The sequence below is a fragment of the Duganella sp. Root336D2 genome, from assembly GCF_001425005.1.
In the GTDB taxonomy this organism is placed as follows: Bacteria; Pseudomonadota; Gammaproteobacteria; order Burkholderiales; family Burkholderiaceae_D; genus Rugamonas.
The window spans coordinates 111119-167835 of record NZ_LMDB01000012.1 but is presented as its reverse complement, the minus strand read 5'-3'; the positions used below and the strand labels follow the sequence as shown (position 1 = coordinate 167835).

Sequence of the window (56717 nt, the reverse complement as noted above, 5' to 3'; positions counted from 1 at the left end):
TATATTCACGCTTGAATTCGAACAGCTCATCGGAATGGTAGGCGGTCGTCACACCGACATGCTTCTCCAGATCCAGCGCCGCAACCACGGCCGGGTTCAAGACGACCGCGCGGCATTTGAGTTTTTCCGCCATCCAGGTGGCATAGTAGCCGCCCAAGGACGATCCGATGATGGTGAGCCCGGACGGCGGGACGTGCGCCACCAGTCCCATTGCCAGTTCCATCGCCAGCTTTGGGCTGGCCGGCAGCTGGGGGCAAATGAACTCCGCACTGCGGCCAAGCTGCGCCATCCGCTGCCCGGTCAGCCGCGCCTTCATCGACAGCGGTGAAGAGCGGAAGCCATGCAAGTACAAAATCATTACTTCAGCGCCTCCAGCAATTTCTGGTGCACGCCGCCGAAGCCGCCGTTGCTCATCACAATAATATGGTCGCCCGGCTTGGCCTGCGCCACGATGGCCTTCACCATCAGGTCGAGGTCTTCGTAGGCCGCAGCGATCTGGCCCATCGGCGACAACGCCTCGGCGAGCTTCCAGCCCAGGGCCTTTTCACTGCCGAAGCCGAATATCAGGTCGGCGTCTTTCAAACTGCCGGGCAGTGCGTCTTTCATGGTGCCCAGCTTCATGGTGTTGGAGCGCGGCTCCAGCACGGCCAGGATGCGTCCCGCCTTGGCGCCCGATTCATTATTGAGTTTCTGGCGCAGGCCGCCGACGGTGGTCTCGATGGCGGTCGGGTGGTGGGCGAAATCGTCGTACACGGTGACGCCGCCGACAGTGCCGCGCACTTCCATGCGGCGCTTGACGCTCTGGAAGTCTGCCAGCGCCTGGGCGGCGATCTCGATCGGCACGCCCACGTGGCGCGCGGCCGCAATCGCGGCCAGCGCGTTGGAACGGTTATGTTTACCGGTCAGCTGCCAGGTCACGGTGGCGGCCCTGGCGCCTTTGAAGATGACGTCGAAGCTGCCGTCGGCATGCTCGGCCATGGCCCAGTCGGCGCCTTGCGCAGCGCCGAAAGTTTCCTTCTCACTCCAGCAGCCGCGTTTCAGCACGCGCTGCAGGCTGCCTTCATCGGCATTGGCGATCACGCGGCCGATGCCGGGGACGGTGCGCACCAGGTGGTGGAACTGGGTTTCAATGGCGCCGATGTCCGGGAAGATGTCGGCGTGGTCGTATTCCAGGTTGTTCAGGATGGCCGTCTTCGAGTGGTAGTGCACGAACTTGCTGCGCTTGTCGAAGAAGGCGGTGTCGTATTCGTCCGCTTCAATGACGAAGAATTCGGAGTTGGCGCCGGGGCCGGTGAGGCGCGCCGAGATGCCGAAATTCTGCGGGATGCCGCCGATCAGGAAGCCGGGCGCGTAACCGGCGTGCTCCAGGATCCAGACCACCATGGCCGAGGTGGTGGTCTTGCCGTGCGTGCCGGCAACCGACAGCACCCATTTGTCTTTCAGGATGTGCTCGCCGATCCATTGCGGGCCGGAGATCATTGGCAGGTTGCGGTTCATGATCTCTTCCACCAGCGCATTGCCGCGCGAAACCACGTTGCCGATCACATAAAGGTCGGGATGCAATTCCACCTGCTCGGGGCCGAAGCCCTGGATCAGTTCAATACCCTGGGCTTCCAGCTGCGTGCTCATCGGGGGGTAGACATTGGCGTCGCAACCCGTTACACGGTGGCCGGCTTCCTTTGCCAGAACGGCAAGGCCGCCCATGAAAGTGCCGCAGATGCCTAGGATGTGGATGTGCATGGTGGTGATGGAAAAGAATCAAGAGCCGGATTTTACCTGATTAAAACCGGTAAACCGGGGTCCGGCCCGCGGGGTTGGTTCGCATAACCCAAACCGCAGACCGCGAGACCGTACAGGGTCTGACCCTATGGGTCAGACCCTGGTTTACCGGTTTTAGGTATGATGCATCCATGAACCCCGAGATCAAAACCGAAATCGCCGCCGCCGCCGCCCGCATGATTGCGCAGGATGGCGCCGACTACGGCAGCGCCAAACGCAAAGCCGCGCGCCAGATATTAGGCGACGCCCAGGCGCGCGACCTGCCCGACGCCCTCCCCGACAACGAACAGATCGAGGAAGAAGTCCGCCTATACCACGCTTTATATAATGCGGACACCCACCCGGCGCATTTATTCAGATTGCGCGGCCTGGCTTTGCAGGTCATGGAAATGCTGGAACAATACCAACCCTTCCTGACCGGCTCCGTCCTGCACGGCACGGCCGGAATGCACGACGACATCCACCTGCAAGTCTTCGTGGACAGCGCCAAGGAAGTGGAGATTTATCTATTGAACAAGAACCTGCAAATCGAAATTTCTGAATCGCCCCACTTCCGCGGCCCCCGTTTCGAAGACGCGGAAACGGCCAGCTTCATGTGGAAAAATACCGGCGTGCACGTCGAAATCTATGAACAGGACGACCTGCGCGGCGCAAAAAAGAAAAGCGGCGACAAGCTGCTGCGCGCCGATATCGCGGAAGTACGCACCATCCTCACCAATAGCTCGCACCCAGCCCAATAATGAAAAAAATTGCAATTTACGCCGTTGTCGCGGTCCTTTTCCTGGGCGCCGGCGCCTGGTACGGCATCCACACCAAACAAACCCCGGACCCGCTCACCACCACTGCCCCGGCCGGCGTGACCAGCCCCGTAGCCGCCCTGATGGCAGAAACCTTGCCAAATGATAAAGGCTCCAGGGAAGCGCTGGCGCAATGGAAAGGCAAGAACCTGCTGGTGAATTTCTGGGCGCCGTGGTGCGCGCCGTGCGTGGAAGAGATGCCGGAATTGTCGGAACTGCAAAATTCCGAGCTTGGAAAGAAGGTCCAGGTGCTCGGCATCGGCATCGATTCGCCATCCAATATTGCAGAATTCACACAGAAGGTGAAGGTCGCCTACCCCGTTTATGTGGCCGGCATGAGCGGCACAGAACTGTCGCGCCAGTTCGGCAATACGCAAGGCGGCCTGCCCTTCACGGTCCTGATTGGCGCTGACGGCACGGTCAAAAAGACTTACCTGGCACGCCTGAAATTCGACGACCTGAAGGCCGACCTGGCGGCCTTAAACTAGTGGAAGCCGGTCGCCGAACGACCGTTCTATTAACTTCCGCCAAGTTATTTTCTCTTGCCAATGCTCGTAGATGGCGGCAAAATGCGGAACTTTCGCGGAAAATGGTCAGGGAATCATGGCATCGAAGCTGTTGCTACTTAATGGCCCCAACCTGAATTTGTTGGGGACGCGCGAGCCTGAAACTTACGGCGCCAGCACCTTGGCAGACGTTGAACAGGCTGCGCAGGCACAGGCCAGGACCGCCGGGGCCCAGCTCGCCTGTTTCCAGAGCAACCACGAAGGAGCGTTGATTGACCGCATCCACGCAGCCCGAACCGAGGGCGTGGATTTCATCGTCATCAACCCGGGAGGCTATACCCACACCAGCGTCGCACTGCGCGATGCATTGACAGGCGTAGCGATTCCTTTTATTGAAGTACACATTTCGAATATTTATCGGCGGGAGGAGTTCCGCCACCATTCCTATCTCAGCGCAATCGCACAGGGGACGATCTGCGGGCTTGGTATCGAGGGATATCGTCTCGCCATCGACTTTGCCTTAAAAAGCAAGTAATCTACCGCGATCTGCGCACATCTAACGCGATGCCGCCCATAAGGCGGCATCAAAGTAACCGTCAACATAATAGATAGAACAAGGGAGCCAACAACATGGATCTACGCAAGCTGAAGACGCTGATCGACCTGGTAGCAGAGTCGGACATCGCTGAACTGGAAGTGACCGAAGGCGAAAGCAAGGTTCGCATCGTCAAGTCCGGCGGTCTGGCCCAAAACCAGGTAATGATGATGCCGTCGCAAGCGCCAACCCATTACGCACCTGCCGGCGCTCCCGTCGCCGCACCGGTTGCCGCGCCTGCCGCCGCTCCAGCTGCCGCCGAGCCAACCGGCCACGTTGTCAAGTCCCCGATGGTGGGTACCTTCTACCGCGCTTCCGCACCTGGCAACCCAGCCTTCGTTGAAGTGGGCGCCACCGTGAAAGAGGGCGACACCCTGTGCATCATCGAAGCGATGAAGCTGCTGAACGAGATCGATGCCGACAAGTCCGGCACCATCACCCAGATCCTGGTCGAGAACGGCCAACCGGTCGAATTCGGCCAGCCATTGTTTGTGATCGGCTAAAGCCGGGCCATGGCTGCAATGGATACCCAGGCAGCCAACACAACCTCCCCTTTCCACACAAACATAGAAGCTGCCATGTTTGAAAAAATCCTTATTGCCAATCGCGGTGAAATCGCCCTGCGCATCCAGCGCGCGTGTCGCGAACTGGGCATCAAGACTGTGGTCGTGCACTCCGAGGCCGACCGTGACGCCAAGTATGTGAAGCTGGCCGACGAATCCGTCTGCATCGGCCCTGCTCCTTCGGCCCAGTCCTACCTGAATATGCCGGCCATTATTTCCGCGGCCGAAGTGACCGACGCGGAAGCGATCCACCCAGGCTACGGCTTCCTGTCCGAGAACGCGGACTTTGCCGAGCGCGTGGAAAAATCCGGTTTCGTCTTTATCGGCCCGCGCGCCGAATCGATCCGCATGATGGGCGACAAAGTGTCGGCCAAGCACGCCATGATCAAAGCCGGCGTGCCTTGCGTGCCAGGTTCCGAAGGCGCCCTGCCGGATGATCCGAAAGTCATCGTGCAGATCGCCCGCAAAGTCGGCTATCCGGTCATCATCAAGGCCGCAGGCGGCGGCGGTGGCCGCGGCATGCGCGTGGTGCATACCGAAGCTGCCCTGCTGAACGCGGTCACCATGACCAAATCGGAAGCCGGCGCCGCCTTCGGCAATCCGGAAGTCTATATGGAGAAGTACCTGGAGAATCCGCGCCACGTGGAAATCCAGATCCTGGCCGACGAACATAAGAACGCAGTCTGGCTGGGCGAACGCGACTGCTCGATGCAGCGCCGCCACCAGAAGGTGATCGAAGAAGCACCGGCCCCCGGCATCCCACGCAAGGTGATCGAGAAGATCGGCGACCGCTGCGCCGAAGCTTGCCGCAAGATCGGCTACCGTGGCGCCGGCACCTTCGAATTCCTGTATGAAAACGGCGAGTTCTATTTCATCGAAATGAACACCCGCGTCCAGGTTGAGCACCCGGTCACCGAAATGATCACCGGTATCGACATCGTGCAGGAACAGATCCGCATTGCCGCGGGCGAGAAGCTGCGCTTCCGCCAGCGCGACGTGCTGCTGTCCGGCCACGCCATCGAATGCCGTATCAATGCCGAGGATCCGTTCAAGTTCACCCCGTCGCCAGGCCGCATCACTGCATGGCATACTCCGGGTGGCCCAGGCGTGCGTGTTGACTCGCACTCCTATGCGGGTTACTTTGTACCACCGAACTACGATTCGATGATCGGCAAGGTCATTACTTACGGCGCAACCCGCGAGCAGGCTATCCGCCGCATGCAGATCGCTCTGTCGGAAATGGTGGTCGAAGGCATTTCGACCAACATCCCGCTGCACCGCGAGCTGATGGTCGATGCGCGCTTCATCGAAGGCGGCACCAACATCCACTATCTTGAACAACGACTGGCAGAAATGCCAAAAGCAGGTAAATAAGGCAGGTAGTAATAATATGAGCTGGACTGAAATCGTCATCGAAGTAGCCCGTGAACACGCTGAGGCCCTGTCCGAAGCGTTGATGGATGCGGGCGCGCTGTCGGTGTCGGTGGAGGATGCCGATGAAGGCACCGACGCCGAAAAACCCCTGTTCGGCGAGCCGGGCATGGAGCCGACCGAAGCGGCATGGGATCATAGCCGCGTGGTCGCGCTGACCGATGACGAGGAAGACCAGGCCCTGATCGTGGCGGCTGCCGCCGGCGCGATCGGGCTGGCTCACCTGCCCAAGTTCACCACCCGCAAGGTGGAGGACGCTGACTGGGTGCGTTTGACCCAGTCGCAATTTGAGCCGATCCATATCGGCAAGAACATCTGGGTCGTGCCGAGCTGGCATGCAGCGCCGGATCCGTCCGCGCTGATCCTGGAACTGGACCCGGGCCTGGCCTTCGGTACCGGTTCGCACCCGACCACCAAGCTGTGCATGGAATGGCTGGAGGCCCATCCGGCGCCAGGCAAATCGGTGCTGGACTACGGTTGCGGTTCCGGCATCCTGGCCATGGTGGCGCGCAAGCTGGGCGCTACCACCGTTGCCGGCGTGGATATCGATCCACAGGCTGTGGTGTCTGCCAACGACAATGCGGTACGCAACCGCGTGGAAGATATCCAGTACTTCGTGCCGGATGATTTCGCGGAGTCGGCGTTTGCTGCGCAGCGTTTCGATATCGTGGTGGCCAACATCCTGTCCTCGCCGCTGAAGCTGATGGCACCGATGCTGTCCGGCCGCGTGGCGCCGGGTGGTTCGCTGGTGCTGTCCGGCGTGCTGGCGCGCCAGGCGGAAGAAGTCGCGGCGGCTTACGCGCCGTTCATCAAACTGAGCGTCTGGGCTGAGCACGAAGGCTGGGTGTGCCTGTCCGGCACGCTGGCATAAGGTTTTTCCCTGACTGATGGCGCTCGCCACTAAATGCCCCCATTGCAGTACGATCTTCAGGGTCGCGGCTGACCAACTGAAACTACGCGGGGGCATTGTCCGTTGCGGCTCCTGCGCGCTGGTTTTCGATGGCAATGCTGCCCTGGTTGAACCGGCGGCCAAGCCGACTCCTGTCATTCCCGATGTAGTTGCCGATGCGCCGCCTGCGAAGCCGGCGATTTCCGACTATGTGCATGGTTCGCCGGTCGATTTCGAGATCGATTTCGCCGAAACGCCTGTCGCTGCGCCTCTGGCCGGCGAGCCGCCCAAGGAAGCCCCGCGCGCTGCCGTGCCGGCTGCCGAAGCTGCGTCGCCTGCCGTCTGGCGCTCCGCTACCGCACCCGCGAGCGGCGCGACGTCAAGCGTGGCCGGCTCCTTGCCTGTCGCCGAGCCGGCACCCGCTGCAGCCCAACCGCCAGCCAAAGCGCCTTCGCCTGACGACATCGCCATAGCCGCCGTGACCCGCGCCTTCGCGGCTGCGACCACGCATGCTGCGCCGCAATCGCAGCAGGCCGCACCGTTGCGCGCGGCTGAGGCACCAAGGGCACCCGCTTCGGTGCCGGCTGCGTTGCCGCCGGCAACTCGAACGCCGTCATCGCCAGCTTCGCGCTCGCTGATCGATGTCGTGTCGCCCGACGCCACGTTCACTGCCGCGGCCGAACCATCGCCTCCGCTGGTACCCGATACCGCCGCCGTGTCGCTTCCGTCACGGGCCCGGTCGCCTGCCGGCCTGTCGTCGCTGGCCGACTTGGTGGCGCCAGACGATATCTTCTCGGCAACGGCAGAAGCGTCGACACCATTGGCACCTCCGCCGCCGGATAGAGCCCCGTCCCCGGCTGCCCCGGCCTGGCATCCGGACGTACTGTCGCCGGATATCACCTTCTCGGCCACTACAAAAACGACACCGGCTGCCGCGGCACCGGCCGCACCCACAGCGCGCCCGGTATTCGCGCCTGCGCCGCCACCGCTACCAGTTGCAGCCTCCATCGAGGAGGCGGTATCTCCAGTCGTTCCTGTCCCGCCGGCCGTTACAGGCACACCGGCAGCCGCTCCCCTGTCCGATTCCGTCGGGCACGCGCCGCAGGCAGTCAATGAAGCTGCCGTGGCAACGCCGGCCGCCCTGGCAGATTCGCCGGTCGTGGAAGCGCAGCCCCATCGCGACGAAACACTCGCCGAATCGTTGCCGGCTGCCGAAGAAAACACGCTTCCGTCGGAACCGGCCCTCGCAATCGCAGCGACGTCGCCTGTCGACCATGCGGATTTGCCGGCCGAAGCTGAAGCGCCTTCGTATCGCGACGAAACACCCGTCGAGTCCTTGTTGCCGGAAGACCATGTGGAGTCGCCAGCCGACGCCGACGCGTCTCCGCTGGAAGAAGAAATCCCCCTCGAGCCAGTGTACGTTGCCGAAGAGGCCCAGCCCACGGCGGAAGGTGCACTTGCTTTTGAAGCGCCATCGCCGCCCGATCACGCGGATTCACCTGCCGCAGTCGATGCACAGCTGCCAGGCGAAGCATTCCTCGCCGAGCCGGCGCAAACCGCCGGCGAGACCGCGCTCCCTGCGGATGCAGCACTCGCATTCGAAACGCCATCACACGTTGAGCATCAAGACGAAACTCCCGCCGAGCCGGGGCATGCGGCAGAAGAGAACTTGGCCCCGTTGGATGATGCGCTTGCATTGGAAACCACAGCGTCCGCCGAGCCAGAGCAGGCAATCGACAACATCGCGGTTGGGGAAACGGGCGAGCGCACCGGCACCTCCCTTCTGGATGCTATCGACCAATGGTCAGCCGACAATACGCACCCTGACGGCCGCGTCGGGCCCGCGCTCCACACGCCCCAGGAACACCTGGTCATCGCCGCCCTCGACGACGCGCACCATTTTGAAGACCTGCCGTCCGACGAAAGGTCCGCGCCCGACGCGCCAGCCGCAGCGGCCGAGGCAGATAGCCTGGACGGGCCGCCGCTTGACGCCGAACCATGGGCCGCGGCCGACGCAGCAGCGGCCGACGCAGCAGCGGCTGGCGAGCCGTGGAGCCTGGCCGAGCCCGACGAAACCGCCCTGCACGCCGTAGCAGCCGTCAACACGGACGCCCCGGATGACGGTGCGTCCGTCACCGACGACGAAGTGCTCGAACCGGTCGAACCGCCGGCCAAGTCGCGCCGCGAACGCGCCCTGAAACGCGCCAAATCGCGCCGCGACGCCAGCCCCCCGGGCGCAGAACATGACGTCTTCGCCATCGAAGAAAACGGCCCGGAAGCTGAAGCGAGCGCCGAAGAAATCGCCGCCCGCATGCGCGCCATCGCCGGCGTTGACGAAGCTGAAGCCAAAGCCGACGCCAACGCCGGGGACCTAGACCACTCCGACCTAAATTTCGTGAAGCGCGTCGACCGCAGCCAGAAATATGGCAAGGCCGTCACGATCACGATGGCGCTCGGCGTCCCGATACTGCTGGCCGGGCTGGTGCTGCAAGCCGCGACCACCTTCCGCGACACGCTGGCCGCCAACTACCCGCAACTGAAGCCGGCATTGGCCGCAGTGTGCCAGCCGCTGGGCTGCAAGATCGCCCTGCCAACCCAGCTCGACGCACTTAGCGTCGAACCGGGCGAACTGGCCAGCATGACTGAAAACACTTTCAGCTTCAGCACCGTCCTGCGCAACCAGTCCAAGACCCCGCAAGCCTGGCCGCATGTCGAGCTGACCCTGAACGACAACGCCGACAAGCCGGTGCTGCGCCGCGTCTTCGCTCCGGGCGAATACCTGCCGTCGCCTGCCGACGCCGAAAAAGGCTTCGGCCCGCGCAGCGAGCAAAGCATTAAACTGTACTTCGAACTAAAAGAGCTCAAAGCTTCCGGCTATCACATCGCCATTTTCTACCCTTAAGAATACTATGACTAAAACCGCGCTTGTCTGTGGCTCCCTGGCCATCGACATCATCATGCAATATGAAGGCCGTTTCGGCGACACGCTGCTGGCCGACCAGCTGCACAAGGTCAATGTATCCTTCCTGGTGCCGACCATGCGCACCGAGTTTGGCGGCTGCTCCGGCAATATTGCCTACTCGCTCAAGATGCTGGGCGGCGACCCGCGCATTGTCGGCGTGCTGGGCCAGGATTGCGCGGCCTACCTGGAACGCTTCCAGAAGCTCGGCATCTCGACCGACAATATCCTGATCAAGAAGGATGCCTACAACGCGCAGTGCTTCGTCACCGCCGATGCAGACCACAACCAGATCAACGCCTTCCACCCTGGCGCCATGTCTTTCGCACACGAGAACCCGATCGAGAAAGCCGGCCCGGCCCGCATCGCGATCATTTCGCCGGATGGCCACCTGGGCATGCTGAAGCACGCAGAAGACCTGGCACGCCTGGGTGTCCCGTTCATCTTCGATCCGGGCCAGCAGATGCCGATGTTCACGCCTGAACAGCTGATCGGCTTCATCGAGCAGGCCACTTATGTAACCTGCAATGACTATGAGATCGAGCTGCTGATGTCGCGTACCGGCCTGACGATTCCGGATATCGCGGCGAAGCTGGAGGCGCTGATCGTGACCCGTGGCGAGAAGGGTTCGGAGATTTATACCCAGGGCAAGCGGATTGATATTCCTGCCGTACTGGTGGATTCGTCGCTCGACCTGGACCCGACCGGCTGCGGCGATGCTTATCGCGCTGGCTTGCTGTTTGGTCTGGTCAACGACCTGGGATGGGAATCGACTGGCCGGCTTGCCAGCTTGCTGGGCGCGATCAAGATCGTCACCAAAGGGGCGCAGAACCACGTGTTCACCCCTGCGGAGATTGCCGACAAATTTGAGGCGGCGTTCGGGTACCGTTTCTAAACCCGGCAATTCCGGGGAGTGTCTGACCCTTGGGTCAGACACTGGTTTACCGGTTTAAAAGCCGGCCAACATCCTCCAGCGTCACCCCAGTCACCTCAAGTAGTTTCTTCTTATTGGTCTGCCCATGCGTCAGCGTCACCGCGCTGCGCGACACCCCCAGGGCCCCGGCCAGCCATTTCACCAGCGCCTCATTCGCCTTCCCCTCGATGGGTGGCGCGGCCAGTTTGATCTTCAGCACATCTTCCAGCACCCCGACCACTTCGGTCTTTTTCGCATTCGGCTGGATCTGCACCGCCAGGCGCACGCCGCCCGGCAGCGGGGAGTACCACGAACGGCTCATCGGCCGAACAGCATGCCAAGCAGGATCTGGCAGATTTGCAGCAGGATCAGGGCCACCAGCAGCGACAGGTCAAGGTTGCCAACCAGCGGCACCACTTTGCGGATAGGCCTGAGCAGGGGGTCGTTCAACGCGCGCACGAACGGCGCCAGCGGGGCATGCGGATTGACCCAGCTGAAAATCGCTTCGACGATCAGCAGCGCCATAAAGCCGAACAGTATCCATTCCAGGAAGCGCTGCAAGGCTGCCAGCAGTACAACCTCCGGTGTGGCGCCGACCAGGAACAGCACCGAAGTCGCCAGGATCACAATCAGGAAAGCGCCAATCAGGCTGGCCCAGTCATACCCCCCCATCCCGGGGACGATGCGGCGCAGCGGGCGCACCAGCCAGTCCGATAATTGAAAAGTAAACTGTGCCACCGACGAAGGCGGGCGGACGCGAATAGCCTGCATCCAGAATCGCAGCAAGAGCACACCGCCAAGCAGGCCGGCGGCGACATCGACGATCAGCTTAAGAATACTAAACACGAGTTCACTCCAAATAAAAAAACCGCTGTGCGATTGTCTCACACAGCGGTGTCTTCGCCATTCGGCACTAAGCGTTTAAGGGCTTAGGCAGGACGGGTGCTGGTCGGGAACGGCCAGGCGGCTGCCGGGGCGATCACGGTTTTTGCTGCCGGAGCGGCGGCTGGAGCTGGAGCTGCAGCAGCAGGTGCTGGTGCGGCAGCTGGCTTCACAGCTTCCTTCTTAGGAGCAGCAGGTTTCTTGGCAGCGGCCTTTTTAGGGGCAGCTGGTTTTGCAGCAGGAGCTGCAGCCGGTGCTACGGCTACTGGCGCAACAGCTGGCTTAGCTGCTGGCTTAGCCGAGGCTTTTTTTGGGGCGGCCTTTTTAGCTGCAGGCTTGGCAGCTGGTTTTGCGGCGGCTTTAGGAGCGGCTTTTTTAGCAGCTGGCTTGGCAGCGGCTTTCTTGGCAGCTGGCTTGGCAGCAGCTTTCTTAGCGGCTGGCTTGGCAGCAGCTTTAGGAGCAGCCTTCTTGGCAGCTGGCTTGGCAGCGGCTTTCTTGGCAGCTGGCTTGGCAGCAGCTTTCTTGGCAGCTGGTTTGGCAGCAGCTTTCTTGGCTGCTGGCTTGGCAGCGGCTTTCTTGGCGGCTGGCTTGGCAGCAGCTTTAGCTACGGTCTTTTTAGCTGCTGGTTTGGCGGCGGCTTTCTTGGCTGCTGGCTTAGCTGCAGCTTTCTTCGCTACTGGCTTAGCTGCTGCTTTTTTAGCGACGGCTTTTTTAGCTGCTGGTTTAGCGGCTGCTTTTTTAGCTGCTGGCTTAGCTGCTGCCTTGGCGACGGTTTTCTTCGCTGCTGGTTTAGCTGCTGCTTTCTTGGCTGCTGGTTTTGCTGCTGGCTTAGCAGCGGCTTTCTTCACAGCTGGTTTAGCGGCGGCTTTCTTAGCTGCTGGTTTTGCTGCTGGCTTAGCGGCAGCTTTCTTAGCGGCTGGTTTAGCGGCTGGCTTGGCAGCGGCTTTCTTAGCGGCTGGTTTAGCAGCCGGTTTAGCTGCGGCTTTAGCGGCCGGCTTAGCGGCAGCTTTCTTTGCTGGAGCAGCTGCTTTAGCGGCTGCTGGTTTCTTCTTAGCGGCGGTTGCCATTTTTAGTTCTCCTTCATCTGGGATGGGAAAGATCCACGCATAAATTTAAAACCCGTCCGGCCCTGCGCTGGACCAGGCGAATTATTCATCGGCACAAACAGGGTTGCGGTTTGCGCTAATGAATTCTGCACCCAGCTGAACTGCTGCACCTCCTCACAAGTGCAGCGCTTCAGCCATCGATTCCTGCGCCGGTGCTTGGCAGCGCAGGACTCAAATTCTTTGTCGCGACGATTGCGCGGGTGGGGCGTGAATTCAGCTCCTCGACCCCTCGTCGGGCCACGTGATACGACCAGCGTTCAAAGAAAAAACCGCCCGGCCTGATCGGGGGGATCAGGTGAGCGGCTTCGCTGTCGTCGTGTGGTCTTTCAGCATATGTATGCGTTTTTGGTTCCCATTATTTTTCGATTTTTGCGGTAACAACACACTCAAAAAACTGTGCTTGCAAATTCACGCGATTTCAAGTTCGCAAAGTACACGAAAGCTTGTCGATGCGCAACCAGCACGAATGATTTTCTTCTTCTTTTTTTGCGTCGATCTGCGAGTTCACGCACATTGAATCGCGCTTCGCGAGCACCTCGCGCGCTGCGATCGACCATCGCGCTGCCGGCCACCTTCGCATAACGCCTTTAGATAAAGGCTGTATAAAAACTGAAGCGCCCCGGTCCGCGCTTGGGCGCGAGAACGGGGCGACTGAATGATGCGTTTGAAAATTTTTTTTCGTCGCGATTACGCGACATGCAAAATTCGCTTCATCACGCGTTCCAGATCGAGCAAACAGGTGCTGTGCGTGCTTCCATCTGCTTGCGGCAGCTCCACCACCTCGTTCGATTCGGCCGACAAGCCTTGTGCAATCGCCGAGGTCTTCATCAGCGAGGGCGCGGCGAAGCGCTTGCCGTCATCGACCGTGACGATGTCGGCCACCGCGTCGACCAGCAGGCCGTATCGCCCTTCTTCCCGCTCGATGACCAGCACCTTGCCTGCGCCTTCGCCCGCTGCCATGCCATACAGGCGGCGCAAGTCGACCAGGCTGATGAGCTGCTGGCGCAGGTTCAGCACGCCGCACAGGTAGTCGGGCATGCCTGGCGGATGGCTGATGTCGCCGGCATGGTCGATGATCTCGCGTACCTGCTTCAATTCCAGTGCGAACAGCTCGCCGACCCGGAAGCTCAGGTAGACCTTGCGCCCGGCACGCTGGCCCGCTGCCGCCGGCCTGGCTTGCGCTGGGTAAAGCTGGCGATGGCCCAGGTCCATCTCGCCGATCTCGCTGCGCGAGAAGATGCCATCGTGGTCCAGCAGGATCACATCCTCCTCGCCGGCGCGCGCCACGCAACCGGCAAACATGGCGCTGCGCTCTTTGCTCAGCAAAGGAATGGCAAGCACTTCATCGCTGCTGAAATGCAGGATGCTTTCCACCTCGTCGACCAGGAATCCGAGCGTTGCCTCGCCGATGTGGGCCACCAGGATGCGCTGCCCGGCATCGGCCAGCGCCGGCTGGCCGCCGGCCAGTGCGGCAAAATCCACCACCGGCACCTGCATGCCACGGAACTGCATGCGGCCGCGGCACAGGGTGCTGGCCAGGATCGATTCGGACAGTTCCGGCACGCGCACGATCTCCTGGATCGCCTTCATCTCCATCGCAAAGCGGGCGCCGGCAGCGCGGAAGCTGATCGCATGGCGGCGCTCGCCGACCACCCGCAACTGGCGCCGCGTTTCCGCACCGCTGGCGCGCATCGATTGCACCTGCGGCACGTTCTCGATCCGCACCAGGCGCTCGATGTCGAGCACCTGGACCAGGCGCCTGCCCTCCTCCAGCAAAATGGTGCCGGCTACTACCCCTTGTGCCGAACCCTCCGCATAACGCAACCGGCTGCGTTGTTCGGGCCGCACGCGCAGGATTTCACCGGTTGCGTGAACCAGCAAACCGACCTGCGCATCCTGGTAGTCGATGATGGCGATCTTGTTCAACGCTTCGGCCGCCGGCGCCGCCGGATCGAACAAGCGCCCCAGGTTCACCACCGGGATCACGCTGCCGCGCAAGGTGAACATGCCTTCCAGGTAAGGCGGGGCAAGCGGCAGGCTGGTCATGCGCTCGGGGAAATTAACCACTTCCCGGATGCACAGTGCGGGCAGCGCGAACTCGTCCCCGCCCAGCAGGAAGGAGCCGAAAAGTTCGATCGCTGCCCCGGCGTCCGCCTGCGGCGGCGCCGATACCACACGCAAGGCTTCCATGGCTTACACCACGAAACCGGCGACCAGCTTGTTCAATTCCCCGGCGCGCGAATTCAGGCTGGAAGTGGACGAAGCAATGCTGTCGCAGCTGCCGGCCGATTGCTCGGCCGCTTCGGCGATATGGTTGATGGCGACGCTCACCTCGCGCGCCGACAGTAATTGCTCCCTGGCTTCATGCGAGATCTCGGCAATCGCTTCGCTGGTCTTGCCGACGCCCTTCACGATGCGGTCGAAGGCTTCGCTGGCCTGGTGCGAGATGGCGGTGCCGGTGTTGACCCGCTTCACCGACTCGCTGATCAGCTTGGAAATCTCCTTGGTCGCCTGCGAAGAGCGTTCAGCCAGCTTGCGCACCTCGTCTGCCACCACCGAGAAGCCCAGCCCATGTTCGCCTGCGCGCGCCGCTTCGATGGCCGCATTGAAGGCCAGCATATTGGTCTGATTGGCAATATCGCTGATCACTTTCACGATCTCGCCGATGTCTTCCGACGAGCGGTTGATCAGGTCCATCGCCTCGATCGAACGCGCCACTGCCTTGGCGCCCGCCTCGGCCTCGTCCTGGGTGGACTTGGCCAGCTCATTGGCATGGCCGGTACTGGTGGCAATCGCATCGATGGAACGGGTCAGGCCGTCCACCGTGGCATTCATTTCCTCCACCGTCGCGCCCAGCTCCTGCGAGCCGCCCGCCACCACGCCGGCGCGGTTGGCGATCTCCTCGGCGTCGTCGGCGAAGGCGGTGGCCGACATCACCACCTGCCCGATCACGCCGCACAAGTCGCCCATCATCTTGCCGATGCCGGCGCCCAGCTGGTCGAGCGGCTCATCGCCGGCCAGCGGCACTTCGGCCGTCAGGTCGCCTTTTGCCGCGCGCGCCACCGCATCGAGCAAGCGTTCAATCTTGGCCGCATCGCTGGCTGCCTTGTCCTTGATGCCCTGCTCCATCATCACCTGCTCGGTAATGTCGCTGGCGAACTTGACGATTTTGAAAGGCGTGCCGTTCATGTCGAGGATCGGGTTGTAGGTGGCCTGGATCCAGATCGCCTTGCCGCCATTGCCGACGCGCTTGTAGCGGCCGCCGTCGAATTCGCCGCGGTTCAGTTTTTGCCAGAAGCGTTTGTAATCGACGCTGGACGCGTATTCGGTCTCGCAGAACATGCGGTGGTGCTCGCCCTTGATGTCGTCCAGCGAGTAGCCCATCGCATCGAGGAAGTTGCTGTTCGCGGTCAGCACGTGGCCACCCATGTCGAACTCGATCACCGCCTGCGCCTTGTCCATCGCGCTGACCTTGCCCTCGTATTCCGCGTTGCGCAGCTTGCTGGCCGTGATGTCGGTGGCGAACTTGATTACTTTATAAGGCTTGCCATCGGCATCGAACACCGGGTTATAGGATGCATTGATCCAGATCTCGCGCCCGCCTTTGCCGACACGCTTGTACTCGCCTTGTTCGTAATGGCCGCCGCGCAGGCGTTGCCAGAACTGTTTATAGGGTTCGCTGGCGGCAAAGGCACTGTCGCAGAACATCGAATGGTGGCGGCCTTGCACCTCATCCAGCGTATAGCCGACCGCACTCAGGAAGTTGTCGTTGGCGTGCAGGATGGTGCCATCGAGCTGGAATTCGATGACGGCCTGGACGCGATTGAGCGCGGCGTTGATGGCCTGCAGTTCGACTTCTTGCAGCTGGCTTTGCTGGAGGGCTGGGCTGTTCATTTTGGGTGAGCTCCTGAAGGGAAGGTGTTGCCACTGAGAATCTTCAGTATAGACAGCACCCTCGCCAGGAATCTCACCCTTTGTCACCCACCCCTGCCTGCGCTTTAAGCAGTTGAATAAAGGCCGCTGCTGCGTTGTCGGGCCACAACGAAACAACGCCCGGCGAACCGGGCGTTGTTATCTTTCTCTCACTCTTCGTGGAAAGCTTCTTCCCGCTTCTTGCGCAAGGCGGGCGACAGCACCACCGCCAGCGCCAGGCCTGCCAGCGCCAGCAGGGTGGCGCTGATAGGCCGGTTGAGGAACACCATCGGATCGCCGTGCGACAGCGTCATGGCGCGCCGCAGGTACTCCTCCAGCATCGGACCGATGATGAAGCCGAGCAGCATCGGCGCCGGCTCGGCATCGAGCTTGGCGCAGATATAGCCGAACACCCCGAACAGCGCCATCAGCCAGACATCGAACTGGGAGTTATTCAGGCTGAACACGCCGATCGCGCAGAACAGCAGGATGGCCGGGAACAGGCGATGGTAAGGCACCGTGATCATCTTCACCCACAGGCCGATCATCGGCAGGTTCAGCACCACCAGGAACAGGTTGCCGAACCACATCGACACGATCAGGCCCCAGAACAGCTCCGGTTTCTCGGTCATCACCGCCGGCCCCGGCGTAATGCCCTGGATGATCATGGCGCCGATCATCAGGGCCATCACCGGATTGGACGGGATGCCCAGCGTCAGCATCGGGATGAAGGAAGTCTGGGCGCCGGCGTTGTTGGCCGATTCCGGCGCCGCCACCCCTTCGATGGCGCCCTTGCCGAACTCCTTGGCATTGGGCGACACCTTCTTCTCGATCGAGTAGGAGGCGAAGGACGCCAGCATGGCGCCGCCGCCCGGCAGGATGCCGAGCGCCGAGCCGAGCAAGGTGCCGCGCAAGACCGGCGCCAGGATGCGCTTGAAGTCTTCCTTTGTCAGCATCAAGCCCGACACTTTCTTCATCAGGATATGGCGGTCCTCATCATGCTCGAGGTTGCGCACGATCTCGCCGATGCCGAACATGCCCATGGCCACGATCACGAAGGAAATGCCTTCCGCCAGTTCCGGCACATCGTAGGTATAGCGCTGCTGGCCCGAATTGACGTCGGTGCCGATCATGCCCAGCAGCAGGCCCAGGATCACCATGCCGATCGCGTTCAGCAGCGAACCGCTGGCCAGCACCACCGCCGCCACCAGGCCCAGCACCATCAGCGAGAAGTAGTCGGCCGGGCCGAACTTCAGCGCCAGGTCGGCCAATGGCGGTGCGAAACATGCCACCACCACGGTGGCCACCGTACCGGCAAAGAAGGAGCCCAAAGCCGCCGTCGCCAGCGCCTTGCCGGCATGCCCATTGCGCGCCATCTGGTAGCCGTCGATGGCTGTCACCACCGAGGATGATTCGCCCGGCAGGTTGACCAGGATGGCGGTGGTGGAGCCGCCATACTGGGCGCCGTAATAAATGCCGGCCAACATGATCAGCGCCGCCACCGGCGGCAGGCCGAAGGTCGCCGGCAGCAGCATGGCGATGGTGGCGATCGGGCCCAGGCCCGGCAGCACACCGACCGCAGTGCCGATGAAGACGCCCATCAGGCAGTACAGCAGGTTGGTCAGGGTGAAGGCTGTTTCAAAACCCAGACCCAGGTTGCTTAAAATTTCCATGCCTGCTCCCTAGAAACCGAGCCAGGGGCCGAGCGCAGGTATCGGCAATCCCAACAATTTAATGAACAGCACATAGGCGAAGCCGGCCAGGCCGATGGCCAGCAGTGCCACTTCTTTCCAGCGGAACTTCGGGCTGGCATACGCGCTGACCAGCACCAGCACGGCGGCGGCCGGCACCAGGCCGGCGCCGCGCATCAGGATGCCGAACAGCACCACGGCCACGCTGACCAGGGCCAGCGGCTTGAGGTGCAGCTTCTCCATCGGCTCACCGTGGCGGAAGAAGGAGCGCAGCACGCCTGCTGCGCCGATCACGGCCAGCAGGATGCCCAGCACGACCGGAAAGAACGCCGGTCCCATGCGGACGGAGGTGCCCATGGCCAGGTCGCCGCGCGTGAACACGGCGCCCAGCCCGATGGCGATAAAGATCACCCCGATCCAGAAATCCTTCGGGTGGCGGATTGCGGAAGACATCAGATTCTCCTTGCTCGGCGCTTAATCAGCGTAAACACCGGCTTTGCTGATGATCGGGCCCCAACGGTCGATATCGGCCTTCAGGTGCGCCCGCAGGGCTTCCGGCGTGGCGCGCTTGGTGTCGACCGGCTCGGTACCCAGGTCGGCGAAGCGCTGCTTGACCGCCGGGTCTTTCAGCGCCACCTGCAGCGCGCCGACCAGGGAATCGATCACTGGCTTCGGCGTGCCTTTCGGTGCATACATGCCATGCCACACCGCCACTTCAAAGCCTGGCAGGCCGGCTTCATTCAGGGTCGGCACGTCCGGCATCGACGGCACGCGGGTCTTGGTGGTGACGCCGTAGACCTTGATCTTGCCGCCCTTGATCTGGCTGGTGGTGTTGGTGGTCTGGTCGCACATGAAGTCCACCTGGCCGCCCAGCAGGTCGTTCATGGCCGGGCCGGTGCCTTTATATGGCACGGTGGTCAGGTCGGTCTGGATGGCGGACATGAACAGCATGCCGCACAGGTGGGATGCCGAACCCAGGCCGGCATTGGCGTAAGTGACCTTGGCCTTGTTGGTTTTCACGTAGGCCAGGAACTCCTTGAAGTCCTTGGCCGGGAAGTCCTTGCGCGCCACCACGGTCATCGGCACGTCGGTCACCAGGCCGATCGGCTCGAAGCTGTCGATGGCGTTGTAGCTCAGCTTGCGGTACAGCGACGGCGCGGTGGAATGGCCGATGTGGTGCAGGAAGATGGTGTAGCCGTCCGGCGCCGACTTGGCGGCGCGCGCAGCGCCGATCGTGCCGCCGGCGCCGCCGACGTTTTCCACGATGATCTGCTGTTTCAGCTTGGTGCCCATGGATTGCGCCAGCAGGCGCGCCACGGTGTCGGTCGGCCCGCCAGCGGCAAACGGCACGATCATGGTGATCGGCTTGGTCGGGTAGCTTTGTGCCTGCGCGAGGCCGGCGCCGAACAGGGGCAGGCATGCCAGTGCGGTGATGAGGGCGCGTCGTTTCATGTGGTTCTCCAGTTGCTGATTAATTGTTGGATTTGCGCTACTAGTAATGTTGTACCAGCAATTATTCGAGGACACAAGTAAGGCCCTTTACTTTGATTGACTTCACCCGCCAAGGCGCACATGATTGGCTGACTATGACTCCCAAGCTGCACCTTGCCGCAACAGTCCTGGCGCTCCCCCTGGCAGCGCCAGCGGCCTCGCTCCAGCTGTTTACCGAGTACACGCCGCCCGACATCATGCGCGAAGGTGAAAGGATTGTCGGCATCTCGCCCGACAAGGTGAAAGAAATCATGGCGCGCGCCGGCATCGGCTACACCATCGAGATCATGGCCTGGCGCCGCGCCTACGAACTGGCGCTGCGCACGCCCGATTCCTGTGTGTTTTCCACCTCCCGTACGCCGGAGCGGGAAACCTTGTTCAAATGGGTCGGTCCGCTGCGCGAGGTGGACTGGACGCTGTACGGCCTGGCCAAGCCGCCGTTCCAGCTGGCCACGCTGGATGACGCGAGGCACCTGCGCATCGGCGGCTACAACGGCGACGTGCGTGCCCAGTACCTGGTGGCGCGCGGCTTCACGGTGGATACGGCGCCGGATAATTTCTCCAACCCGCGCAAGCTGCTCGGGGGGCGCATCGACCTGTGGGTGACCAGCCACCAGCTGGCGAACGGCGTGTTGGCACAGGAAGGGCTGCTTGGCAAAATCGTGCCCCTGCTCACCTTCCACACCTCGCGCGCTTACCTGGCCTGCAACAAGGCGGTGCCGGACGCGCAGATCGCCGCGATGTCGGCGGCTATGGCGGAGATTGTGAAAGACGGTACCTCGACCGCGATTGACCGCAAGTATGCGAACTGGCGGCCATCCCAATCAACTGGTCGCTGACCAGGGCAGCGTTGGGCAAGGATTTTCAAGGCTTTGGGACACGCGGAGATGGAAACGCCTCTCGAAATTCAATGCCTTTGATGAAGGCCTTGACGGCTTCCGTGGCATCGCGCCTTGCCTTGCGTTTCAATTTTGGCGTCATGGTGGAGCCACAAAAATAGTTTTCCATGCCGATGAAGCAAAAACCGAGCGACCGCATCCCTTCTTCGGGCGTGCCTCGATAGCCATCCGCCAGCAACATATTGACGTTGGAATCACCAACGCGAACCGACTCCTCCCAAGCTTCTGGAGGCGGCCTTTCGATTCCGGTTAGCGAACCTGGGGGGTAAGCAAGACAAATGAATATCCAGAATTGCCCCCTTCGGCAGCGACAGTTTGCACATGTTTTCCGTGCATTGATCGAGGGCCGCTGGAAGCTTGACGATACATGGAGGGCTTTGGTCGACCAGGTTGGGTAAGGTCACCATTGCCCCCGTAAAGGCAAAAGCCCAGATCTCTCAGGCGTTCTTCCGGTTCGCCTTCGGTGTCATCGACCAGCGACAGAAGTCCCACGGAATTGCGCGCACGAAGTGATTGCACCTTGACGTACTCTGGCGGATTATCAAATCCGGTCGGAGACCGCTTGGGAAAACAGTCAAAATTCAGTTCAATCGAATGAAGACTGCTACCTTCCGCAGCGGGCATAGAACAGCTCATCGTCAAAGTGGTTTGGAACCGTGACTACCTGCATGACCGGAGGTACTAAAGGCGCCGCCACAGTGCAACCGCACAGCAAAAACGATAACCAAAAAGACAATCCTTTCAATCTTCAGGTCCTCTTATAGTCATAATTTTCAGGGAAGGATAACGACTGATTTCCGCCGCTGTTGGGGAATCGCATTTCCGACAGTACGGCAAGTGCGCAGGCATAGGCCACACAGCGCGCATCAAATCCGTTAAGCGCCATCGCATATAGATCATTCACGCAAGACCGCAAGTTAACCTCGGCCGATGCGCGCCAGAAACTTGGGCTTCCGCTGACCTGGGCTACGCCTCCGCGCCCGTCATGCTTGCGACAGTGCATCAACGTCACAGTTAATGCATTGGAGAGCGCAGCGTTAGCCTGGAAACGTCACAATGTCCCATCCCGCAACTCGATGCTTTCGATGAACGCCTTGATATCGGCAGTTGCGTCTGCCTTCTCGCCGTCGATCAAACGCAACACATTCGCACCGCCGCAAAAATTGGCTTCTTTCCCGTAAAGGCAAAAGTCCAGTTGTCGCATTCGTTCTTCCGGTTCGCCTTCAATATCGTCAATTAGTGACATGTCCCCATAGGCGTTGCGCGCGCGCAGGGGCACCAACTTGGCATAATCCGCGGCATTGTCAAATCCGGTCGGCGAAAGTTTTGGCACACAGGTGAAAGTCAATTCGAGCGATTTCAGTGTGCTGCCCTTTGTCAGTGGCATGGAACAGCCTTTAACGGAACAAACAGCCTTCGTCCGAGGCAGCTTAACGACGCATGCCGGTTCCTTACGAAAACGGTTTGGCACCGACACTTCTTGAATAGCAGATGATTCCAAGCTCGGCTCTGCACTAGCGCATCCACACAGCAATAACATTAACAATACATACACGCTGTTCATTCTTTAAGCCCTCCTGAATTCATAGCCTTCTGGGAAGGCGAAACTTCCCCCGCCTGCACCGTTTGGGAACTTCATTTCCGACAATACGGCAAGGGAGCAAGCGTAGGCAACGCAGCGCGCATCGAAGCCGTTCAAACTGGACGCATACAGATCGTCGATGCGCCTCGGTAGGTTGACTGCTGCCGAAGCCTTCCAGAAGCTGGGGCTACGATAATAGACCCTGGTCGCTCCTCCAGCGATAATTACCCTTCTCTCCAGCTCGTGGTCAACATCTGCGTACATGGCCATTTGCAGCTTCGCCCAGTAAAAGCCAGCAGTATCCGATGGCGCGTAGGCCGAATCCGTCGACCCGGCCATTGAAACTCCGCGCACTTCCTCACGCCAGCCAGGAATTTGCGAGGTCAACTGCGGGAAATTTGCGTCGGCTAGAGTCACATTGCTTCGCAGTGCTACCTGAAGATCCGCCTGGACTTTTAGCGCAGCCCTCAGTGCCACGTCCAACGCCGCCGGCACGCGCCTGCCGCGGAAGCTCCAATAATCGAGGTAGTTACTTGAGTGGGTCAACTGCAAAAAGCCGCGCCCATACCAAGGGGCATACCAATACTCTGAACCACCACCCTCTGACAATCGGCTCAACCATTGGCTTTCCTGGATCACATTACCGTAGAACGATGCCAGTCGCATTGGAGAATTGATGCCATATTTGCGTGCCGTCCGGTTCAATCCTACGCGCTGGGTAACGGCAATCGAAGTGGCGCCAGTCAGGTTAGGCTGCACCTGCTCCCACAACATCGAGCTTGGACCAACTCGCCGCATTGCGTGGCAGGGCACCATCTGTTTGAACTCGCGTGCACTAAGCCATTGGCATTTACGGAAATGAAAGATGAATTGTTGTGGGTGAAAATGCCAGTGCGCCGCAACCAGTGGTCCTGGCAATTCGGCGACAGGCACCGTCAGGGCAGAAATATGGCTGCGCAGGTTGTTCCAGGATTCGTCATCCAGACCGTATTCGGGGTCCGACTGTAGCCAGCCCCAACGAGCATCAATGCTATCTCGATTCCATTCACTGGGAAACTTGCACACACATTTGGCCAGAGCGTCGCGCACTACCTGGATATTCATGCGTGCGATAAGCTCTTCTCGCGTCAACTGGCCATCAGCGCTGCTGGCGTCTTCAATGAGCGACCGGAGCAAGGCAGATTCAGCACGGCTATCATCGTCGGTGTCGTCATCAATCAGACGCCATCCCTTCCAGTCAGGGAAGTCTGCGTCGCTGAATTTTCTAATTCCTGCTGCAGCAAGATTAATCCAGCCCGCTTGCTGAATACCCTGTACCCGGCGCCAATGCGGGCAATTCGAAGGCGCCAGGGTTTCAGGGGAACCATTCAACAAACGTCCGAAACGGAAAATTTCATAAACGGCACTTGGTGCAGGGCGCACAGTCTCATGCGCCTTCGCATACACTTCGTTGACGGCAAGCGCGCGATCATACAAATCATAATCAGCGTTACGGTCCAGCATCGGAACGCCCACGATAGTTCCATCGGGTTGATATGTAGTCAGCCAAGCACTGCCGCGCTGGTCGGCTGCGCCATCGCCACTGGCATAGCGGATGCCAATGATCAGATCCGTCGCCGTCGTTTCGATTGCGGCCGTTGCCGGAGCAATGATATTGCTTTCAGGCTCCTCACCACCGTATAGGGCCGCGCCGGCCGGAACATGGAAATATACCTCGCCATACACGGCATCCCCGCGCCCATCGGCAGTCAGCGGCAGCGTGCCGGTTCGGCGTCCGACCAGTTTATTGAGATTGGCGTCATCGCAAACGATCTCCATATGAATATGGTCTGCGGCGTTATAGATGCGCCCTGCCAGACCGATTTCATCCTTGCGGAAAATGCGTCGCTGCGCGGTAGTGGCGCCACCGCCAGCAACCGTAAGTGCGTTGCCGCGCAATTCGGACAGGTGAGCAAACACGGAATAGAACTCGATATCCTCGGCATTCGCGCCGGCACCGATCTCGGTGCGGTGGCGCACGATCAGCATGCCGTCATCGGTCCATGACGGTGTATCGCCATAGGGGTTGTAATTCAACGCGTGGGTCGGCTCGGCAACCGGCCTGGTCGGGCGGCGGGCATAAACAATCTCACCATCGGCAATGGCGCACACCGGCAAGGCGGCACTCGCCTGGGCTGGCGCGTGCAGGTGCACCCCGCCGTGCCAGCCCAGGTTCAGGCTGACCGGGAAGCTACCTTCTGGAACACTACTGGCAGGGCAGTTGACTGTCGCCGGTGGCATCGCGGCAGCCACGTAACTGGCATCATCGGCATTGTCGGGGCGCGTCGGCAAAAACGGGGGACTAATAATCACTTGAACTAAACAATTTAAGACGAGAAAGCGTACTTTTTCTTGATCTTCATTTCCGAGCGCGGCAAGGAGGCCATCGGGTAATTGCTGCGGGCGGGCCCGATAAAGGATTTTTTCCCGGCGTTGACCGTGATCTTGCCGGGACACTGGATGGTGATGTTGCCGCCGTCAATGGTGATATTCGCGCCGCCCACAGTGGACAGGCTGATTTTCTTGGCCGAGGCAAAGTCGATGTGGGCGTTGGAACTCTTCACGTCGACCATGCCGAGTGCCTGCACAGCCAAGGCGCCGGCCTGGGCCTGGACGTCGACCGGATCGCGGGCGGCAATAAGCTGCACGCCGATATCCTGCTCGCCAGGGCCGACCACGCCGCCCAGCACGCCGAGCGCCTGCACAGTGTGCACGCGCAGCTGGCCGCCGGTGGCGAACTGGCTATCCTGGCCGCTGGCGACAACCACCACCTCGCCTGCCGCGATTTGCAAGTCCCTGGCCGCCGTCATCGCCAGGCCGTCCTTGGCCGAAATCGCGACCAGCGGATCACTGACATGCGGCAACTGGCCGGCGCCCGGCGCTGTCTTGCGCTTGCCGGCGTCGTTGTGCGCGGCATCGAGATGGCGCTCGCCGACCATGCCGGAAACGGACGTCAGCAGCGCCTGCAACGGCGCCTCCTTCGCATCCAGCGCGCTGGCTTTGGCCTTGCGGGCGCCCAGGTGGGCGGCCATGCCGACCGTCTGGTGCTTGACGGCCGCATCGCTGAAGGTCTGCGCCAGCTTGACCGCCTGTTTGACCAGCGCGATGCCGGCCGCATTGTCGCCGGCCGGATCGCGCTGCCCGGCGCCATGCTGGATGCGGTAGCTGGTGACCAGCAAACCGGCGCCGGCGCGTACCGCGCCGTAGGCATCGCTGCGCAATTCCGCGCCCTGGCCGCGCAAGCTGCCGCGGAAATTGTCGGCACTGTGCACCAGGTGCCCCAGGTTCAGTTCAGTCGCCGCCATGGTGGTGCGCATCTGGACCCGGCCCTGGTTGTCGGTATCGTCGAACAGGAGCTGGTTATAGCCTTCGCCGCCGAATTCCTTGCTGCGCACGCCCCACTGGGCCGCAGCATTGCGGTGGCCGGGACTGCCGCCTGCCGCACCGTGCCATGCCGGGCTATGGCCGCCCGCCAGGTTGCCCTGCCCCGAAACGGCGTGGTCATGCGCCTGCCCGAAGGCATCCGCCCCCTGTTCGCGCGCTTCGCCGCCCGGCGTGTGCGGCACGCCGCCTTCACCCTGGCCGTTGTACAGGGCGCTGATCACCAGCGGACGATCGATATCGTTTTCCAGGAACTGCACCAGCACCTCCTGGCCAATGCGCGGCAGGAACTGGCTGCCCATGCCGCCACCGGCCAGGCGCTGCGCCACGCGCACCCAGCACGTAGCATCGGCCTGGTCCTGCCAATGGAAGCGGATGCGCACCCGGCCCAGGCTGTCGCAGTAGATTTCGTCCGCGCCGTTTGGGCGGTCATTGCCATCGGCGCCTACCACGATGGCGCTTTGCGAGCCCAGCGCCGTCGGCTTGGCATGCTGGCGCCCTTCGCCGCCGGCGTGCAGGGGCCGCCATGGCAAGGCCGCGTCCAGCGCCGTGAAGCCGTTGGCATATCCACTGCTTGCGGCCTGCTCCAGCGTGGCGCTGAAGTCCTCCGGCAGGCCGGCCAGCGGCGCGCCCAGGTCTTCCAGCAATTCCGGCACAGGGCCGAACAATTCGGCCAGCCCCTGCCTGAGCGCCACCGGCAGGTTGTTGACGCCGACGCTGACCACGCGCAGCACGACAAAGTTCTCGCTGCCGGCTGCGGCATCGAACGGACCTTGCGTCAGGGTGAAACGGGTGCCGGCGCGCAGTGTACGCACGGTGGAGCGCGCCTGCCATAGCTGGCTGTGCGCTTCCAGCGCCTGCATATGCAGCGTGGCATAGCGCTCGGCCTCGCCGCCATCGGCGTAAAAATACTGGCCGGGATAGTCGAAACTCTCGGGCAAATGCGCATGCTTGCCGAAGTTGTCCAGGCGGGTCGGCACTGTCTTGCCGACCGCCTTCTTGGCTTTGTAATCGTAGCTGGTCACGGCGACTGCGCCGCTGATCAAGCTGCGCCCGGTGCGCAGCGACTGGATGCTGTCCTGCTGCTCCCCGGCCCGTGCGGCGTGGTAGCGCAAGCCGCCAGCGGCGGCGCTGCTGGCATCTTCCGGCGCGGCTTCTTTGATCGTGCTGTCGGCGAACAGCACCATGGTCTGCTCTTCTTCGCCGTCTTCGAAGCGCCAGCCGATGCCCTCCTCGGTCAGCAGGCGGCGCACGAAGTCGTAATCGGACTCGCGGTATTGGCAGCAGTAGCTGCGCGGCGGAACCGACTGCATGGCGCTGCGCGCGTCGTCGCTCCACTGCCATTTGGCGTGCGGGGAATATTCCGCGAAGACGGCATCGATGATGTCGGCCACGCTTTTATCCTGCCAAACCCGGCTGCTGCGGCGCTGGGTCGCCAGCCAGAGCCACGGGGTAAGGCGCAGCCGATAGCGCGCCAGGCCACCCTCGCTGCCCAGCATGGCGGCGCCGCTGATGTAGCCATGGAAGTTGGTCCGGCTGCCGTCAGGCAGGCTGGCCTGCAGCGAAGCGCGCTGGCCAAGCAGCGTTTGCAGCGCGATGCCGGCACTGGTGGAGAGCACGATCAGCTCGCGCGCAGCAACCTCCTGCAAGGCGTCATCGGCCAGGAAGGCTTCCACCAGCAGGCCGCCGGAGCCATACTCGCCCTCCGATTCCAGCTTGAGTTCGTACAAACGGCTGGCACTGGAAAACTGTGCCACGCCAGCATAAAGCTGGGTAAGGAGTTCGGTCCGCATCGGGTTTTTGTGCAGCAATAATTATCAAAACGAAAACGATAACAGCATTGCAGAAATTTGCTCGCACTGTTGAGCTAGCGGAGCCCCGGGGCCATCAGGGGCGCAGCGTAAAGCGCCGGAAGCGGTGGCGCCGGTGCTCCTCGTTGTCCAGTGAAAGCGAGGATTTGATCATGTCGCTGCGGCTGATCACGCCCACCAGCTGGCGGCTGGCGGCATCGGCCACCACCGGCAAGCGTTCCAGGCCGTGCACCGCCAGCCGCACTGCCACCGTGCGGCAAGTCTCGCCGCGCAATGCCACGATCGGGGCGTTCACGCCATACAGTTCGCGCACGTGCACCGCGTGGCTGGCCTGCTCCAGCGTCGCACGATCCAGCATGCCCAGCACCTTGCCCTTGCTGGTGACCGGGTAGGCTCGGTGGCGCTGCGACGTCCCGAAATGGGAGGCCAGCACGTCGACCACCCGCGCATCGGCCTCGATCGACACCGCAGTGGCCGTCATCACCTCCTCCACGCTATGCCGCTCCAGCGGATCGATGCCGTATTCGCGATAAATATGGTGGCCGCGGCGGGCGATCTTTTCGGTCAGGATCGAGCGGTGCATGGTGATGACGGTAAAGCCATACGCCACTACCGAAGCAGCCAATACCGGCAGCAGCGCGTTGGCGTCATGCGTCAGTTCATAGGCAAACACGGTGGCCATGATCGGTGCGCGCATCATGCCGCCCAGCGTGGCTGCCATGAAAACCAGCGGCCAGACCGCAGGCGAGCCGCCCGGCAGGTACGGCGCCAGCACGCTGCCCAGGCCCGCGCCCAGCATCAGCAAAGGCGCCAGCACGCCGCCCGAGGTGCCCGAACCAAGCGCGATCAGCCACATGACTGCCTTGGCCACCAGCAGAGTCGCCACCACGCCGGCGGCCAGATGGTTTTGCAGCAGGTCGCCGATCACGTCGTAGCCGACACCCAGTGCGCGCGGCTGGAAATAGCCGCCGATGCCGATGGCGAGGGCGCCCAGCGCCGGCCACCACATCCAGTGAATGGGCAGCTTATGGAAGCCGTCTTCCACGCGATACAGGGCGGTCGACAGCAGCCACGCCATGGCGCCGCACAGCACGCCGGCCACAGCGCAGGACAGCAAAGCCACCGGCGGCAGCACCGGGCTTTGCTGCGGGAACAGCGGGCCGGCTTCCATCAGCAGCGGCCGCAGGAAGCCGGCCACGGCGCAGGCAATGGCGACCGGCAGCAGGCTGCGCGGGCGCAGTTCGAACAGCAGCAGTTCAACCGCCAGCAGCAGCGCTGCAATCGGGGTGCCGAAGACGGCCGTCATGCCGGCCACCGCGCCCGCCACCAGCAGGGTCTTGCGCTCGGCATCGCTCAAATGGAAATGCTGGGCGAACAAGGAACCGACCGCGCCACCCGTCATGATGATCGGGCCCTCTGCGCCAAACGGCCCGCCGCTGCCGATCGCGATCGCCGATGCCAGCGGCTTGAGCAGCGCCACCTTGGGCGACATCGCACTGCGCTTGAACAGGATGGCCTCGATCGCCTCCGGGATCCCGTGGCCGCGGATCTGCTCCGAGCCATAGCGCGCGATCAGCCCGATCGCCAGCGCGCCGATGACCGGCACCGCAATGACCCAGGGACCCAGCGCATGGGCCGCCGGCGATTGCGGCGCGGTCGACAGGGTCTGGAAGAAGAACAGGTTGGTGAACAGCGAAATCGCTTTCAGCAGCAGCCAGGCAGTGCCTGTGCTGAGCATGCCGATAAAGGCAGCCATGGCGCCGATCTGCAACAGGCGTGCGTCGCCGCTGAAGTCGCGGCGCGGGTCGTACGGTTTCATCATTTTTGCGGCAGGTTGGGAACAGTGAATACGCCGTGCAGCGATTGCAGTTCGGCGCGGTGGATGGCCGCCAGGCGCAGCAGCACCTCTTCGCCGGCAGCCAGCAGGTGGACTTCGACCCGGCGCCGGTCTTGCACATGGGGGCGGCGCTGCACCAGCCCCGCCGCCTCGCAGCGGCCCAGCAAGGCGACCACGCCGTGCTGCTGCGCTTGCAGCCGTTCGGCCAGCTCGCCGACCGTGGCCCAGTCGCGCCCGGGAAAGCCCTTGATATGCAGCAGCAGCAGGTACTGCAGCGGCGTGATGCCCTCGGCCTGGGCGGCGTTTTCGGAGAAGCGCTCGAAGCGCCGCATCTGGTAGCGGAATTCGGACAGGGCCATGAAGTCGGCCTTGGCCAGCGAATCTGGTGGAGACGGCATTGTTATATCACAACATGATGTAATTGGCCGTTCATGATACCACCATCAGTAAGCGGACCACTTTTCCGCGATTTGTTTCAGGTCGCCATGCTCGTCAAGCCGGCTTAGCGCCAGCGCGATCCTGCCCTCGGTCTCTTGGTCGAGATGCCGTCCCAGCACCATGTAAAAGACCTGCGTGTCGAAGACCGCGGGCAGCAGCCGCACCTGGCGTCCATGCCCGCCCTTCCTGATTTCCGCATCCAGGCCGGGAATGCGGTAATAGAAGAAGCGCCCCCTGTCCGCCAGCAGCTTGTCGATGTTCTGTGCGCTGGTATTGGCCGTACTGTCTAGCTTCAGGTTGCCGGCTGTTTTAAGCGCCGCAATCGCCCCGCTTCCTGCGTTAACGAGGACCACGCCATCCGCCTCAAGCTTGCGTCCGGCAATCAGTGCTTCGATGCGCTTGAGCGGCATCCATTGCCGGTCGCCGACAAACTTGAGCCCAGGATCCAGCCTTTCGATTGCCCGGAATATATCGATGCAGCTGCCGGCGACCGCAGTCCCCTGCAACACGAACTTGGGTTCGGAATCGACTGGCGCCGCAACGCGAATCACCACCGGCGACCCGGCCCGAACCATAGCGGCGCTCAAGATCCACAGGACGGCGAAGATGAGGGCACGAAAGCGCATGGCCATTGCCTTATGGGCGCTACGATATGCGGTTGCCGAGGCTCCTGTGTGAAGTGCGGCGACATGATCTGGACCCCTTCGCGATGGAAGACGTCGACCACCTTCTGGTGCAGCAGGCTGATCAGCCCGGCACGGCTGCTGGGCGAACTCAACACCGAACATGCGACCAGCTTATATTCGATGTAAAAATCGGACAGTGCGCTCTGGATCACATACGGCCGCGGTTCGGCAGCAATGCCTTCGGTTGTCGCAGCCGCCTCCTCCAGCATTGCGTAGACCTGGCGCCAGGGCGTGTCGTAGCCGATCGTCACGGTGGTATCGAGTACGTAGGCGCCCGGCACGGCGCGCGAGTAATTCTTGATCGTATTCGACAGCACCCAGGCGTTGGGCATTGCCACGTCCACCCCCAAGCCGGTGCGCACACTGGTATCGAAGATCCCCGACTCCAGCACGGTGCCCTGCACCTCGCCGATGCTGACATAGTCGCCCTTGCGCAGCGCTCGCGTGTACATCAGGATCAGGCCGGCAGCGCCCTGGCCGACGATGCTGGACGCGCCGATCGACAGCATCAGCCCCGCCAGCACCGTCACGCCCTGGAATGCCGCCGTGTGCGAGCCGGGCAGGTAGGGGTAGGCCATGGCCAGCGCAAACAGCCAGATCACCACGGTTCCCAGCCGGCGCGTGGGCACGGCCGTATCGCGATCAAGCCAGCCGAAATGCAGCTCGCCGCTTTCGATGCGCTTGAACACGGAAGCCAGCGTAGCGCTGGCAAGGCGGGCCAGGATTGCAATCACGGCCACCAGCAGCAGGCCGGGAATGGCGCCGGCAACATTGCTGCCGATATCTGCCGCGGTATCGAGCAGGAACTGCTGCAGGCGCTCGCCCCAGTTGCGTGCAAAAGGAATCCGCGCCAGGACGAAGGCCAGCCAGACATATGCCGCCAGCAATCCAAGGAACCAGACCGCAACGTCCATGGCCAGCCGCATGAAATGGACCAGGTGCTCGGCGTCCAGTATGCGCACGTTGCGCACCCGGACCTGCGCCAGGCGCCGGCCCAGGATCGCCTCCAGCCGGCGCCGGGCCTGGCGGCGCAGTGCAGCGAGCAGCCAAAGGAAAAAGGCCAGCGCAGCGCTGGCCAGGGCGCACAGGGCAAGTGCTTGAGCAATGTAGGCAGGGCTGCGTTGCTCGCGGCGTTCCAACAGTGCTTTGCCCAGTTGCGCCGCGCTTTCATGGGCCAGAAGATCGGTGGTATCGCCTGCCAGGGCATTGACGTCGCCGGGCGACACCAGGAACAGCAGTGAACCATCGAGCAGGACTTGCGTGCCTTCGGCAATCGAGCGAATGCTGGCCTGCTGCGGCCCGCCTTGCGCGAGCGCGCGTTCCAGGCGCTTATCCGCAGCCTCGGCACGGTCTTGTGGGGAATAGCCGCTCAGCATTGCGCGGAACACGAATACGGTCCGGTTACCGACAGCGAGCCGCGCAGCCGCTGCCTGCGTTTTGGCCGGTGGCGCCGCCATTTGCTGGGCGTGGCCCAGCGGGCTAAGCGCGAGCAGGAAAAGACAGAAAAACGTGCGTAGCAGCATGGATTCCTTCATGTCAATTTGCGTGTCATCATTGCACACAATGCTGTACAACTCAATCTGTACCCTCGCGACTGCTCCGTATGAAATCGTTGCGCCTGCTCACACTCGCCAGCTTGCTGCTGTCTGCACCATACGGATGGTGCGGCGAGCTGGTCGTGCTGGTCGACCGTGCCGCCGATATGCCCATGTCGCGCATTGAAAATGGCCGCCTGGTGGACGGCGTGCACAAAATGCTGGGAGAGGCGCTGGCGCGCGGCAGCGGGCGCGAGCTGCGGTTCCTGCTGCTGCCGCGCAAGCGCATTGCCAGGGCGCTGCAGCAAGGCGAGGCCGACATCCTGTGCGGCTATACGCCGCAATGGATCGAAGGGGATTATCTATGGACGGAGCCGGTGTTCACGGCGGAGGAAGTGCTGGTCACCGCTGCCAGCCAGCCGCAACCGCACTCCATTGCTGAGCTGAGCGGACAGGCCATCGGCACCATCCTCGGCTACCAGCACCCGGAAATCGAAAAGATCCTGGGTGCAGGCTTTGTGCGGGACGATTCGCCCAATATGGAAACCAACCTCGAGAAACTCGCGCGCGGCAGGGTGCACCACATCTTGATTGCGCGCGGCGTGCTCGAGTACCGGCAGCGCCTGCGCACCATACCGCTGCAGTTGCATCCGCCCCTGCCCGCGGCAAGTTTCACCACCCGCTGCGCGGTCTCACGCAAGGGCCACCTCAGCCTGGAAGACGCGAACCGCGCCATTGCGGCCGCCATCAGGGATGGCACGCTCGCGCGGATCCTGGCCCAGTTCCGTTAGGCGCCGCTGCGGCTCACGAGCCGACGTTCTTCAGCTCTTCCGGCATCAGGTAGGTGTAGCTTTTCGGATCGAACATCACTTTCCAGGTTTTCGCCTCGGTCTGGGCGCCGCCCTGCATGCCAGGCTTGCGCGTGATGTACAGCGGGGTGAAGGTCGAATCGGTCACCGGGTCGGTACGATAAGACCATGCCAGCTGGGTGCAACGCGGCGGCACGAATTCTTCGGCATCGCCCTCTTCCTCGGCGGCGGTTTCCGCCGCGCCATCTCCCTCGGCTGGCGCAGCCTTCTTCTCACCCTGTGCCTTTTCCCACTCGGCGTAGCGGCGCTCGGTTTCCTTGCAATCGCCTGCCCCGATGACCTGGAAAGCCGCATTGAACTCGGTCAGCACGGCGATCTGTTCGTTGCGCGGTGCCAGGACGACGTTCTGCGTGGTGGTGAACTCTTCGCCCTCGCCGGTTTCGGTGGAGATGGTCTTGACCACCCAGCCCCACACATGGGCGCTCAAGGCTTCAAAATGCACCCGTTCCGGAGTAACCGGATCGACGCCGCTGGGACGGCGCGGGTCGCTGTATTCGTAGAGCTGTCCGTCACGGTAGCGCAGCTGGAAAACGCCGTAGAACGAGTCCGACCCGCTGTTCGATTCGACGGCATTACCGCTGGCGACCAGATAGAGCTCGTCGCCTTCCTTGCCCTCGACTTTCTTCTGCTGTACCACTGTGACGAGATAGGTCCTGTGGCTTTCCTCATCGACATAGAGCCAGCCACGCTGGGTCTCCGAGTACTTGCCATAGTTGCGCGTCATGACGCCTTCGATGGCTTCGGCGGCGTCGATGGTGTGGGTTTCCGGCGGCGGTTCGCGCAGCGCCATGACGGCGATGAACACCGAAAACAGGAGGCCGACTGCGGCAAAGATGTAGACGGCAATGCGGCCCAGTTTCCGGGCGCGCTTTGGCTGTTCTGTGGTGGTTGCTTCTTCCATGTTGTATAGTGGCAATATTAATAGGCGCGTAATTATACAAAAGTTAAGGAAGGCTTTATTTCAGCCGTGCGCACCCGAGTTGAACTTGCTGCCTGCTACATCGGCCTTGCCACCGTGCTGGCGGTCGCAAGCATTTTCGGCCCCGCCACGCGGCCCGCCCCGCTTCCGCCCAAGCCGACCATCGAAACGATTGCCGAACGAGATGGCTACGCCACAGCGATTTCCGCCGCCGACGACGGTTCGGTCTACTTGATTTTCAATGGCGAAGGCAAGGTATTTCGCCTCAACGGAACGAGTCCCGAACTCGAAGTCGTAGCATCGCTTCTCGTTCCAGACTTCGTAGGTATAGACAGGCTGGGTAATGTCTACGCAAGCAATGGCGCGGATGGCGACGGCTGCATTCTGGACCATGTGGTGGGTTTGCTCACACAGGCGGAAGCAATCGAAAAAATTCGCATCCACTCTTCTATCACGGGTCTCGCAGTGGACGGCGATGGAAGCATCTACCTCACCGCAGGGCTAGTTGGCGAAATATGGAAAGTAGACGCCAGCGGACAACGGACTTTATTGCGTAACTCGGAGCACTCCTATGACGGCAACCAGATCCCCACTATCGATGGAATAGCTGTAAACAAAAGAGGCCAGGTACTGGTCGTCGACAACGACGGCGCGGTCTTCCTGCTCGAAGATGGGCAACTCAAGCATCTTGCGGGAAAACCCCGCGAGTGCGGCATGGTTGATGGAAGCGGCGAAAACGCGCGCTTCTGTGGACCGACGGCAGCCACTGCCGATCATAACGGCGATTTCCTGGTGGTCGACCAGGACTGCGCCGTCCGCAAAGTGACAGCTTCCGGCGAAGTCACAACGCTCATCGGAACACCGGAGGGTCCCCTGCCCGGCCTGGTACGGCTTCCAACGGAGCAGTGCTCAACATGGATTCGCTCCATCGCAGTGGATCGGAACGGGGATATCCTGCTTGCCGCACGCTCAGCCCTACGTATTCGAATTCATTGACGTTGATCAGGAACTTTGCTCCCGATGGCGCTGTCCAATCTCCCCTGTGTACACCCAGTCCTTTTCTGGGCGCCGTGCTTAAAGCTGCTCAATCCTGCTCGAAGTTTCATATGGCTGCTAATTGTGCCTTATTTGCTGCACATTTCTGCTCGTTCACTGCACTTTTTGCCTCGATTTTGCTTAATTCCGCTCGTTTTGGCCCAGCAAGATTCACGCCATGGCCTGAGCAACGTTAAGCAAAAATGAGCAGTTTCGTGAAAAAACGAGCATCAAATGAGCGCAATCGAGGCGGCAATAAGCAACTTTTAGCCACTTCGTGACGAATCGAGCAGGTTTAAGCGTAGTGTTGCCAAGGAGCCGAAAACGAGAGAGTTGATCGACATACCGGTACCGTTTCAAACCTTCAACGATCTTAGCGAATTCCTCGACGGCCGGCGCGTGACCGAGGAACTTGCCGACGTCGCTGGCCGCGCTATCTCCGACTGGATTGCAAAGCAAAATACTGCACTGACCAACGATGGTGATGTGCTGAAAGGAGGCTATCAATGGAAATCACTTTTCCTGCCGTCCGGCACGAGGATCCGCATCGCGATACGGCGCAAGATTTTTCACGCCACTGTTGATGGCGATCACATTCATCACAACGGCGCAGAAGTATCGCCTGCACAATTAGTGAACCAGTTAGCGGGTTGTACGCGCAACGCCTGGAAGCACGTCTGGCTGCTCCTGCCAGGCGAAACGCGCTGGCAGTTGGCAGAAACAATGCGTACGTGATCGTAAAAAAAGGTTCATCGCGGATTACCGGGATGACCGAGCTGTAAACGCAAGAGAGCAGTAAGGAAGAGTTATTGTGTTTGTGCGACCAAACCCACTAACCAACCCACTGCTCTCATGTCAAATCATAGACTCAGCCTCCCATTCTGGGAAGGCTTTCTCGTTTCCTCTCTGGATGTCGTCGGCAATCAGTTGCAAGTAAGGCTGGCAGCTGATCCTGCGTACGCGCTGATTTGTTCCCACTGCGGAGCCAGTGCATCGTGCATCCATGAAACCACATGGCGTACGGTGCGTGATTTGCCGATGGCGGGATTGCCTGTGTTTCTCACTATTGCAGTCAATAGATTGCGCTGCGCGACCTGCTGCCGCTGTTGCACCCAGCGAATCAGCTGGCTGGATCGCCATGCTCGGGTGTCACGCCGTTTGGCGGAGTTCGTCGCTCAATGGAGTGAGAAGCTGCCAATCGCCCATGTTTGCCAACTTACCGGCCTTCACTGGGGCACGGTTCATCAAATTCATCGCCAAGACCTGGAACGTAGGGTGGCGGCATTGCCGCCACCCCAGCCAACCAGGCTGGTCATGGATGAATTTGCCCTGTTTAAAGGCCATCGCTACGCCACGGTCGTACTAGATGCTGACACTCGACGCGTCATCTGGGTCTGTGAAGGGCGTAGTCGAGAGGCCATTCGACCGTTTTTTGCGTGGTTAGGTCCCGAGCGCTGCCGGCGTATCCGTGCCGTGGCCATGGATATGAACACCGCCTTCGATCTGGAAGTGAAATGCCATTGCCGCCAGGCCAAAGTCGTCTACGACCTGTTCCATGTCATCGCCAAATATGGTCGCGAGGTCATTGATCGAGTACGGGTCGATGAGGCAAATCGGCTGCGCGACGACAAAGCGGGCCGTCAGTACGTGAAGCGAGCGCGGTGGCTGCTGCTGCGCAATCCAGGCAACGTACCGCCAGATCAAGCTCCCAAGTTGGCCGAACTTCTCGAGGCAAACCAAGCTCTAATGACCGTCTACGTAATGAAGGCAAGCTTGAAAGAACTCTGGCAGCCTACCAATCCCTGGTGCTGGCGCGCCGCCTGGAGATCATGGCAGCACATGGCAAAAGCCAGTGCAATCGAACCTCTAAAGCGCTTTGCCAGACGTCTTGCTTTGTACTGGAAAGGCATTCTGGCCCGGATGCACTGGCCAATGCATACCGGACAGCTTGAAGGGATTAACAATCGGATCAAGGTAATGAAGCGGATGGCTTATGGGTATCGCGACTCCGAATTCTTCTTCTTGAAGATCAAAGCCGCGTTTCCCGGTAATCCGTGAAGAACCTAAAAAAAGCCCCTTGATTCTCACCAAGAGGCCTTTTGGATTCATCACATGACGAATGGCATCGGACGACGATGCGAGATTAATCCCAGCTCAGCGCGCCACCGGTCTGGTACTCGGTCACGCGGGTTTCGAAGAAGTTACGTTCCTTCTTCAGGTCGATCATTTCCGACATCCATGGGAATGGATTCTCGTCCTGGTCGAACAGGGTTTCCAGGCCGATCTGGGTCGCACGGCGGTTAGCGATAAAGCGCAGGTAGCCTTTGAACATGGCTGCGTTCAGGCCCAGCACGCCACGTGGCATGGTGTCTTCGGCGTAGCGGTATTCCAGTTCGACAGCTTCCAGGAACAGGGCTTTGATCTCTTCCTTGAAGGCCGGGGTCCACAGTTGCGGGTTTTCCAGCTTGATGGTGTTGATCAGGTCGATACCGAAGTTGCAGTGCATCGATTCGTCGCGCAGGATGTACTGGTACTGTTCGGCGGCGCCCATCATCTTGTTCTGGCGGCCCAGCGCCAGGATCTGGGTGAAGCCGACGTAGAAGAACAGGCCTTCCATCAGGCAGGCAAACACGATCAGGGACTTCAGCAGCTGCTGGTCGGTCTCCAGGGTGCCGGTCTTGAAGGTCGGTTCGGTCAGCACGTTGATGAACGGGATCAGGAACTGGTCCTTGTCGCGGATCGACGCTACTTCGTTATAGGCGTTGAAGATCTCCTGCTCGTCCAGGCCGAGGGACTCGACGATGTACTGGTAGGCGTGGGTGTGGATCGCTTCTTCAAACGCCTGGCGCAGCAGGTACTGGCGGCACTCGGGAGCGGTGATATGGCGGTAGGTGCCCAGCACGATGTTGTTGGCGGCCAGCGAGTCGGCGGTAACGAAGAAGCCCAGGTTACGCTTGACCAGGCGGCGCTCGTCTTCGGACAGGCCGTTCGGGTTCTTCCACAGCTCGATGTCGCGCTGCATGTTCACTTCCTGCGGCATCCAGTGGTTGGCGCAGCCGGCCAGGTACTTGTCCCAGGCCCATTTGTATTTGAATGGGACCAGCTGGTTGACGTCAGTCTGGCCGTTGATGACGCGCTTGTCGTCGGCGTTCACGCGCAGTGCGACTTGGTCGGCGCTGGCTTCGGCTGTGGCGCCCTGTGGTGGGGTTTGGCGCGGGGCGGCCGCGGCTTCATCGTCCCAGGATAGCATTTGTTTTTTCCTCTTTGATTTACTTTTTTAAACCGGTAAACCGGTGTCTGACCCGCAGGGTCAGACACCGTCTGCTCAACGGCCGGCGATACTTTTCAAGCCGCGAACTTTGCTCAGCAAGTGTCAGACCCTGCGGGTCTGACACTGCTTTGCCGGTTTTAACGATGTATCTATTGTATTACTGGCAGGCTTCGCATTCCTCGAAACCGTCGTCACCAGGACGCAGGTAGCAGGCGGCGCCATCTGGCTCGGCAGCTACTGCCGCCGGGGCGTCCGGCACGTTCGCGGACACGGCGTTCAGGGCGCCGGTACGGGAAGTCGACTTCTCCATGTGCGATGCAGCGATGGTGCGCAGGTAGTAGGTGGTCTTCAGGCCGCGCAGCCATGCCAGCTTGTAGGTTTCGTCCAGGGTCTTGCCGGATGCGCCTGCCATGTAGATGTTCAGCGACTGGGCCTGGTCGATCCACTTCTGGCGGCGCGATGCGGCTTCCACCAGCCAGCTTGGCGACACTTCGAACGCGGTGGCGTAGATATCGCGCAGGTCTTGCGGTGCGCGGTCGATCTTGCTCAGCGAGCCGTCGAAGTACTTCAGGTCGGCGATCATCACCTCGTCCCACAGGTCGCGCGCTTTCAGGTCGCGCACCAGGTAGGCGTTGATCTCGGTGAATTCGCCGGACAGGTTGGACTTCACGTACAGGTTCTGGAAGGTCGGTTCGATGCAAGCCGACACGCCGATGATGTTCGAAATGGTGGCGGTCGGGGCGATCGCTACGCAGTTCGAGTTACGCATGCCGAACTTGGCGATGCGTTCACGTACCGGGGTCCAGTCCATCGCGGACGACAGGTCCTGCTCCAGGTAGCCGCCGCGCTGTTCCGCCAGCAGGCGCACGGAGTCTTGCGGCAGGATGCCGCGCGACCACAGGGAACCCTCGTACGACTCGTACTTGCCGCGCTCTTCGGCCAGTTCGGTCGACGCCAGGTAGGCGTAGTAGCAGACGGCTTCCATCGAGGTGTCGGCGAACTGCACCGCTTCCATCGAGGCGTACGGTACGCGCATCATGTGCAGGCAGTCCTGGAAGCCCATCACGCCCATGCCGACCGGACGGTGGCGCATGTTGGCGTTACGTGCTTTCTCCACTGCGTAGTAGTTGATGTCGATGACGTTGTCCAGCATGCGCATTGCGGTGCGGATGGTCTTCTGCAGCTTGACGTGATCGATCTTGCCCTCTTTCATGTGGGCAGGCATGTTCACGGAACCCAGGTTGCAGACGGCGATTTCGTCTTCGTTGGTGTTCAGGGTGATCTCGGTGCACAGGTTCGAGCTGTGGACCACGCCCACGTGCTGCTGCGGCGAACGGATGTTGCACGGATCCTTGAAGGTGATCCATGGGTGGCCGGTTTCGAACAGCATCGACAGCATCTTGCGCCACAGGTCCAGCGCTTCGATCTTCTTGAACACGCGGATTTCGCCGGCAGCGGCTTTGGCTTCGTAGCCGACGTAGGCTTCTTCGAAGGCCTTGCCGACTTTGTCGTGCAGGTCAGGCGTTTCGGACGGCGAGAACAGGGTCCAGTGCGATTTTTCCATCACGCGCTTCATGAACAGGTCCGGAATCCAGTTCGCGGTATTCATGTCGTGGGTGCGGCGGCGGTCGTCGCCGGTGTTCTTGCGCAGGTCGAGGAATTCCTCGATGTCCATGTGCCAGGTTTCCAGGTAGGCGCAGACTGCACCTTTGCGCTTGCCGCCCTGGTTCACTGCCACCGCGGTGTCGTTCACCACTTTCAGGAACGGCACCACGCCTTGCGACTTGCCATTGGTGCCCTTGATGTGGGCGCCCAGTGCGCGCACCGGGGTCCAGTCGTTGCCCAGGCCGCCGGCAAATTTGGCCAGCAGTGCGTTTTCCTTGATGGCGTCGTAGATGCCTTCCAGGTCGTCGGACACGGTGGTCAGGTAGCAGGAGGACAGCTGCGAACGCTGGGTGCCGGAGTTGAAAAGGGTCGGGGTCGACGACATGAAGTCGAAGGTCGACAGCAGGTTGTAGAACTCGATGGCGCGCGCTTCGCGGTCGCTTTCGTTCAGGGCCAGGCCCATGGCGACGCGCATGTAGAAGGCCTGCGGCATTTCGATGCGCACATCGCGCACGTGCAGGAAGTAGCGGTCGTACAGGGTTTGCAGGCCGATATAGCCGAACTGCAGGTCGCGGTCGGCCACCAGGGCCTTGGCCAGCTTGGCCAGGTCGAACTTGCCCAGTTCTTCGTTCAGCAGTTCAGCGGCAATGCCTTTGGCGATGTACTGCGGGAAGTACTCGATGTAGGCAGCGGCGGCGCCGGCTTGCGGCACTTCCTTGCCGAACACTTCCTTACGGATGGTGTGCAGCAGGATGCGGGCGGTCACCTGGGAGTACGCAGGGTCCTTTTCCATCAGCGCGCGGGCAGCCAGGATGGCGGACTTGTGCAGTTCTTCGACCGGCACGCCGTCGTACAGGTTTTTCACGGTTTCGGCCAGGATGGCGTCGGCATCGACGTGCTTTTCCAGGCCCTTGCAGGCGGCGCCGATCAGGTCGCGCACTTCCTGCATCACCAGCGGACGGGCAACGCCGTTCTCGGTGACGTTGATCTGCGGTTCAGCGGCGGCGGCGGCGCCGGCAGCTTCTTTCTTCAGGCGGCGTTCTTCCATGTGCTTGGCGCGGTACAGCACGTAGGAACGCGCCACATCGTGTTCGCCGGAGCGCATCAGGGCCAGTTCAACCTGGTCTTGCACGTCTTCGATATGGAAGGTGCCGCCGGTTGGCTGGTGGCGCATCAGCGCGGTCACCACTTTCTGGGTCAATTCTTCCACCAGTTCGCGGATGCGGGCGGACGCCGCACCCTGGCCGCCGTTCACTGCCAGGAAAGCCTTGGTCATTGCCACGGCGATCTTGGATGGCTCGAAAGCTACCACGGCGCCGTTGCGGCGGATGATGCGGTAGTCGGCCAGTTGGCTAGCGGAAACAGCGACGCCGCCGGCAGTTTCGCCAGCGGAAACAGGCACGTGAGGCGCCTGCGTGGTGGAAATATCTTGATTAGATTGCATTTATGCTCCGCGTATTCAGTATTTGTTTATGACCACTATATCTAGTGAACCATCGAATTCTGTCCACTAATTGTAGTGACGGGATCCGGATCGTACAAGGTGAAATTTTTTCGTTTAGACCACGATTTCTTATTGACTTTTGATATCCCCCATCGCTACAGGCGATCGACGGTGAGCAAGCACTAACACTGCTTTTTCCCTGCTGATTTAATAAGCAATGTTGCAACGCAGCACAGAGTTGTGCGTTGGCGAAAACGCTACAGCAAAGATGGGGTTTTTAGCGGCGGACCGGGATTATAGACCAATCGGGCGGCGGCTGCCCCGCCGCCCGATTGGCTAGCTCGGATCCTGGATGTTCAGCTTCTGCATCTGGTAGCGCAGCTGGCGGAAGCTGATGCCCAGCAGCTGGGCGGCCTGGGTGCGGTTGTAATTGGTCTGGGCCAGGGCGCGGGTAAGGATGTCGCGCTCGACTGCCTCCAGGTAGGCCGGCAGGTTGCTGGGCAGGACGTCGAACACCGGCAACGGCGGCATGGCCGGCTCACCGGCAGGCGCCTCCGTTAGCGGGGCTTCGGCCGCCACGCTTGCCGCCGCTGGCGTGCTGGGCAGCGGGCTGGCCGGCTGGCCCGCTGCCGGGCCGGCGGGAGCGGCCGGCGCAGCCGCTGGCGCGGCGGCCAGTGAGGCGGTTGGCGCGGCCGGGGCCAGGCTGCCGCCCTTCAGCGCCAGGTCTTCCGCCGAGATCACGCCATCGTTGGAGAACGCCAGCGCGCGCTCCAGGATATTTTCCAGCTCCCGCACATTGCCCGGGAAAGAATAGCCCTTCAATACATCCAGCACGCCAGGCGCCAGCACCACCTTGTGCTCAAAGCTGCCAAGCCGCGCCAGGATCGCTTCCACCAGCTCATCCAGGTCATCGAGCCGTTCGCGCAGCGGCGCCAGGCGCAGCTCGATCACGTTCAGGCGGTAGAACAAATCCTGCCGGAACAGGCCCTGCTCCACCAGCTTTTCCAGGTTCTTGTGGGTGGCGGAGATGATCCGCACGTCGACCGGCTCTTCGGCCGTGGCGCCGATCTTGCGCACCCGCCGCTCCTGGATCGCGCGCAGCAGCTTGACCTGCATGGCCAGCGGCAGGTCGGCCACCTCGTCCAGCATCAGGGTGCCGCCATTGGCAGCCTGGAAGAAGCCATCGCGCTCGTCGGCCGCGCCGGTAAAAGCGCCCTTGCGGTAGCCGAAGAACTCCGCCTCCATCAGCGCTTCCGGTATGGCGCCGCAGTTGACGGCTATAAAGGGCTTGTCCGCGCGCGAGCTCTGGGCGTGGATTTCGCGCGCCGCCAGTTCCTTGCCGCTGCCCGATTCGCCATTGATGGCAATCGGCGCCATGGAACGCGCCAGCCGGGCAATCTGGGCGCGCAGGGCCTGGATCGCAGCGGAACCGCCGCGCAGCCGGCTTTGCGGCTGGCCGCGCGCCGGGGCCGCCGCAGGGGCGCTGTCGCTGACCTTCAAGGCCGACTGCACCAGGATGCGCAACTGCTCCAGCTGCACCGGCTTGCTGACATAGTCGAAAGCACCCGCCTTCAGCGCCACCACGGCATTTTCAGCGCTGCCGAAGGCCGTGACCACCGCAATCGGGATGTTCTTGCCGCTGGCCGACACCTCGCGCACCAGGTCCAGCCCAAGGCCGTCCGGCAGGCGCATGTCGGTCAGCACCAGTTGGAAATCTTTTTCGGCAAAGAGCTGGCGCGCTTGCTGAAGGGTTTCGGTGCTGTCCACGTCCAGCCCCATCCTCAGCAGGGTAATTTCCAGCAATTCGCGCAGGTCGGCTTCATCGTCAACGACCAGGACACGTGGAGAAGTCATGTGTTTTTCGCAAATGTAATTACAAAGCGGCCGCTCGACTTGCGCGCGCCGCCCTCTGTCACGCTGGCTTCGAAACGGTGCTCGTAATCCAGCATGGCTTCGTTATTCAAGCACAATTCGCGCGCCAGATACAGGCCCAGCCCCGTGCCTTTGCTCGATGTTGTATAAAACGGCTCGAACAGGTGGGCCCGCACCTGCGGCGAAATACCGGGGCCATCGTCCTGCACGTGCAATTCCAGCGGCCGGCCGGCCACCTGCACGATGAAGACGCGGATACTGGCCGGCGTGCCGCTGGCATAGCGTACCGCGTTGTTGAGCAGGTTGATCAGCACTTCGCGCAGGTGCAAGGGGTCGAAGCGCACCATCACCTGGCGCATGCCGCCCAGGCACACGATCTTGCGCTCCAGCTTATGGGTCTCGTCGAACTCCGCCTTCAGCTCGTTGAGGAAGGCTTCCAGCTCCATCGGTTCGTGGTGGCTTTGCGCCTTGCGCGAGAGCTGCAGGATGTCTTCCACCATGCGGTTCACGCGCGCCACATTGTCGCTGATGATCTTCAGCAGGCGCTTGTGCACCGGCGCCTGCAAATCCTCTTCCAGCAGCGAATTGGCGTGGCCGATCGCCGACAGCGGATTGCGCACTTCATGCGCGATGCTGGCTGTCAGGCGGCCCATCGAGGCCAGCTTGAGCTGCTGCGCCTTTTCCTCGATGCCCGTGACGTCTTCCAGGAAAATCACGTTGCGCTCCACATCCAGGCCGTTGGTGTCGGCGGCGGCAAAACGCAACTTCAAATGCAGCGCCACGTCGCGCCGTGAATTCCAGGCGGCTGTCAAATCCTCCTGTTCCGGGTCGTCGAACGGTTTGATGGTGATAAAGGCGCTGGCCTGCTGCGGGTCGCTGCGCCAGGCCTCGTAGGCGATTGCCAGCGGCTGCAGCGCCGTGCCGTCCAGCATCTGCGTGGCGCCGCCCAGCATCTGCTGCGCCGCCGGGTTGCTCATATGGATAGTGCCGTCCGGCCCCACCACCACGATGCCGTCGGCCGAATGGGCGATCACCAGGCGGTTGACGGCCTGCTGCACGCCGATTTCAATACCGCGCTGCGCCACCAGCTCTTCCTGGCCGATCAGGCGCGCCGCCATGCGGTTCACGATCAGCACCACGGCAAACCAGGCGACGCCGTACAGGCCGGCCTGCAGCACCTGCGACTCGCCGCCGGAAATGGCGAGGTAGGTGCTGTGGGCCAGCATGAACAGCGTGGCCAGCGAGGCGCTGAACAGCGACAGCACCAGCGGCGCCAGGATGGCGCAGCCGGCCAGCGGGAACAGGTACAGGATGGCCAGGCCGGAGCGCAGCCCGCCGGACGCCAGGTACAGCAGCGAGATACAGGTCAGGTCGCAGGCCACCTGCGACATCAGCTGCAGCATGAAGTGGCGGCGCCAACGCAGCGCCAGCAACTGCATCGCGGCGGCCGCCAACAGGTAAGCGCTGCATACCTGGGCCGACAGTTCAGGGGTCGACAGCCGGCCGGCGCTGAAATACAGCAGCAAGACCAGGGCGATCACAATGCGGGTCGCGCCCAGCGCTTTCAGCGAGCGCCAGAAAGTGTCGCGCGAGGCGGCCGAGAGGGTGTGGAGACGGGCAAACACGCTGTGGCTTAATGCGGGGCGTGCGCCGCGCAGCAGTAGTCGCGGCCATTGGCCGGGACGTTTTCGGAGGCCGGGAAATGCACGCCGCAGTGGGCGCATTGCAGCATCTTCTCAGCCTGCTGCGGGTCGGCCGCACGCGGCTGCTGCGGCGCCGGCGCCGGGCCGCCTTGCTGCGGGCCGCTCATCTTGCGCAATTTGCTGCGGATGGCGGCGATGACCAGGAACACCAGCGCCAGCCAGAACAGGATTCGTGTCATGCCAAACCTCGATGTAAAACCACTTCCAGGACAAAACGGCTGCCGACATAGGCCAGCAGCAGGGTCGCGAATCCCGCCAGCGTGAAGCTGAGGGCGGTCTTGCCGCGCCAGCCGCGGAAATGACGGCCGGCCAGCAAGGCGGCAAACAGGACCCAGGACAGCAGGGTGAAGACCGATTTATGGTCCCACTTCAGCGCCCGGCCAAACAATTCTTCGCTGAACACAATGCCCGACAGGACCGTCAGGCTAAGCAGCACGAAGCCGAAGCCGATCAGGCGGAACAGCAGCTTTTCCATGGTCAGCAGGGCCGGCAGCTGGTCCAGCGCCGCGGCGAAAAAGCCCGGGCTGTCGCTGCGGGTATGCAGGCGCGACTCCTGCAGCGCCATCAGCACGGCGTGGAAAGCGGCGATGGTCAGCGTACTGTAGGCCAGCGTGGCGATGGCGATGTGCCAGCCCAGCATGGTGGAGCGGCCGGCGGTCGGGATCAGCGCGCCGGGGAAGCCGGCCTGCAAAGCCACCGCCAGGGCGGCCACCGGCATCACGATACGGCGCAGGCCGTCCAGCGGGAAGTTCTGGTTCTCCAGCCAGTAGGCGCCGACCGAAATCCACAGCGCCGACGACAGCATGGTGGCAAAACCGATGCGCAGCGAGCCGGGCACCATCACGTCGACCCACAGCGCGGCGCCGTGCAGCAGCCACGCGCCGGCCGTCAGTGCGGCGATAGGCACGGATTTACGCGACGGGAGGAAACCACAAATCAGGTAAAGCAGCGTTGCTGCGAGCAGGAAGTAAGTTTGCATCCAGTAAGTTTAACACTGCCGTCAATCCACAGCGGCTGCGCGCAACTCGTCGTTATGGTGGCGTTGTTGTTCTTCCATCACCAACTGCCCCAGCTCGCGCTTCAAGGCATTGAATTCCGGGGCCGACGGGTCGCGCAGGCGCGGCAGGTCGACCAGGATGTCGCGCTTGACCGTGCCGGGGCGGTAAGTCATGACCACGATGCGGTCGGCCAGGTAAATCGCCTCCTCGATACTGTGGGTGACGAAGATGATGGTCTTTTTCTGCTCGTCCCAGATACGCAGCAGCTCGTCCTGCAGGTCGCGCCGGGTCAGCGCATCGAGCGCGCCGAATGGTTCATCCATCAACATGATCGGCGAATCGAGCGCCAGCACGCGCGCAATCGCGACCCGCTGCCGCATGCCGCCCGACAGGTCTTTCGGGAAGCGGTGGCGGAAGTCCTGCAGCGACAGAGTCTTCAGCAGCTGCTCCACGGTAGCCGCGATCTGCGCCTTCGGCAGGCCCTTGATCTCCAGGCCGAAGGCCACGTTGTCGGCCACCGTCATCCACGGGAACAGCGCGTACTCCTGGAACACCATGCCGCGCTCCGGTCCCGGCTCGGCTACCTGCTTGCCGTCGGCGACGATGCTGCCCCTGGTGGGCGGCGAAAAGCCGGCGATGGCGTTCAGCAGCGTCGACTTGCCGCAGCCCGAAGGCCCCAGCAGGCAGACGAACTGGCCGCGCGGGATCTCCAGGTTGATGTCCTGCAGCGCCACCACCGAGGTGCCGAATACCTTGCTGACGCCTTTGACTTCGATATGTGCAGCGCTCATTCAGCTCTCCAGGCCGCGATGCCAGCGCAGCAGGTGGTTGTTCAGGCGGTCCATGGCGACGTCGATCGCCAGGCCCAGCAGGCCGATGCTGATCATGCCGGCAATGATCTTGTCCGACCAGAAGTACTCGCGCGCCTCGCTGATGCGGAAGCCCAGGCCATTGTTCACCGCCACCATTTCCGCCACGATCACCACGATGAAGGCGGTGCCGATGCCGATGCGCACGCCGGCCAGGATCGAAGGCACGGCCGCCGGCAGGATCACGCGCAGGAACATGGTGGGGCCGGCGGCGCCCAGGTTGCGTGCCGCGCGCAGGTAGATGCCGTCGACCTGGCGTACGCCGGCGATGGTGTTGATCAGCACCGGGAAGAAGGCGCCCAGCGAAATCAGGAAGATGGCCGGCGGGTTGCCCAGCCCGAACCACAGCATCGACAGCGGGATGTAGGCGATCGGCGGCACCGGGCGGATGATCTGCACCAGCACATTGAACAGGCGGTAGGCGTGGGCGCTGGCGCCCATGGCAAGGCCCAGCGGCAGCGCCAGCCCGCCGCCGATGGCGAAACCAAGCAGCACGCGGTACATGCTGCCGATCGCATCGTGGATCAATTCGCCCGAGAAGGCCCACGCCAGCCGGCTGCCGTTGCCGTCATACGGTTGCAGCGGCAGCAGGTATTCCACCCACTTGCGCGCCACCGCCTCCGGCGACGGCAGGGCTTGCGGGTTGACCCAGCCGCGGTAAGTCACGACATGCCAGAGCAGCACCAGCGCCGCCGGCACCACCAGGCCGACCGCGACGTCGCGCCATGCGACCTTCATTTGACGCCCAGCGATTTCTTGGCCTGCTCCAGCAGGTCGGTCTTGACCCAGTCCTTGGCGACCGGCGGCTTGGCCATCTTGCCGACGCCCGTCTTGACCATGGTGTCGGTGGTGACCTGGATGTGTTCCGGCGTCACGTCATACGAATAGGGCGAATTGCCGATCGCGTCCTGGAAATCGTCGTTGCTGATCTGGCCCTTGAACACGGTCTCGCGCACGTATTTTTCGGCGGTGGCCGGCTGGTCGATGAAGGTCTTGGTCGCCTCCACGAAGCAGCGCATGAATTTCTCGGCCACCGGGCGGCGCTCCTTGTAGAACTTCTCGGTCATCACCATGGTCCGGATCGGCTCGCCGATCGGGGTGTTGTAGGGCTTCAGGATCTCGCTGCCGTAGCCCTTGTTGATGGCCTGCGAGGATTGCGGCTCCGACTGCATCATGGCGTCGATATGCTTGCCGAGCAGGGCCTGGTTCAGGTCCGCATAGGCCAGCAGCACAGTCTGCACGTCCTTGCCCGGCTGCTCGGAGACCGTCAGGCCGGCCTGCTGCAGTTCGGCCAGCAGCAGCACTTCCTGGATGCCGCCGCGCGTCACGCCGACTTTCCTGCCCTTCAGGTCCTTGACCGATTTGAGATTCAGGTCGCTGCGGCCCACCAGGCGCGCGCCGCCCTTGGCAAAGCCGGCCACCACGTAGATCGGCGCACCGCCGGCGCGGCCGGAAATCGCCGCTTCGGAAGCCGTCGCCCCCACGTCCAATTCACCTGCCAGTACCGCCGACATCACGTCCAGGCCCTTGGCAAACACCCGCTCTTCGACCTTGATGCCGCACTTCGGTGCGATCTCCTTGATATACGACACGGCGCCGTAGTGGGCAAACTTCAGGTTCCCGAGCCGCACCACTTCCTGCGCCTGCGCGCTCCCAGCCAACACCAGCGCCGCGAAGGCTAGCGCCTTGCCGATACTTTTCAGTTTCATCCAGGTCTCCTCAGTGAATAGTTGGCCTGCGCGGCCGCGCGCCCATCATACATTGAAGGCAGGGTCGCTTAAAGCGCGCTGCGTTCGAGCTGTTGCGCCAGCCGTTCCGCGCACGGCGCATGGATTGCGAGGTAGGCGCGCTCGGCGCCGGCCGTGCCGCTGGCGCCGCTGAGCGCTTCCTGCACTTCGGTCAGCAGGCGCAAGGACAAGCCGTTATGTTCCAGCAGGTCGGCGGCATATTTATCGGCTTCGATTTCGGCCTGCTGGGGCCACTCCAGGTGCGGCGCACGCGCCGCCATGCTGGCAGCGAGCCAGCTGGTATCGCCCAGCACCACGCCGACCGCGGCCGGCAGCATGGCTTCCTGCGCCAGACGGCGCAGCATGTGGCGCTGCTGCTGGTGGCCGAGTTCATGCGCCAGCACCGCCAGCACTGCGCCATCGTCGGGCAGCGCCAGCACCAGGCTGTCGGTCAGGATGATGTCGCCCGAAGGCAGCGTGAAGGCAGCCGCGCCGAGCCGGCTGCTGCGAAACAGCAGGCGATGCCGCGGCGCTCCCTCATGCGGCGCCTGCAGGCTGGTGAAGGCCGCGCTGATGCGGGCCCGGTGCGTCTCCGCCAGTTCGCTCGGCTTGAGCGCCTGCATCTCCAACTGCCGCAGCATGCCCTGCCCCAGCTGGTCTTCCAGCGCCGGCGAAAAGGCCGCGGCCAACTGGTTGACGACAGCGGGGCGCGCCAGCTGCCATCCGCCGTACAGCGCGATGCATGCCGCCAGCAGCAGCGCCGCGGGGCGCCAATGGCGCAGTGCGCGCCGCCGGCCGGGCGCGAGAATATTGATCAGCTCTGGAACGGCCAGCGTTTGCACAAGTTCATCCATAAAATTAATTTATGAACAAGATGCATGGAGGCCGCATGTCTTGTCAAGAAGAAACTTTGTTTATTTCGCAAATTTGTGCACGATAGTGACATTTTGTGAGAGACCGGCGGTCACCGTCCGCGCCTGCCGCCGACGCCGGCTACTAAGGTAGAATGGCGGGATTTTCCGCATATCGCACCACTCTTTATTAGTAGGCCACCAATGCTAGACAACCTGACTACGCGCCTTGCCAAAGTCGTCAAGACGATGCGCGGCGAGGCCCGCCTGACCGAAGCCAACACCGCCGAAATGCTGCGCGAAGTGCGCATGGCGCTGCTCGAAGCCGACGTCGCCCTGCCGGCCGTGCGCGAATTCATCGCCAAGGTCAAGGAAAAAGCCCTCGGCGAAGAAGTGATTTCCTCGCTGACCCCGGGCCAGGCCCTGGTCGGCGTGGTGCAGCGCGAACTGGGCGCCCTGATGGGCGCGGACCTGGGCGCGGAAGCCTCGCAGCTCTCCTTTGCCCAACAGCCGCCGGCCATCATCCTGATGGCGGGCTTGCAGGGCGTGGGTAAAACCACCACCGTCGGCAAGCTGGCCAAGTACCTGAAAGAGCAAAAGAAAAAGAAAGTGCTGACCGTATCGGCCGACGTTTATCGTCCTGCCGCTATCGCCCAGCTGCAATCGGTGACCAGCCAGGTCGGCGCCGATTTCTTCCCCTCCACCGCGCAGGACAAGCCGGTCGACATCGCGCTGGCCGCGCTGGACTGGGCCAAGAAGCACCACCATGAAGTGCTGATCATCGACACCGCCGGCCGCCTCGGTATCGACGAAGAGATGATGAAAGAGATCGCCGCCGTGCACGGCGCGGTCAAGCCGATCGAAACCCTGTTCGTGGTCGACGCCATGCTGGGCCAGGACGCGATCAATACCGCCAAGGCCTTCAATGACGCGCTGCCGCTGACCGGCGTGGTGCTGACCAAGCTCGATGGCGATTCGCGCGGCGGTGCGGCGCTGTCGGTGCGCCACATTACCGGCAAGCCGATCAAGTTTGCCGGCGTGTCGGAAAAGCTGGACGGCCTGGAAGCCTTCGACCCGCAGCGCATGGCCAACCGTATCCTGGGCATGGGCGACATCCTGGCCCTGGTCGAGGAAGCGCAGAAGAACGTCGACGCCAAGGCGGCGGCCGAGCTGGCAGCCAAGGTCAAGTCGGGCGGCAGGTTCGACATGAACGACTTCAAGGCGCAACTGGCGCAGATGAAGAAAATGGGCGGCATGTCCGGCCTGCTCGACAAGCTGCCGGCCCAGTTCCAGCAGGCGGCAGCCGGCGCCAATATGGACCAGGCCGAAAAGCAGGTGCGCCGCATGGTCGGCATCATCGACTCGATGACGCCGAAGGAGCGCGCCAAGCCGGAACTGATCAAGGCGGCCCGCAAGCGCCGCATCGCAGCCGGCGCCGGCGTCCAGGTGCAGGAAGTAAACCGCATGCTGGCCCAGTTCGAACAGATGCAGACCATGATGAAAAAGCTCTCGGGCGGCGGCATGATGAAGATGATGCGCTCGATGAAAGGCATGATGCCGGGCATGCGCTAAGCCCCGCCAAGCCGCAAAAAGCCGCCTTCGGGCGGCTTTTTTTGTGTTTAAGTCTTGTTTCCCCTAAAAAACCCACAAAAACACTTGCACAAGCTGCAAACCCCCGCCAATATTAGCCGTGCGATAGTATTGCGCAATTATCCATTTGTTTGTTAAGGAGGCTCGAATATGGCAACAGCCAAGAAAGCAGCACCAGCAGCAAAGAAAGCCGCCGCCAAGCCAGCAGCCAAAAAAGCTGCGCCGGCCAAGGCAGCAGCCAAGCCAGCAGCAAAGAAAGCAGCAGCACCAGCCGCACGTAAACCTAACGCAGCCTTCATGAAGGCGATGACGCCATCGAGCGCACTGTCCGCCGTAGTCGGTTCCGCACCGCTGCCGCGCACCGAAGTGACCAAGAAAGTCTGGGACTACATCAAGAAACTGAACCTGCAGGACGCCGCAAACCGCCGCATGATCAATGCGGACGACAAGCTGAAAGCTGTCTTCGGCGGCAAAGCCCAGGTTTCCATGTTTGAAATGACCAAGCTGATTTCCGACCACCTGAAATAAGCTGCTTCTGGCTGTTGCAGCCATTCGAGGAGCCCCGACGCCAAGCGCTCGGGGCTTTTATTTTTTGTGCCTCCACACCAGCACACCTTCCCGCCCCTGCCCGCTACCGGAAGCGCCGCCATGCAAGCACTGCACCGCCTCGCCATTCCACTTGCCAGCCTGACAGCATTGGGCTTGCTGGCCTCGGACCTGTACCTGCCGGCGATTCCTGTCATGGCGGCGGAACTTGGGGCTTCGATTCCGTCCTCACAGGCGACCATGGCGCTGTTCATGGCAGCGCTGGCCTTGTCGCAGCTGGCCTGGGGCTGGGCGGCCGATCATTGCGGCGACCGCCGCACCATCATGGCCGGCACCGCCCTGCTGGGCGGCGGCAGCCTGGTTTGCGCACTGGCGCCGGGGATCGACTGGATGCTGGCGGGCCGCTTGCTGCAAGGGCTGGGTGCCGGTGCGGCCACCGTGGCGGTTCCCGCGCTGATACGCCGGCGCTTCAACGAGGCCGACGCAGTCAAGGCGCTGGCCATGGTTGCCATGGCAGAATCCACCATTCCCGCACTGGGGCCGGTCGCCGGCGCGGCAATCGTGCTGTACGCCGACTGGCGCACCACGTTCTGGCTGATCGCCGCCATGTCGCTGTTGCTGCTGCCGCTGGTGGCACGCATCGTCGGCCGTGCTCCGCACGCCTCCCCGGCAGCGGCGCCCACCCGGCGCGGCTATGCCCCGCTGCTGCGCAACCGGCTCTACCTGCGCTACGCCATGAGCTACGCCCTGATGTTCGGCGCCCTGCTGATGTATGTCGCCAGCGCACCGGTGCTGGTCACGCACGCGCTCGGCCTCGGCATCGAAGCTTTCGCCATCCTGCAGATTTGCGGCGTGCTGGCCTTCATGGCCGGCGCCACGGCTGCGGTGCGGCTGGTGAAACGGCTTGGCCAGCAATGGCTGGTGCGCAGCGGGACGCTGCTGCAGTTCCTGGCCGGTGCCGGCTTGATGGGGATGGCGCTGGCGGGCCTGACCGGCATGCACGGCCTGGTCGTACTGGCCGTGCTGGCGGCCCTGTTCTGCGCAGGTCTTGGATTGCGTGGTCCCGCCACCATGGGCGGCGCCCTGCATGCGGCCGGGGATGATGCCGGCAAAGGCGCGGGCCTGCTGATGTTCCTCGCCTTTGCCTGCGTTGCCGCCGCCACGCAACTGGTGGCGCCCTTCCTGCATCACGGCTTGCTGCCGCTGGGCGCCCTGCTGTTCACGATGGTCACCGCCAGCGCGCTGCTGCTGCCGCGATCTATTTGATGAATGCGATGCTCTTGACGAACTTGAAGCGTTCATCGTCGCCCGGCCCGGCAATGCGACCGGCATTACGCTCGGTGGCGATGGTAGCCGTGACAGGTTTGCCTTTCAGCTTCGGGTTCAGCGCCTGGTATTCGCCGCCGGCCGCTTCGACGAACCAGTCGCCGCACTGGCCAACGCAGTAAGCCCTGATCTTTTTGCCTTGCTCGGACAGGATCGTCACCGACATGTCGTCATTGCCGCCGCCGTCAACCAGCTTGCCTTTCACGAGTACAGTCGGCGCAGGCGGGCAATACGCGGGCGCATCATCGCCCAGGATCTTGCAGCCGCGCTTGATTTCATCCGTGATCAGTTCACAGCTGTTGGCTGCATTGCACGGTGGGCGCGTAGCGGGAGAGACGTTCTTGCATTGCTTGACCAATTCGGCGGCCTTTGCCTTGCCAAGCTGCTGGTCACAGGACATTGCCGCAGCATTGCCGGCCAAGGCCAGGAAAGCCAGGGAAATTATGAATTTGTTGATTTGCATGGATGCGAACCTGCGTATGCTGGGAAGGCGCAAAGTGCAAGCGCCATCGCCCCCGCACCTATGCACGGAATGTCACGCGGCCGGAACTTTGACGCGGCGCAGCAGCTTCATGCGGGTGCCGGTCCATTCAAAGAACGAAATGCCGCGCCGTTTTTCGTCCTCCTCCGGATCGCCGATCAGGATGAACAGGCGGCTGTCGGCGCGATAGCGCAGCATTCCGCCGTCATCGAACAGCGGGCCATCGATATTCATGACCACATTGGTTTCGACGCCGGCCGGATGAAATACCTTGCCAGTGCGGGCATCGATGATTTTGTTCATCACGCAACTGCTGCCGCAGCCCCAGTGCGCCACGATGAAATGGCCGGCAAAATTCGGACGCTGGTCCTGCGTCGAGTTCTTCAACATGGTACGGTACAGGCGCGCCTGCGGGTCCGCCCGCCAGCGCACGGCCGCTACCGGGCCGGTATATGGCTTGACCGGATAGTCCTCGAAGCGCGGCGCATCGGCCGGATAGTGTTCCTGGCAGATGGTGTTGGCATCCTCCTCGCCGGGAGGATCGCTCTTGCATGCCAGCGCCAGCGACGGTGCCGCGCAAGCCGCCAAGGCCAGGAGCGCGGCCAGGCGGCGCACGGCGCTTACAGCTTCCATTTATTCCACGCCGCCAGCACCGCGTTCGGATATTCCGGCTTGCCGCGGCTGCCGTTGTAGCGGCCCAGGGCGAGATACAGGTTGCCCTGCTCCATGTCGATATACATGCGCAGGATCGAGCAGCCGTAGCGCAGGTTGGTCTGCATATTGAACAGCTTCGAGCGGTCGCGGTCGCCGATCACATTGGTCCAGAACGGCATCACCTGCATATAGCCGCGCGCGCCGACAATCGACACCGCGTATTTGCGGTAGGCCGATTCAACCTGGATCAGTCCCAGCACCATGCCCGGGTCCAGCCCGGCGCGGCGCGCCTCGTACCAGGCGGTTTCGAGGAATTCGCGGCGCGTGAATTCGTCCGGCAGCTTGCGCTTCAGGCGGTCCGACATGGCGCCGTACCAGGCGTCGTACTGCGCGCGGTCGGCGGGGGTGAGCAGCACCGGCTTGGGAGGACGGGCATCCATGATGGCGTTGGACAGCGCCACCCGCACGCCGTCGGCCAGCGCTTCCTCTTTCTGGTTGCCGGCAAAGCCGAACGGCGCGCACAGCACGCCGCTGGCGAATGCCAGCGTATGCCACCAGCGCAAGGGACGCGCCCACCAGCGGCGGCGTTCACGTCCCTGCTTTGGCGATCGCACAGCCATCGCAATCACTTCTGGATTTTGCCCTTGATGAAGGCCAGGGCGTCGGCCACAGGAACGGCTGTCGCCTCGGTATCGCGGCGGCCCTGGTATTCCAGGTTGCCTTCCTTCAGGCCTCGATCGCCGATCACCACGCGGTGCGGCACGCCGATCAGTTCCCAGTCGGCGAACATGGCGCCCGGACGCTGGCCGCGGTCATCCAGGATGACGTCGATGCCGGCTTCCAGCGCCGCGTTGTACAGCTTCTCGGTCTCGGCTTTCACCAGTTCCGAGCGGTCCATGCCCATCGGGCACAGCACCAGTTCGAACGGCGCCAGGGAGGCCGGCCAGATGATGCCCTTGTCGTCGAAGTTCTGCTCGATGGCGGCGCCCAGGATACGGGTGATGCCGATGCCGTAGCAGCCCATCTGCAGCGGGGCCGGCTTCTGGTTTTCGTCCAGGAAGGTGGCCTGCATCGATTCGGAGTAAGCGGTGCCCAGCTGGAATACGTGGCCCACTTCGATGCCGCGCTCGATCGCCAGCACGCCCTTGCCGTCCGGCGAAGCGTCGCCTTCCACCACGTTGCGCAGGTCGGCCACGACGGCAGGTTCGGCGACGTCACGGCCCCAGTTGGCGCCGGTGAAGTGGAAGTCCACTTCATTGGCGCCGGTCACGAAGTCCGACATCAGCGCCACGATGCGGTCAGCCACCACGGTCACCGGACCCTTGGTGCCGATCGGGCCCAGGTAGCCAGGCTTGCAGCCGTAGACTTCCAGGATTTCCGCTTCGGTCGAGAAGCGGTTCTGCGCCAGGCCCGGCACCTTGCTGGCCTTGATTTCGTTCAGTTCATGGTCGCCGCGCAGCAGCAGCATGAAGTGCTGCTTGGTGCCGTCTTCCTTCTCCGACGTCAGGGCGATGGTCTTGACGGTCTGCTTCAGGTCGATGCCCAGCAGCTTGGCCACGTCTTCGCACTTGGCAGCCTTCGGGGTCGAAGTCTTGGCCAGCGCAGCGCCGGCCGCAGCGCGGGCGCCGGTGGCCACCGCTTCCGCCGCTTCCATATTGGCCGCGTAGTCGGAGGTCGGGCAGTACACCAGCGCGTCTTCGCCGGTGGAGGCGATCACGTGGAATTCATGCGAACCGGTGCCGCCGATGGCGCCGTTATCGGCTGCCACAGCGCGGAACTTCAGGCCGAAGCGGGTAAAGATGCGGGTATAGGCGTCGAACATGATTTTGTACGACTTTTGCATGCCTTCCAGGTCGCGGTCGAAGGAATAGGCATCCTTCATGGTGAACTCGCGGCCGCGCATCAGGCCGAAGCGCGGGCGGCGCTCATCGCGGAATTTGGTCTGGATGTGGTAAAAATTCAACGGAATCTGGCGGTAGGATTTAATCTCGCTACGCACCACATCGGTAATCACTTCTTCGGAAGTCGGCTGGATGGCAAAGTCGCGGCCGTGGCGGTCTTTTACGCGCAGCAGCTCCGGGCCCATCTTGTCCCAGCGCCCGGTTTCCTGCCACAGTTCCGCCGGCTGCACCAGGGGCATCAGCAGCTCAATAGCGCCGGCATTATTCATTTCTTCACGAACGATTGCCTCGACTTTTCGGATCACTTTCAGGCCCATTGGCATATAGGTATAAATGCCGGAACCGAGGCGTTTGATCATGCCCGCGCGCATCATCAACTGGTGGCTGACGATTTCCGCGTCAGATGGAGCTTCCTTGAGGGTTGAAATAAAAAAGCGGGATGCACGCATATCGGTGAATTCTTTTTAAAAAGAGAGAGTTATAATCAACCTAATTTTAAAGGATTAGCTGGCCCGATGCGTCCAAACTTTATACAAAGAGCGCTATTGCAGTTGGATTTGTAGTCAAAAATATAAGAGGACGCCTCGGCCACAGAAAGTTTGAGGTGCAATATGCTCGATCGTGAAGGGTTCCGCCCCAACGTCGGCATCATCCTGCTCAACTCGCATAACGAGGTGTGGTGGGGCAAACGGGTGCGCGAGCACTCGTGGCAGTTCCCGCAAGGCGGGATCAAGTATGGTGAAACGCCGGAGCAAGCGATGTATCGCGAGCTCGAAGAGGAAATCGGACTGCGTCCGGAGCACGTCAAGATTATCGGCCGCACGCGCGACTGGTTGCGCTACGAGGTGCCAGACCACTTCATCAAGCGGGAAATCCGCGGCCATTACCGTGGCCAGAAGCAGATCTGGTTCCTGTTGCGCATGTGCGCGCGCGACAATGACGTGAACCTGCGCTTGACCGACCATCCTGAATTCGACGCCTGGCGCTGGCACGATTACTGGGTTCCGCTGGACGTGGTGATTGAATTCAAGCGCGAAGTCTACCAGCGTGCCTTGCAGGAGCTATCGCGCTTCCTGACCTGGCCCGCGCATGGCGACCGCCGCCACTCCTCGCGCTACCTGCGCCAGCCGCACGGCCAGCGTGGACAGCGCAGCGGCGACAAGCCGCAGCAGCCAGTGGTGACGCCGCCGGATACGGAACTGGTGACCAAGGAATGAAAGAGCTGCCCGCAAGGGCGGCTTTTTTTACGGCTGCCGTACCGCCCAGCGCTGCGACACGTAGTCGATCAGCAGCACCTTCCCCAGCAAATGGTGCAGGCCGATTACGCCGGCCAG

The 56717-nt window shown here is 62.0% G+C and carries 51 protein-coding genes (2 of these 51 running past the window's edge); 18 read left to right on the top strand and 33 right to left on the bottom strand.

From position 1 onward, the window contains the following. Together ASD07_RS10860 and mpl are read right to left on the bottom strand one after the other, a co-directional pair. A protein-coding gene (locus tag ASD07_RS10860) for a YqiA/YcfP family alpha/beta fold hydrolase (RefSeq protein WP_055929330.1) crosses the window boundary here: on the bottom strand, positions 1–358 show its 5' portion. Its footprint begins 224 nt before the window's first position; the window shows 358 of its 582 coding nt (coding positions 1–358); it begins with the start codon at positions 356–358; its stop codon lies off the left edge, out of view. Then, on the bottom strand, positions 358–1740 hold the full coding sequence (gene mpl, locus ASD07_RS10855) for a UDP-N-acetylmuramate:L-alanyl-gamma-D-glutamyl-meso-diaminopimelate ligase (protein ID WP_082507259.1): 1383 nt from the start codon (positions 1738–1740) through the stop codon (positions 358–360). Before mpl ends, ASD07_RS10860 begins: the two co-directional genes overlap by 1 nt. A gap of 170 nt (positions 1741–1910) precedes the next feature. On the opposite strand from mpl, the gene ASD07_RS10850 reads away from it, so the two are divergent. The 8 genes from ASD07_RS10850 (at position 1911) to ASD07_RS10815 (ending at position 10414) form a co-directional block, all read left to right on the top strand. Further along, positions 1911–2519: a hypothetical protein gene (locus ASD07_RS10850; RefSeq protein ID WP_055929327.1), complete on the top strand. Its 609-nt coding sequence runs from the start codon at positions 1911–1913 to the stop codon at positions 2517–2519. After that, positions 2519–3064, top strand: coding sequence for a TlpA disulfide reductase family protein (locus tag ASD07_RS10845; protein ID WP_055929324.1), 546 nt, complete (start codon positions 2519–2521; stop codon positions 3062–3064). The genes ASD07_RS10850 and ASD07_RS10845 overlap by 1 nt, the downstream gene beginning before the upstream one ends. Positions 3065–3179: 115 nt before the next feature. Next, a complete protein-coding gene (gene aroQ / locus ASD07_RS10840) occupies positions 3180–3617 on the top strand; it encodes a type II 3-dehydroquinate dehydratase (protein WP_055929321.1) in 438 nt (145 codons plus the stop codon). 95 nt (positions 3618–3712) lie between these two features. After that, a complete protein-coding gene (gene accB / locus ASD07_RS10835; RefSeq protein WP_055929317.1) occupies positions 3713–4180 on the top strand; it encodes an acetyl-CoA carboxylase biotin carboxyl carrier protein in 468 nt (155 codons plus the stop codon). 75 nt (positions 4181–4255) lie between these two features. After that, on the top strand, positions 4256–5614 hold the full coding sequence (gene accC / locus ASD07_RS10830; RefSeq protein WP_055929314.1) for an acetyl-CoA carboxylase biotin carboxylase subunit: 1359 nt from the start codon (positions 4256–4258) through the stop codon (positions 5612–5614). Positions 5615–5630: 16 nt separating this feature from the next. Next, positions 5631–6542 carry a 50S ribosomal protein L11 methyltransferase gene (prmA, locus tag ASD07_RS10825; RefSeq protein WP_055929312.1) on the top strand — a complete coding sequence of 304 codons (912 nt, stop codon included), beginning with the start codon at positions 5631–5633 and terminating at the stop codon, positions 6540–6542. 16 nt (positions 6543–6558) lie between these two features. Further along, positions 6559–9462 carry a DUF3426 domain-containing protein gene (locus ASD07_RS10820; RefSeq protein WP_055929307.1) on the top strand — a complete coding sequence of 968 codons (2904 nt, stop codon included), beginning with the start codon at positions 6559–6561 and terminating at the stop codon, positions 9460–9462. A gap of 7 nt (positions 9463–9469) precedes the next feature. Then, complete coding sequence (locus ASD07_RS10815; RefSeq protein ID WP_055929304.1) at positions 9470–10414, top strand: carbohydrate kinase family protein; 945 nt, start codon at positions 9470–9472, stop codon at positions 10412–10414. A 46-nt stretch (positions 10415–10460) separates the two neighbouring features. On the opposite strand, the gene ASD07_RS10810 is transcribed toward ASD07_RS10815, so the two are convergent. From ASD07_RS10810 to ASD07_RS32055, 3 genes are all read right to left on the bottom strand, one after another. Further along, entirely contained in the window at positions 10461–10754 is a 294-nt protein-coding gene (locus ASD07_RS10810) for a DUF167 domain-containing protein (RefSeq protein ID WP_055929302.1), read from the bottom strand. Further along, positions 10751–11260 carry a YggT family protein gene (locus tag ASD07_RS10805; protein ID WP_055931743.1) on the bottom strand — a complete coding sequence of 170 codons (510 nt, stop codon included), beginning with the start codon at positions 11258–11260 and terminating at the stop codon, positions 10751–10753. Before ASD07_RS10805 ends, ASD07_RS10810 begins: the two co-directional genes overlap by 4 nt. Before the next feature lie 101 nt (positions 11261–11361). Beyond that, on the bottom strand, positions 11362–11487 hold the full coding sequence (locus ASD07_RS32055) for a hypothetical protein (RefSeq protein WP_255356994.1): 126 nt from the start codon (positions 11485–11487) through the stop codon (positions 11362–11364). 295 nt (positions 11488–11782) lie between these two features. Between ASD07_RS32055 and ASD07_RS31400 the strand changes: the two genes are divergently transcribed. Further along, a complete protein-coding gene (locus ASD07_RS31400) occupies positions 11783–12424 on the top strand; it encodes a hypothetical protein (RefSeq protein ID WP_200953787.1) in 642 nt (213 codons plus the stop codon). A gap of 683 nt (positions 12425–13107) precedes the next feature. Here the strand turns inward: ASD07_RS31400 and ASD07_RS10795 are convergent. The 5 genes from ASD07_RS10795 to ASD07_RS10775 form a co-directional block, all read right to left on the bottom strand. Further along, entirely contained in the window at positions 13108–14610 is a 1503-nt protein-coding gene (locus tag ASD07_RS10795; protein WP_055929295.1) for a chemotaxis protein CheW, read from the bottom strand. Positions 14611–14613: 3 nt separating this feature from the next. Further along, complete coding sequence (locus tag ASD07_RS10790) at positions 14614–16314, bottom strand: PAS domain-containing methyl-accepting chemotaxis protein (RefSeq protein WP_055929292.1); 1701 nt, start codon at positions 16312–16314, stop codon at positions 14614–14616. A 188-nt stretch (positions 16315–16502) separates the two neighbouring features. Continuing rightward, on the bottom strand, positions 16503–18005 hold the full coding sequence (locus tag ASD07_RS10785) for a tripartite tricarboxylate transporter permease (protein ID WP_055929289.1): 1503 nt from the start codon (positions 18003–18005) through the stop codon (positions 16503–16505). Positions 18006–18014: 9 nt separating this feature from the next. Then, complete coding sequence (locus ASD07_RS10780; protein WP_055929286.1) at positions 18015–18476, bottom strand: tripartite tricarboxylate transporter TctB family protein; 462 nt, start codon at positions 18474–18476, stop codon at positions 18015–18017. A 21-nt stretch (positions 18477–18497) separates the two neighbouring features. After that, a complete protein-coding gene (locus ASD07_RS10775; RefSeq protein WP_055929283.1) occupies positions 18498–19475 on the bottom strand; it encodes a tripartite tricarboxylate transporter substrate binding protein BugD in 978 nt (325 codons plus the stop codon). Between the two features lie 134 nt (positions 19476–19609). Between ASD07_RS10775 and ASD07_RS10770 the strand changes: the two genes are divergently transcribed. Then, complete coding sequence (locus tag ASD07_RS10770) at positions 19610–20353, top strand: ABC transporter substrate-binding protein (protein WP_057247105.1); 744 nt, start codon at positions 19610–19612, stop codon at positions 20351–20353. A gap of 25 nt (positions 20354–20378) precedes the next feature. On the opposite strand, the gene ASD07_RS30775 is transcribed toward ASD07_RS10770, so the two are convergent. From ASD07_RS30775 to ASD07_RS10735, 7 genes are all read right to left on the bottom strand, one after another. Continuing rightward, a complete protein-coding gene (locus tag ASD07_RS30775; protein WP_156397965.1) occupies positions 20379–20594 on the bottom strand; it encodes a hypothetical protein in 216 nt (71 codons plus the stop codon). Positions 20595–21464: 870 nt separating this feature from the next. After that, positions 21465–21800 carry a hypothetical protein gene (locus tag ASD07_RS10765; RefSeq protein WP_055929279.1) on the bottom strand — a complete coding sequence of 112 codons (336 nt, stop codon included), beginning with the start codon at positions 21798–21800 and terminating at the stop codon, positions 21465–21467. Positions 21801–24361: 2561 nt separating this feature from the next. Beyond that, positions 24362–27208, bottom strand: a complete 2847-nt coding sequence (locus ASD07_RS10755; protein ID WP_055931739.1) for a type VI secretion system Vgr family protein — start codon at positions 27206–27208, stop codon at positions 24362–24364. Between the two features lie 94 nt (positions 27209–27302). Next, positions 27303–29045, bottom strand: a complete 1743-nt coding sequence (locus ASD07_RS10750) for a chloride channel protein (protein WP_055929274.1) — start codon at positions 29043–29045, stop codon at positions 27303–27305. Further along, positions 29045–29461 (bottom strand): MarR family winged helix-turn-helix transcriptional regulator, encoded by a 417-nt coding sequence (locus ASD07_RS10745; RefSeq protein ID WP_055929272.1) that lies wholly within the window; start codon positions 29459–29461, stop codon positions 29045–29047. The genes ASD07_RS10750 and ASD07_RS10745 overlap by 1 nt, the downstream gene beginning before the upstream one ends. Before the next feature lie 45 nt (positions 29462–29506). Then, positions 29507–30127, bottom strand: coding sequence for a hypothetical protein (locus ASD07_RS10740; RefSeq protein ID WP_055929270.1), 621 nt, complete (start codon positions 30125–30127; stop codon positions 29507–29509). Beyond that, positions 30085–31710, bottom strand: a complete 1626-nt coding sequence (locus tag ASD07_RS10735) for a mechanosensitive ion channel family protein (RefSeq protein ID WP_229207117.1) — start codon at positions 31708–31710, stop codon at positions 30085–30087. The genes ASD07_RS10740 and ASD07_RS10735 overlap by 43 nt, the downstream gene beginning before the upstream one ends. A gap of 80 nt (positions 31711–31790) precedes the next feature. On the opposite strand from ASD07_RS10735, the gene ASD07_RS10730 reads away from it, so the two are divergent. Beyond that, positions 31791–32513, top strand: a complete 723-nt coding sequence (locus ASD07_RS10730) for an ABC transporter substrate-binding protein (RefSeq protein ID WP_082507258.1) — start codon at positions 31791–31793, stop codon at positions 32511–32513. 13 nt (positions 32514–32526) lie between these two features. Here ASD07_RS10730 and ASD07_RS10725 read toward each other — a convergent pair whose 3' ends face one another. Next, complete coding sequence (locus ASD07_RS10725; RefSeq protein WP_055929261.1) at positions 32527–33492, bottom strand: hypothetical protein; 966 nt, start codon at positions 33490–33492, stop codon at positions 32527–32529. Positions 33493–33558: 66 nt separating this feature from the next. Between ASD07_RS10725 and ASD07_RS10720 the strand changes: the two genes are divergently transcribed. From ASD07_RS10720 to ASD07_RS10710, 3 genes are all read left to right on the top strand, one after another. Then, positions 33559–34506: a hypothetical protein gene (locus ASD07_RS10720; RefSeq protein ID WP_055929258.1), complete on the top strand. Its 948-nt coding sequence runs from the start codon at positions 33559–33561 to the stop codon at positions 34504–34506. A 372-nt stretch (positions 34507–34878) separates the two neighbouring features. Continuing rightward, positions 34879–35280: a hypothetical protein gene (locus tag ASD07_RS10715; RefSeq protein WP_055929255.1), complete on the top strand. Its 402-nt coding sequence runs from the start codon at positions 34879–34881 to the stop codon at positions 35278–35280. 117 nt (positions 35281–35397) lie between these two features. Continuing rightward, a complete protein-coding gene (locus tag ASD07_RS10710) occupies positions 35398–36603 on the top strand; it encodes an ISL3 family transposase (RefSeq protein ID WP_082507257.1) in 1206 nt (401 codons plus the stop codon). 85 nt (positions 36604–36688) lie between these two features. Here the strand turns inward: ASD07_RS10710 and ASD07_RS10705 are convergent, their stop codons facing one another. From ASD07_RS10705 to ASD07_RS10660, 10 genes are all read right to left on the bottom strand, one after another. Next, positions 36689–37795, bottom strand: coding sequence for a ribonucleotide-diphosphate reductase subunit beta (locus ASD07_RS10705; RefSeq protein ID WP_055929249.1), 1107 nt, complete (start codon positions 37793–37795; stop codon positions 36689–36691). A gap of 178 nt (positions 37796–37973) precedes the next feature. Continuing rightward, a complete protein-coding gene (locus tag ASD07_RS10700) occupies positions 37974–40865 on the bottom strand; it encodes a ribonucleoside-diphosphate reductase subunit alpha (protein ID WP_055929245.1) in 2892 nt (963 codons plus the stop codon). 336 nt (positions 40866–41201) lie between these two features. After that, positions 41202–42719, bottom strand: coding sequence for a sigma-54 dependent transcriptional regulator (locus tag ASD07_RS10695; protein ID WP_055929243.1), 1518 nt, complete (start codon positions 42717–42719; stop codon positions 41202–41204). After that, positions 42716–44362 (bottom strand): PAS domain-containing sensor histidine kinase, encoded by a 1647-nt coding sequence (locus ASD07_RS10690; protein WP_055929240.1) that lies wholly within the window; start codon positions 44360–44362, stop codon positions 42716–42718. Before ASD07_RS10690 ends, ASD07_RS10695 begins: the two co-directional genes overlap by 4 nt. An 8-nt stretch (positions 44363–44370) precedes the next feature. Next, positions 44371–44619, bottom strand: coding sequence for a PP0621 family protein (locus tag ASD07_RS10685; RefSeq protein WP_055929238.1), 249 nt, complete (start codon positions 44617–44619; stop codon positions 44371–44373). Next, positions 44616–45419 (bottom strand): inner membrane protein YpjD, encoded by an 804-nt coding sequence (locus tag ASD07_RS10680; protein ID WP_055929235.1) that lies wholly within the window; start codon positions 45417–45419, stop codon positions 44616–44618. Before ASD07_RS10680 ends, ASD07_RS10685 begins: the two co-directional genes overlap by 4 nt. Positions 45420–45440: 21 nt before the next feature. Beyond that, positions 45441–46229 carry an ABC transporter ATP-binding protein gene (locus ASD07_RS10675; RefSeq protein ID WP_055929232.1) on the bottom strand — a complete coding sequence of 263 codons (789 nt, stop codon included), beginning with the start codon at positions 46227–46229 and terminating at the stop codon, positions 45441–45443. Then, on the bottom strand, positions 46230–47045 hold the full coding sequence (locus tag ASD07_RS10670; protein WP_055929229.1) for an ABC transporter permease: 816 nt from the start codon (positions 47043–47045) through the stop codon (positions 46230–46232). After that, on the bottom strand, positions 47042–48016 hold the full coding sequence (locus ASD07_RS10665; protein WP_055929226.1) for an ABC transporter substrate-binding protein: 975 nt from the start codon (positions 48014–48016) through the stop codon (positions 47042–47044). The genes ASD07_RS10670 and ASD07_RS10665 overlap by 4 nt, the downstream gene beginning before the upstream one ends. Positions 48017–48084: 68 nt before the next feature. Continuing rightward, the gene (locus tag ASD07_RS10660) at positions 48085–48888 is read right to left on the bottom strand and encodes a M48 family metallopeptidase (protein ID WP_055929223.1); all 804 of its coding nucleotides are present in this window, start codon (positions 48886–48888) and stop codon (positions 48085–48087) included. A gap of 201 nt (positions 48889–49089) precedes the next feature. Between ASD07_RS10660 and ffh the strand changes: the two genes are divergently transcribed. The 3 genes from ffh (at position 49090) to ASD07_RS10645 (ending at position 52287) form a co-directional block, all read left to right on the top strand. Next, positions 49090–50457 carry a signal recognition particle protein gene (gene ffh / locus ASD07_RS10655; RefSeq protein ID WP_055929220.1) on the top strand — a complete coding sequence of 456 codons (1368 nt, stop codon included), beginning with the start codon at positions 49090–49092 and terminating at the stop codon, positions 50455–50457. Positions 50458–50625: 168 nt separating this feature from the next. Further along, positions 50626–51003, top strand: coding sequence for an SWIB/MDM2 domain-containing protein (locus ASD07_RS10650; protein ID WP_055929217.1), 378 nt, complete (start codon positions 50626–50628; stop codon positions 51001–51003). Between the two features lie 120 nt (positions 51004–51123). Next, positions 51124–52287 carry an MFS transporter gene (locus ASD07_RS10645; RefSeq protein ID WP_055929214.1) on the top strand — a complete coding sequence of 388 codons (1164 nt, stop codon included), beginning with the start codon at positions 51124–51126 and terminating at the stop codon, positions 52285–52287. Here ASD07_RS10645 and ASD07_RS31395 read toward each other — a convergent pair. From ASD07_RS31395 to ASD07_RS10625, 4 genes are all read right to left on the bottom strand, one after another. Further along, positions 52280–52810, bottom strand: a complete 531-nt coding sequence (locus tag ASD07_RS31395) for a hypothetical protein (protein ID WP_055929211.1) — start codon at positions 52808–52810, stop codon at positions 52280–52282. The two genes, ASD07_RS10645 and ASD07_RS31395, sit on opposite strands and share 8 nt — an antisense overlap. A 72-nt stretch (positions 52811–52882) precedes the next feature. Further along, positions 52883–53461 carry a hypothetical protein gene (locus ASD07_RS10635; protein ID WP_055929208.1) on the bottom strand — a complete coding sequence of 193 codons (579 nt, stop codon included), beginning with the start codon at positions 53459–53461 and terminating at the stop codon, positions 52883–52885. Next, entirely contained in the window at positions 53449–54102 is a 654-nt protein-coding gene (locus ASD07_RS10630; RefSeq protein ID WP_082507255.1) for a lytic transglycosylase domain-containing protein, read from the bottom strand. Before ASD07_RS10630 ends, ASD07_RS10635 begins: the two co-directional genes overlap by 13 nt. A 5-nt stretch (positions 54103–54107) precedes the next feature. Then, the gene (locus ASD07_RS10625) at positions 54108–55832 is read right to left on the bottom strand and encodes a proline--tRNA ligase (RefSeq protein WP_055929201.1); all 1725 of its coding nucleotides are present in this window, start codon (positions 55830–55832) and stop codon (positions 54108–54110) included. 162 nt (positions 55833–55994) lie between these two features. Here ASD07_RS10625 and ASD07_RS10620 point away from each other — a divergent pair, with 162 nt between their 5' ends. Continuing rightward, positions 55995–56600, top strand: coding sequence for an RNA pyrophosphohydrolase (locus ASD07_RS10620; RefSeq protein ID WP_055929197.1), 606 nt, complete (start codon positions 55995–55997; stop codon positions 56598–56600). Between the two features lie 27 nt (positions 56601–56627). Here the strand turns inward: ASD07_RS10620 and ASD07_RS10615 are convergent, their stop codons facing one another. After that, a protein-coding gene (locus ASD07_RS10615; protein WP_055929194.1) for a hypothetical protein crosses the window boundary here: on the bottom strand, positions 56628–56717 show its final stretch. Its footprint extends 717 nt past the window's final position; 90 of the gene's 807 nt are visible here — the last part of the coding sequence; its start codon lies beyond the right edge, outside the window — the gene reads right to left on this strand; the stop codon is at positions 56628–56630.

What these genes read in the sequence shown, in the direction of transcription:
- mpl (WP_082507259.1), bottom strand. Translation starts at nt 1,740, where the DNA reads ATGCACATCCACATCCTAGGCATCTGCGGCACTTTCATGGGCGGCCTT.
- ASD07_RS10850 (WP_055929327.1), top strand. Translation starts at nt 1,911, where the DNA reads ATGAACCCCGAGATCAAAACCGAAATCGCCGCCGCCGCCGCCCGCATG.
- ASD07_RS10845 (WP_055929324.1), top strand. Translation starts at nt 2,519, where the DNA reads ATGAAAAAAATTGCAATTTACGCCGTTGTCGCGGTCCTTTTCCTGGGC.
- aroQ (WP_055929321.1), top strand. Translation starts at nt 3,180, where the DNA reads ATGGCATCGAAGCTGTTGCTACTTAATGGCCCCAACCTGAATTTGTTG.
- accB (WP_055929317.1), top strand. Translation starts at nt 3,713, where the DNA reads ATGGATCTACGCAAGCTGAAGACGCTGATCGACCTGGTAGCAGAGTCG.
- accC (WP_055929314.1), top strand. Translation starts at nt 4,256, where the DNA reads ATGTTTGAAAAAATCCTTATTGCCAATCGCGGTGAAATCGCCCTGCGC.
- prmA (WP_055929312.1), top strand. Translation starts at nt 5,631, where the DNA reads ATGAGCTGGACTGAAATCGTCATCGAAGTAGCCCGTGAACACGCTGAG.
- ASD07_RS10820 (WP_055929307.1), top strand. Translation starts at nt 6,559, where the DNA reads ATGGCGCTCGCCACTAAATGCCCCCATTGCAGTACGATCTTCAGGGTC.
- ASD07_RS10815 (WP_055929304.1), top strand. Translation starts at nt 9,470, where the DNA reads ATGACTAAAACCGCGCTTGTCTGTGGCTCCCTGGCCATCGACATCATC.
- ASD07_RS10810 (WP_055929302.1), bottom strand. Translation starts at nt 10,754, where the DNA reads ATGAGCCGTTCGTGGTACTCCCCGCTGCCGGGCGGCGTGCGCCTGGCG.
- ASD07_RS10795 (WP_055929295.1), bottom strand. Translation starts at nt 14,610, where the DNA reads ATGGAAGCCTTGCGTGTGGTATCGGCGCCGCCGCAGGCGGACGCCGGG.
- ASD07_RS10790 (WP_055929292.1), bottom strand. Translation starts at nt 16,314, where the DNA reads ATGAACAGCCCAGCCCTCCAGCAAAGCCAGCTGCAAGAAGTCGAACTG.
- ASD07_RS10785 (WP_055929289.1), bottom strand. Translation starts at nt 18,005, where the DNA reads ATGGAAATTTTAAGCAACCTGGGTCTGGGTTTTGAAACAGCCTTCACC.
- ASD07_RS10780 (WP_055929286.1), bottom strand. Translation starts at nt 18,476, where the DNA reads ATGTCTTCCGCAATCCGCCACCCGAAGGATTTCTGGATCGGGGTGATC.
- ASD07_RS10775 (WP_055929283.1), bottom strand. Translation starts at nt 19,475, where the DNA reads ATGAAACGACGCGCCCTCATCACCGCACTGGCATGCCTGCCCCTGTTC.
- ASD07_RS10770 (WP_057247105.1), top strand. Translation starts at nt 19,610, where the DNA reads ATGACTCCCAAGCTGCACCTTGCCGCAACAGTCCTGGCGCTCCCCCTG.
- ASD07_RS30775 (WP_156397965.1), bottom strand. Translation starts at nt 20,594, where the DNA reads ATGTTGCTGGCGGATGGCTATCGAGGCACGCCCGAAGAAGGGATGCGG.
- ASD07_RS10765 (WP_055929279.1), bottom strand. Translation starts at nt 21,800, where the DNA reads ATGCCACTGACAAAGGGCAGCACACTGAAATCGCTCGAATTGACTTTC.
- ASD07_RS10755 (WP_055931739.1), bottom strand. Translation starts at nt 27,208, where the DNA reads ATGCGGACCGAACTCCTTACCCAGCTTTATGCTGGCGTGGCACAGTTT.
- ASD07_RS10750 (WP_055929274.1), bottom strand. Translation starts at nt 29,045, where the DNA reads ATGAAACCGTACGACCCGCGCCGCGACTTCAGCGGCGACGCACGCCTG.
- ASD07_RS10745 (WP_055929272.1), bottom strand. Translation starts at nt 29,461, where the DNA reads ATGCCGTCTCCACCAGATTCGCTGGCCAAGGCCGACTTCATGGCCCTG.
- ASD07_RS10740 (WP_055929270.1), bottom strand. Translation starts at nt 30,127, where the DNA reads ATGCGCTTTCGTGCCCTCATCTTCGCCGTCCTGTGGATCTTGAGCGCC.
- ASD07_RS10735 (WP_229207117.1), bottom strand. Translation starts at nt 31,710, where the DNA reads ATGCTGCTACGCACGTTTTTCTGTCTTTTCCTGCTCGCGCTTAGCCCG.
- ASD07_RS10730 (WP_082507258.1), top strand. Translation starts at nt 31,791, where the DNA reads ATGAAATCGTTGCGCCTGCTCACACTCGCCAGCTTGCTGCTGTCTGCA.
- ASD07_RS10725 (WP_055929261.1), bottom strand. Translation starts at nt 33,492, where the DNA reads ATGGAAGAAGCAACCACCACAGAACAGCCAAAGCGCGCCCGGAAACTG.
- ASD07_RS10710 (WP_082507257.1), top strand. Translation starts at nt 35,398, where the DNA reads ATGTCAAATCATAGACTCAGCCTCCCATTCTGGGAAGGCTTTCTCGTT.
- ASD07_RS10705 (WP_055929249.1), bottom strand. Translation starts at nt 37,795, where the DNA reads ATGCTATCCTGGGACGATGAAGCCGCGGCCGCCCCGCGCCAAACCCCA.
- ASD07_RS10700 (WP_055929245.1), bottom strand. Translation starts at nt 40,865, where the DNA reads ATGCAATCTAATCAAGATATTTCCACCACGCAGGCGCCTCACGTGCCT.
- ASD07_RS10695 (WP_055929243.1), bottom strand. Translation starts at nt 42,719, where the DNA reads ATGACTTCTCCACGTGTCCTGGTCGTTGACGATGAAGCCGACCTGCGC.
- ASD07_RS10685 (WP_055929238.1), bottom strand. Translation starts at nt 44,619, where the DNA reads ATGACACGAATCCTGTTCTGGCTGGCGCTGGTGTTCCTGGTCATCGCC.
- ASD07_RS10680 (WP_055929235.1), bottom strand. Translation starts at nt 45,419, where the DNA reads ATGCAAACTTACTTCCTGCTCGCAGCAACGCTGCTTTACCTGATTTGT.
- ASD07_RS10675 (WP_055929232.1), bottom strand. Translation starts at nt 46,229, where the DNA reads ATGAGCGCTGCACATATCGAAGTCAAAGGCGTCAGCAAGGTATTCGGC.
- ASD07_RS10670 (WP_055929229.1), bottom strand. Translation starts at nt 47,045, where the DNA reads ATGAAGGTCGCATGGCGCGACGTCGCGGTCGGCCTGGTGGTGCCGGCG.
- ASD07_RS10665 (WP_055929226.1), bottom strand. Translation starts at nt 48,016, where the DNA reads ATGAAACTGAAAAGTATCGGCAAGGCGCTAGCCTTCGCGGCGCTGGTG.
- ASD07_RS10660 (WP_055929223.1), bottom strand. Translation starts at nt 48,888, where the DNA reads ATGGATGAACTTGTGCAAACGCTGGCCGTTCCAGAGCTGATCAATATT.
- ffh (WP_055929220.1), top strand. Translation starts at nt 49,090, where the DNA reads ATGCTAGACAACCTGACTACGCGCCTTGCCAAAGTCGTCAAGACGATG.
- ASD07_RS10650 (WP_055929217.1), top strand. Translation starts at nt 50,626, where the DNA reads ATGGCAACAGCCAAGAAAGCAGCACCAGCAGCAAAGAAAGCCGCCGCC.
- ASD07_RS10645 (WP_055929214.1), top strand. Translation starts at nt 51,124, where the DNA reads ATGCAAGCACTGCACCGCCTCGCCATTCCACTTGCCAGCCTGACAGCA.
- ASD07_RS31395 (WP_055929211.1), bottom strand. Translation starts at nt 52,810, where the DNA reads ATGCAAATCAACAAATTCATAATTTCCCTGGCTTTCCTGGCCTTGGCC.
- ASD07_RS10635 (WP_055929208.1), bottom strand. Translation starts at nt 53,461, where the DNA reads ATGGAAGCTGTAAGCGCCGTGCGCCGCCTGGCCGCGCTCCTGGCCTTG.
- ASD07_RS10630 (WP_082507255.1), bottom strand. Translation starts at nt 54,102, where the DNA reads ATGGCTGTGCGATCGCCAAAGCAGGGACGTGAACGCCGCCGCTGGTGG.
- ASD07_RS10625 (WP_055929201.1), bottom strand. Translation starts at nt 55,832, where the DNA reads ATGCGTGCATCCCGCTTTTTTATTTCAACCCTCAAGGAAGCTCCATCT.
- ASD07_RS10620 (WP_055929197.1), top strand. Translation starts at nt 55,995, where the DNA reads ATGCTCGATCGTGAAGGGTTCCGCCCCAACGTCGGCATCATCCTGCTC.